Here is a 57671-nt window from a genome sequence, read left to right as displayed (position 1 = left end):
CATCAAAACAAGTTATTGTTAACCATCATTTAAAACATAATCCTTTTTATAGAGACTTAGCAAAACATGCAGATGTGAATGACTGGGACACATTACCAGTTATGACCAAATATGACTTACAGCAACCTTTAGAACAAAGGCTTTCTAATGGTTTTTCAACTAAAAACATTTTTATCAATAAAACTTCAGGCTCCTCGGGCACACCCTTTGTTTTTGCTAAAGATAAATTTTGCCATGCTTTAATTTGGTCTAATTTTATGGATAGATATAGTTGGTTTAATTTAGATTTAAATCGATCTAAACAGGCAAGGTTTTATGGCATTCCGTTAGATAAAAAAGGCTATTACAAAGAACGTATCAAGGATGAATTAAGTAATCGTTTTCGGTTTTCGGTTTTCGATTTAAGCGATGAGCAACTAGCAAAGAATGTAGAAAAATTCAGAAACACATCTTTCGATTATATTAATGGTTATACAAGTTCTATTGTTCAATTCGCAAAATATTTAGAACAAAAACATATTGTATTGAAAACTATTTGTCCATCATTAAAAGCTTGCATTGTTACTTCTGAAATGCTTTTTACTACAGACAAAACCCTTTTAGAAAAACAACTTGGCATTCCCGTTATTAACGAATATGGTGCTGCAGAACTTGGTTTAATTGCTTTCCAAAACCAAAAAGACGAATGGATTGTAAATACCGAAGATTTATTTATTGAAATTCTAGACGACAAGAACAATGCTCTACCTTACGGCGAAGAAGGACGCGTTGTTATTACGTCGCTTTACAATAAAGCACATGCCTTTATTCGGTACGATTTAGGCGATATTGGTATGCTATCTAATATAAGTACACCGCAAAAACCCATACTTAAAAAATTAATAGGACGAACTAGCGATTTAGTTAAACTCCCTAGCGGAAAAAAAGCTGCGGGACTTACATTTTACTACGTTACAAAAACCATTATGGAAAACTCCGGTAACGTAAAAGAGTTTATTATTGAGCAACTGAAATTAGATACTTTTAAAATTAGTTATGTTAGTAAAACATCTTTAACAGAAAAGCATACTACTGAAATCAAAAAGGCCATTTCGAAATATTTAGAACCAAACCTTGTTGTAAATTTTGAAAGAAAAGAAAAACTAACACGTTCTAAAAGCGGGAAACTAAAGCAATTCAGCTCTTATTTAGCTTAACAATTTGCTTCGATTTCACAAAAAAATGTTCTCTCAAAAACACCAACATACACCAAGTTGATTTTAAAGTAGAAAAGCCTAGCCCTTTTTTATAAACCCAATAATTATGTTTTACTAAGCTCAATTTATTAGCAGACATAGAATTTTGATGCACACGGTAATAAGCTAAGGGCTCTTGAACACCTCTAGCGTCTTTTCCCGACTTTTTAATTGCAGCCAACCATAAGAGCCAGTCTTGACGTTTTCTTAGATTAGGAGCTGTTATTTCACCTAAAACTTTAGCGTTATACATACCTGTTAAATTTCCAACGTAATTACTTTTTAAAAGTTTGGGATAACTTAAACTCTTTAGCGCTTTCACTTCTGTGTTTAGTAATTTTCCGTCTTGATCAATTAATTGATAACTAGTAAAAGAAACATGACAGTTTTCTTTTTGCATGAAAGCAATTTGAGTTTCAAGTTTTTTAGGGTGCCATAAATCATCGGCATCTAAAAACGCAATGTAATCGCCCTTTGCAAGTTGCCCCCCTTTATTCCGAGATACAGCAGCACCAGAATTCACTTCATTTTTAAGAAGTTTTATATTGGTATGTATTTCTAAAAAGGGTTGAATTATTTTTAAAGTACTATCGCTAGAACAATCATCTATTAAAATAAGTTCCCAGTTTTTATAGGTTTGACTTATAACACTGTTTATAGTTTCTGAAATAAAATCTTCAGAATTAAACATGGGCGTTATAATAGTAACTGAAGCTGTCAAAATTTTTAGCGTTAATAAGCCTTCTCTTCGCCTTTTATTGCATTTACAAAGGTTTGTATCACAATTTTAATATCGAGTAGTAACGACCAGTTTTCAATATAAAAGATATCATATTTTACACGATTTATAATATCCTTATCTTCTTCTATTTCTCCACGCATACCACTTACCTGAGCTAAACCTGTAATCCCTGGCTTTACAAAATGGCGCACCATAAATTTATCAACTTTACGGGCATACAAGTTAGTATGACTTACCATGTGAGGTCTTGGCCCAACAACAGACATATCTCCAAAGAGCACGTTAAAAAACTGAGGCAGCTCATCTATACTCGTTTTTCTAATAAAAGCACCCATTTTTGTTATACGCATATCGCCTTTGGTTGCTTGGTGCAAATGTGCATCTTCATTAGGCGTCATAGACCTAAATTTATAACAATCGAATTCTTTATAATTAAAACCATTTCTAGATTGCTTAAAGAACACAGGCCCTTTTGATTCTAGTTTTATTAAAATAGCTATTATTGGAGTTAACCAAGATAGAACAAATACAATTATAGAAGACGCAAATAATATATCAAAAACACGCTTAACAACTTTGTTTATAGGCTCTTGAATAGGAATACTACGAAATGATAAAATTGGAATATAATCGTAATATTCATACTTCAATTTTCTTGAGTATATATCTTTATTATCTGGTATAAACTTAAGTTCTCGCAGATTATTATCTGCAAAATCGGCTAATCTGTTTATCTGCTTATTAGATAATTCAGCTACTGATGAATATATTTCGTTGATATCATTTTCAATAACATAGTTAAAACACTTCTGAAGTGAGAAATCGTCATCCTTAACTGTAAATTGTTTTTGGAATTTGTATCCAAAATCTTGTCGTTTGTTGAAAATATTAATTAACTGTCGTGTTTTTTCGTTATCTCCAATTACTATAACATTCCTAATATTCCCTCCTAAAGTTGACCTATACTTATTCAACAAAAAGAAAATAAGAAACTTAAAAAAACTAATTAGTAAAAACACACATATTAGATAATTACCTAATTCTAGTCTACTAATGTTTGGTTGTTTAAAAACGCCAATAAAAGCATAAAGAATTATAGCAAAAAATAACATTTGCCTAAAAAGCAAAGCAACTATTTGAACTATTCTAGTATGCCTATGTACTTCATAAAAATGACTTGTAAATGCTATAATAATCCAGAAAACACCAACATAACTTAAGAAACCATATATATGCGTAATATTTATGGAGAACAAAAATACGCAACCAATAATAATACTTAAATCTAATAAGTAGGAAATAGGCGTTATAAAACCCGAATATCTGCTTTGTTTAAACATACTTAATTAGACTAATTCCTTATATGGTTTTCAAAATTTTTATGCTCGCTTTTTAACAACTCTTCGGCCGATAAGGTTTTAAAATAATTAAAAGTGAGTTTCATCCCTTCTTCTCTATCGATTTTGGGAGACCAATTTAGTAATTTTTTCGCTAACGAGATATCAGGCTGCCTTTGTAACGGATCGTCAACAGGTAATTCTTTATAAATAACCTTCTGATCGGTTCCTGTTAATTTTATTATTTCTTCAGCAAAATCTTTAATAGAAATTTCGTGAGGGTTTCCAATATTAACAGGTTCGCTATAATCACTTAGTAATAATCGATAAATACCTTCTACCTGATCGTCTACATAACAAAAGGATCTAGTTTGAGAGCCATCACCAAAAACAGTAAGGTCCTCTCCCCTCAACGCTTGCCCCATAAAAGCAGGAATAACTCTACCATCGTTTAAACGCATTCGTGGTCCATAAGTGTTAAATATGCGTACAATTCTAGTTTCGAGTCCATGAAATCTATGGTAAGCCATAGTTATCGATTCTTGAAAACGCTTAGCCTCGTCGTACACTCCTCTCGGACCAATAGTATTTACGTTACCGTAATATTCTTCTGTTTGTGGATGTACTAATGGATCGCCATAAACCTCGGATGTTGAAGCTATTAATATTCTTGCTTTTTTAGCTTTTGCTAACCCGAGTAAATTATGAGTCCCTAAAGATCCTACTTTTAACGTCTGAATCGGGATTTTTAAGTAATCGATTGGACTTGCTGGAGAGGCAAAATGTAATATATAATCTAATCCTCCCTCAATTTTAATAAACTCGGTAACATCGTGCTCTATAAAATCAAAGTTTGGATTTTCTTTTAAGTGAACAAGGTTTTTAGGATCTCCAGTAATATAGTTATCCATTCCAATAACATGGAAGCCTTCTTTTATGAATCGATCGCAGAGGTGAGATCCTAAAAATCCTGCTGCTCCTGTTATTAAAACGTTTTTCATAATTTAATTTCCGCTACCTATTTTGTAATATGTAAAACCTATAGTTTCCATAAGCGTTTTATCTAACACCCCTCTACCATCGAATATAAAAGCTGGCTTTTGCATGCCATTATATATTTTTTGCCAATCGTAAGTTTTAAAAACATCCCATTCAGTTAAAATAGCAACGGCGTGTACGTTATGGCAGGCTTGATATTGATCTTTCTTTACACTTAACAAGGTTCTATTCTCTTGAGGATCACGACTGTTTAAATATTCTAAATCGGCATAAATACGTTCTTCTACAACTTTAGGGTCAAACACAGAAATTAAAGCTTGTTCGTTTAAGAGATTATCAGCAACTTTAATTGCCGGAGATTCCCTGGTATCGTTTGTATCTTTTTTAAAGGCCCAACCTAAGAATGCTATATTTTTACCAGAAACAGTATTATAAAGTGTTTTTACAATATTATCAGAAAATCGATTTTTTTGATGCTCATTCATTATAATAACTTGTTCCCAATAATCGGCCACTTCATCTAAACCATAACTTTTAGCTATATAAACCAAATTTAAAATATCTTTCTGGAAACATGAACCACCAAAACCAACAGAGGCATTTAAAAATTTAGAACCAATCCTACTATCCATACCTATGGCTTTTGAAACCTCGCGAACATCGGCGCCTGTTTTTTCACAAATTTCAGACATCGCATTTATAGATGATACACGTTGTGCTAAAAATGCATTTGCTGTAAGTTTAGATAACTCGGAAGACCATAAATTTGTGGTTAATACTTGTGCTTTTGGAATCCAGTTTGTATATATTTCAACTAAAGACTGTACGGCTTTCTGCCCCTCGTTAGTAGCAGTATCTCCTCCAATTAATACTCTATCAGGAAATAACAAATCTTGAACAGCTGTACCCTCAGCTAAAAACTCTGGGTTTGATAATATTTGAAATTGTACACCATTACCTGTATTATCTAAAATACTTTTAATAGCAGATGCTGTTCTCACTGGTAATGTTGATTTCTCAACAACAATTTTATCTTCCTTAGCCACTTGTGCTATTTGTCTAGCACATAATTCAATATATTTTAAATCGGCAGCCATACCTTTTCCCTTCCCATATGTTTTAGTAGGGGTGTTTACTGAAATAAATATCATTTCAGCCTCATCAATGGCTTTATTTACATCTGTTGAAAAAAATAAATTTCTACCTCTAGTTTCTTTTACAATTTCTGCCAAACCTGGTTCAAAAACAGGTAAAGCGTCAAAATTATTCGAGTTCCACGCCGCAATTCTGGCTTCATTTATATCTACAATGGTTACTTTAATGTTTGGGCACTGTTTGGCTATTACTGCCATAGTTGGACCTCCAACGTAACCAGCTCCAATACAACATATGTTTTTAATATTCATTTATATTATTCGTTTAATGATAATTGTAAATCTAGAACAGTAATAATAATTACTATAAGAAATTTAAAGTTTTTCGATGAAATCATTCAAAACTTTATCTTTAGAAAATTTTTCTTCAACATACAATTTAGCACCTTTACCTAATTTAGTACATAATGCTTTATCTTCTTTTAAAATCTTAATTTGATCTATAACCTGATTTGTGGACTCTCCATCGAAATAAAAACCACCATGTGAATCTTCAAAAACCATAGCAACTTCACTCTTTATGTTTCCGGTTACAATTGATGGTTTCGCACTAGCCATCATGCCAAGTATTTTGGACGGCATCACGGTATCTATAACATCTGTTTTCTGAAACAATATATGCACATCTGCACTAGAAAGCAAACTTGCTAATTCGGCATAAGGCACCAAATTAAAATGCTTTACAAAGTTAAAGTCTTTTATTTTTTCTAGTACGTTTTCTTTTTCAGCACCTTCTCCCACTAAGATAACCTCGACATCTGATAATTTCTCTAACTTTTTTAGAACGTTTACAAAGAAGTCCCAATCTTGTTTAGCCCCAATATTACCAGAGTATAAAATTTTGAATTTATTGGATGTTAAATATGGGTGCGTTTCTAATGTTGTTGAGCTAAACTTACTAACGTCTATCCAGTTGGTAAGATAATATGTTTTTGTATCCGTTTTAGCTTTTAGCTTTTTTATCATACCATGACTTATGGTAGATACAATGTCTGCTTTTTTTAAAACAAAGCCTTCAATACTTTGTAAAAATTTAATAACACTTTTTTTATTTCCTTTTAGCAATCCAGAATCTATGGCAGCATCGAATTCAAAGTCTTGAATATGCACCCAATGCTTACACTTATATCTAATTTTTAAAAACCAGCCTAATAGTGCTGAAGTGGTAAATGGTATAATGGATATAACCACATCGGGTTTATTTGTTTTGAAAAGATTTAAAAAATTTCCGAAAGTAAAACTTATTAAATGACGTATTCGTTTAATAAAAGTAGGGTCTTTAGGCACATACTGCTTACTTCTATAAACTTTAACCCCATTTATGGTTTCGTTTACAAAGTAGCCTTTAGATTTATAATCTTCTCTAATTTCCCACTGTGGATAGTAAGGAAAACCTGTAATAACGGTTACATCCAATCCTTTTGAAACCAAATATTCAGCTTTTTGGGTTGTGTACAATCCAATTGCGCTATCCTCTGGGTAATAGTTTATCCCTATTATTGTGATTCTTTTACTCAAAATTCCTTTTCTTTATAAACCTTACCGGTGAGCCCACGTAAACCGAAGCCGCGTCTAAATCTTTAATTACTGTACTTCTTGCTCCAACAACAACACCATCAGCTATTGTTATTCCCGGAGAAACAAAAACATCTGTAGCTAACCAACATCCGTTTCCAATGGTAATTTTCTTAGCCAATATTGGAAAATCAGATTTAGAATAGTCGTGCGTACCAGTGCAAATATAACTTTTTTGAGATATAATAGAGTTTTCGCCAATTTCAATATCGCCTAAACTGTATAATACAACATCATCGCCAACCCAACTATAATCGCCAATTTTAACCTTCCATGGATATGTTATTTGGGCACTTGGTCTAATAATTACTTTCTTACCGATTTGAGCTCCAAAAAGGCGCAATAAAAACCTACGCCATCCATATAAAACATGAGGAGATGTTTTAAAAAAAAGAGATTGGGTAAGCCACCAAAGTTGAACATACCATCCTGGTTTTCCACGAAAATTATCAGGAACTTTAAAGTTTTTAAGTTGATACATTCTTATTTTTTATTAATCATTCTATGATATATTTCCACCCAGTCTTTCATTCTTAAAGACCAAGAATAGTGCTTTTTAACAAAATCGAAAAGTAACCTTCCTCTTTTGTTCCTTTCTCCATCCGACCAATTAAGCACTTTATTTAAAGCTATTTTTAATTCTGATTTGTTAGGGTTAATTAACAAGCCTCCATTTTCATTCCAAGCTTTATTTAAGCCTGTTTGAAACGTTGTTATTACTGGTGTTTTTTCCATAGCAGCTTCTAAGTTCACCATTCCTACGACTTCAGAGTATGATGGTGCAATGAAGACAAAAGCATTTCTAAAAATTTTCTTTTTTTCCTCACCTTTTATTAAACCTAAAAATTGAACTTTTTCTTGAATTCCATACTTATTTACGAGTTGGTCTAATTCCAATTTGTACTCATTAAAGCTACCAACAATTTTCAATACAATGTTATCTGTTTTTAACTCTGCAAAACAACTAATTAATAAATCAATCCCTTTTTTTTCATGTAACCTTCCTAGAAACAGAATATATTTCTCATTTGAGTCTCTTTCTTCAAGATTATCTTCTTTCTCAAAATCTACTAAATTGGGTATTTCTACAAATTTAGATTTTGGAAAAAGTTTGGTTAAGTTTTGTTGTTCATCAAAGGTAATAGCGTGTATTCTATTCGAATTAGTGTATAATTTTTTAGTTAATAAATTAAAATATATTTTCTTTTTATACTTCCCTTTCGTCCAAAGCCATGGTTCAAACATACCATGAGGAGATATAATGTAAGATATATTATTTTTAAAAGCGTACTTAGCCGCAATATATTGAGGAAACATCCATACGCCGTGAATATGAATTAGGTTTATGCTATTTTTTAATACAATATCATTTATTTTAAGGCTCCAGTTTTTAGAGTACACCCAAGGTTTGTTTTTAGCATCGTCTACTAAATAAATACCATCTCCATTTTCTTCTTGTGAGGATAGTATAAAGGACTCAATATTCTCTAATTCGTTTAAATGTTCATTCAAATCTTTTACAACAGTCCTTAAACCACCGCTATTAACACTATAATCTTCAATGATGTGCAGAATTTTCATAAAACGCCTTTGTTATATTCTATATTATTTATTTTGATAGGACAAAATTCTACCTTTAAATGGATACAAAAATAAAACAAATGAAGTGATAAAAGACCATAAAATTATTGGTACTTGTCTTTCTAAAAGGGTTTCGGTGAACATTTGTAAAATAAAAAAACACTGAATCCATAAAATAAAAATGAGTTGATTGTTTATACATGTTTTAATAATGCTGAACAATAATAGTGTTAAGCCAATTATTCCTATGGCACCAACACCTAAATACATACTTATAAATTGATTGTGCGCGTCGTACTTTTTTATTAGAAGATCCTTGTAGTTTTTTTCTTCGTAAATCTTATTAAGATCATTTTGCACATCGCCTATACCTGTACCAAAAAAAGGATTCACCTTAAAGGCTAATTCAATAGCAGATTCTGTAACTCGTTTTCTTTGATCTGTTGAATCATCTTTTGTTCTTTTTTCGCCTTTTATTGAATAATATATTTCTTGGATTTCATAATTAATAGACGGAATTTTATAACAGGAATATATAGCAATTAATGCAAGTGCTGATACTGCAATAATTCTATATTTTAATATTTTCACTTGGTAAAACAAAAACCATAGTAAAAATAAGCCAACAAATGCTACAGCAACCTTACTAATCATTAACACTAATATAACTAAGAATATAAAGCTTGATAAAAAGAAATAAATTTTACTGATTTTATTTTCATGAAATAACTTGCACACAAGTACAAAAGCCACAACAATAATAAGCGAAAAATAAACAGGTTCTAAATTCCAATAGGGAAGATTTGAAGCTGCCGATTTAAAAAAAAACCCTGATGGAAATCTAAAATGGGGGTTGGCAGAGACTTTTACAAAAGGAAGGTAGAGTATATATATTATAGATAGTAATAATGAACTTAGCGTATAAATTAATTGAAATTTAGACCATTTTAACTTGAGTAAAGAAATAGAGTCTTTGTTTAATAAAAAAAAACTAAGAGGTACAATAAGTAAAGAAAGCCTTGTTTCAAAAACTTTAGCCAGCCCATATCCTACATCTTCTGAATATAAAGCTGATACTAAAAACAATAAATAGGGAATAATTGCTATAAAAAACACCTTGTAATTTAAGTTGTTTTTATGGTTATAAAAAAAGCTTATTACGGTTGCTATAAAAAATATAATAACCGGTAATCCTAATAATTTGACTGGCAGCAATGGAAATATTGCAAAAAACAAAAAACTAACTGTTAAATACTTTTTATAAGGTAGATTTCTTAACATTCTAAAATACAATTAACTGATTCTTTTGATTTTGAATTTTGGCAGCATAAAAAAGAACATAAATAGGAAAAAAAACATTTCTTCAGGAAAATAGTGTCCCATTCTTATCAATTTTAGTAAAAAGTAAATAAAGAACCCTGTACATATAGCTTTTTTCTCTGAGGAATAATTTGTGAAATGTGCTTTTAAACCAAGAAACAGAAATATAATTATAAAGAATAACCCAAACAGGCCAAAGTCCGACAAAACCCTTAAAAACAACGAGTTAGCATCCTCTCTATTTAAGTCGTCCATTCCTATAATATAAATAAAATCGGGTATATTTAATTCTTTTATATAATAATCGTGCCTGTAACCAAACGAGCCTAACCCAGTGCCTATAATATAATCACCAAAATTATTTACTGCTACGTAACCATTTTTTAATAATGCGTAAGTGCTAATATTAACCTGCCTAGAAAATGTTTGAGTTTGAAATACTTCTAGGTTTTCTAAAGTTGAGTTTAATCTAGATTGAAAATGATCATTGTTCTGTAAAAAAGGAATAACTATAAAGAACGGGATTATGGTAAAACCTAAATATTTTAACGTTTCCTTTCGTAAGAATAGAAATAATAAAATAATTAAAACGCCTATATATCCCAATGAAGACTTGGCTAAAATAATACCTAAAAACAGTATAAAAGCATTCCTGTATTTTTTTTGTTTTAAGAAATAATACAATGCTGGTATATTAACAATTATAAACTTAGAAGGTTCAGACATTAAACCATCCATTCGGTTTGTTTCTTTATCTAATAAACCTGTTGGGTAAAAAATAATTGCTATAACACAGAATATTATTGTTAATTTCAGATAGATTTTAAAGAGCTTATTTATATCGTAAACAATGAAAACATTATTAAAATATACAGCTGCAAAAGAGATTCCAATAAATTGCTTAATAAGATAAATTAATGGCGTACCAAATAAAACATAAGTTATAAAACCATGTACCAAAGCAAACCCTAAGAATAAAAATAAATACTTATTCAGCTTAACCCCATATTTTAAATATATCATTAAACTGTTAGTAATTAAAAAAAGATAATAGAGTTTCAAATCAATGATAGGTAGGCCTGTAATTACAAAGCCTTGCATAAAAACCATTAAAACAGAAGTAAACTCAAGGTAAGAGTCTATTGAGAACTTTGTTCTAATTTTAAAATCTGTATTTATCATTTAATAATGGGTTCTTCTTTTTTATTACTTTCTTTTTAGTCTAGTATTAATAAACATAACCTTCTGTTCGTTTAAAATACTTGGCATCTTTAGTAAGTGCTGTAACAGGTTTTGCAGGAATTCCCCCATATAAAACATACTCTTCTTCGTAGGCCTTATTTAACAAGGCTTTTGCTCCTAACACAGAATACGAAGGTAATACGGCCCCACCGAGTATAACACTATTAGTACCAATAAAACTATAATCTCCAATTTTTATAGGCTTACTATCTTGCCTATTATCTTCAATATTTATAGAGTGCGTAAGTAATTGAGAATAATAACCTGCAATAGTTACATAGCTCCCTATGTTTACTTGATTTGTGCAATCTATATGATGATGTTTAGTTATAGCAGAATTATCTCCCAAAATTAATTCACTCCTTCTTTCTTTTTGATGTTTAAAATGTAAAGATTCTGAATTAACAGGAAAACCTGTAATCCAATTTAATCGTGCAATAGATGCATTTTCTCCTAAAACCATTAGTTCTAGGTTTACGGCCACATTTAAGTGTCCTATTTCGCTTCCTTTAGCCATTTTTAACATTCTTGGGTATATATAAGAGAACCCAATTCTAGCTTCAGAATGGATATCATATTTCCAAATTTTTATTAAGAAGAATCGCCTAATTTTCCATGGAAAAAAGAGAATAATGATGGATAATATTTTTTTCACCTTAAACAATTTTAATTACAATTTTAAATACCGTTTTAGGTATATCGAAATGTTTGCCATTCGAAAAAGAAAACTTTCAATTACAATATCAGAAAAACCAACCGATTTAAAATTCGATTCATTTAATAATTTAATATACTCTGCGCCTTGGGTTTCTTTATCTGAAGATAATTGTCCTTCTTGAAGGGTATATGCTGCAGCTAATACATTAACGTATTTAAATTTAGTATTTAGATCAATTGCTTCAACCCAAAATTTAGAATCGGCAATTAGTTTGTAACTTTCGTCGAAGCCACCTATTGTATAAAACAATTCACTTTTAATCAATGTGGACTGCTGTGTAAAGAGCACTATTTTTTTAGACAATAATGCTTTAAAAGCTTTATATCTTGATGAGGATGTTTGTTCACCTATAATTGTATCTTCTTCCGACATAAACATGGTTCTTCCATAAACGCCATCTAAGTCTTCATCATTATCCATTGCCGAAAACAGTTTTTTAAAATCTGGCAACCAATAATCATCATCATTTATAAAAGTAACATATTTATAGTTTTTGGCATATTTACCAATAGCATTATTTAATGCTGAATAAATACCCTTTCTTCCTTCTGGTTCTGGAATAATTTCTAAAAACGGATACTTTTTTGCAAGTCCATCTATTTTTGATTTTGGACAAGTTAAAATATGTTTTACTCGATTTCCTCCATGGGATATAACCGATTTTATAGTTCTGTCTAGGGTCTCACGAGAACCAAGTGTCGCCGTTATAACTAATGTATCAGATATTACTGTTTTTTTATTTTCCATAATAATTTTTAGCGTATTATTATCCTGTTCTGTTTACAGTTAATTACTGTTTGTTATGGTTTTACTACCTTTAATCTTTCATGTACTAAACTTAAACGATATTTATTCAACACTATCTAGATAGTCATTTTCAATATTTTTTAGAATTCATGCTGCAGTTATTATAGATAACATGCATGTATTATATTTTTAATAATTCATTACTTAAAACCTCCCCTATTCTTTTTTTTATTTCAGGAAACCAATGTGTTCCATCGCTACAAAATTGAGGTGCATTTTCAAAATTTAAATCAACCTTATTCATTAAATCAACCCAATCTGCCATGGACCATTTGGCTACAGTTTTGCTGTCTTTTCTTATACTATTAAAAACCCACTCTCTATCTTCTTTTGCTTTTTTAGCATTCCAACCATCCTTCCATACACCATGCCCTTCGCTATTTAATTCACCCGTTAAATGAGTAGGTGAAATTGGAATAGATGCTAATAAAAATTTCGCATTTGGATTAACTAATTTTAACTGCATAATATATGCAGCAAACGTTTGTTTATAACCAAATATTTCCTCTTTAGTTTTACCATTCATAGCATTAAATAAGGCTAGTTTTTTAGAGACAGTTTCAGGACTGTCACCATAAAACGGATAATTATCTATAACAGCTTGTATAGTTTCTAGGGAAAGCACTCCTCCGCCTTCGGCATCATTTGTTGAAAGAGGTAAAATATAATAATCTATATTTTTATTTGAAAGTACAATATCTTTTAAAGTTTTCGAATAAAACCAAAACATATTTGATAGTTTGGAATTTATGCTCTGATATTTAATAGAGTGGCCTGCTTTTGCCATTGAAATCACATTCATACCTGTTTTTCTTGCAATCATACGTTGAAATATACGATCTTGATGTTGGCTATCTCCTACAATTATACATGTTTTCCCTATTTTATCTGAATTCTTTGTTTCAGCTTCAGATTGATAATCATAGAACGGATCTAAGGTATACTTCCCTTCTATAAGCACTGGATTAAAAATTTCAAAAGTATTTACCTTATTCGGACTCTCATGATGTATTGCTATAGAGATTACATAACGCAATACACTAAAATCTAAAGTTAAAAAACTATAATCTTTATAAACTTCCGTTACTTCGGCACATGGCGGTGCTTCTCTTTGCACACCCCATCTAAGCATTTTACTTCCTACTGTTTTTAGTTGGCTATTTGTTAACCTATATGGAACACCATTAACTCCTGTTATATAAATTCCATTACCGTTTAACACCTCTGTATTTACCCAAAAGCCTCCCATTAGGTTGGAACTATCGGAAATATAATCACTAGGAAGTCTTATGTATATCACTCTTGCGTCACTATCATTATACTGGCCTGGAGATAAAGATTCTTTAAGAAAACTATTGTCAGCACTAATAATACGTCCTCTATTTAATTCCTTTGTATTTACAAATTTAGAATCAACGGGTACACCTAATTTATCTCGGCCTAAAGTTTTCCACCCATCGTTAAGTTGTGGCGGGTAGGATTCTAATGTTTCATCATACAAATTTCCAATACTCCAAACAAGGTTATGGGCATTATACCCCCTTTCTAACACCTTAGACTCTAAATTTAAAGAATCCGTGTTTGTAATTGCCTCAGTAGTATAAATTTCCCAGGTTGGTGTCTCTAAAAAAGCAGCACTTCTATCAGTTAAACCTACTAAACTACTTATGTGCAGATAACCATTATACTCAAACAGTGCGGTTGTATTTCCAAAAGTAGCTATGGAGTTTAACAAACAACTACATAACAGACATAACACTGTAAAATATTTTGTATTCAAAAGTACTGTCATTCTAACTTGATTATTTTATTATGGTTTTATTTTTAATAATATACCACTATAATACTCTATATAATTCTCTTTATAAATTTTATAGGATTACCTCCCCATATTTCGTTTGCTGGAATAGACTTTGATACAACACTTCCTGCAGCCACAACAGAATTTTCGCCAATTTTTACACCTTTTAATATAATGCTTCCGGTACCTATGAATACTCCTGAAGCGATAAAAACAGGTTTAGTTTGAATGTTTTGTTCTGGTATTGCTAACCTATCTTCTATTTTAACCGAATGAAAATCTGTATCATAAATTTTACAATCGCCACCTATTAAAACATTATTTTTAATTACAATTTCTTGTGCACAATAAATTGCTGTATTGGATATGCCCACACGATCTCCTATACTTAATTTGGCATTTTTACCAACTACTATACTAGTAAAAGTTTGACCTCCTATTGGATTAAAAAAATAGTTTGAATTAATGGTAACATCATCACCAACTTCCAAAAGGCCTCTTCCTTTTAAAAATAGCCCTCCATTTATCTTTAAATTTTTTCCGGTTTTTACCTTAAATAAACTTAGTTTAATAAAGTTAGTTACTTTGCTTTTTAGAAACCAAAGATTTACTAGTAAATCATAAAGTTTTTTCATTTTGATAGCGCTAACAATCCATCATAAATTTCATGAATCTTTTTGTTATTATTATTTTCACAGAACATATCTAAAGCATAAGTTCTGGCATCTTTTTTCATTTGATTTAAAACGTCTTGGTTAGATTTTAAGTATAGTATTTTATCTACTGCATATTCTACATTTCCAAAATCGTACAAATACCCGGTTTTATTATTTAATAAAAGAGTGTTTTGAGATTCAACATTTGAAACTAAAACAGGAATTGACAAAGATTGAGCTTCAATTATCGACCTAGAAAAATGTGGTTCTTTAAAAGGACTTAATAATAAATCAATCATTTGCATTTTGTCGTTTACATTAGATACCATACCTTTTAAAATAACATTTTCAGGCATTTTATTAGCAATTCCTACTATTTCTTTGGGTAATAGTTCTGGCTCAAAACCATAAATTATAATTTTTACCGATGCTTTTAAACCGTATAAAGCCTGAGCAATTTTTAATATATCTTCTATACCATTTTCAATATTAAATCGTGCAAAATAACCAATAACAAAATCTTCATCATTAAAACCTAATTCTTTTCTCTCGTTATTTCTAATTTGCTCGTTGTAGCTATAGAGATTAGTATCTATAGAGTTTTTTACAACTTGATGTTTTGAGTTTTTAAAAGGTAGTGATTCAAAATCATTTATGGGAATAAAAAAATCACAATATTTATTATTAAATCGCTTTAAAATATTTCCGAAAAAATTATTTAAAAGAGGTTCTCTAACATGACTTACTACCTTTATATCTTTAAAGAAAACTTTACTTATAAATGCATATATAAACAAGCAGGTTGTGTTTAAATGAACGATATCTGGTTTCGTTTTAGAAATTATTTTATATGCCGCAATAGCGTTAGGGATTACATAGAGAATATTTTTTACGAATAACCTAAAACTCATTGAAGACACTGTAGTTCCATGAAAAGCGAACAATCTTTTTTCACTAACAATAACGTCATTGTACCCATTATCAAACAACCTTTTTGCAGGGCCATCAATAAGCATAAAAACCGTAGCATTGTAAGTTTTTCTATCTAACCCATTTAAAAGTATAGATAAACTCTTAGGTGCTCCGCCTAATTCTCCTGCGTGGTGTATGTATAGAATTTCTTTTTTCAATATGTAAGTTGTATAGCTTTTTAGTTTTAATAAAAAGGTTTGATTAAATATTTTTATTCCAAATCAAATTCCACATCTCATTCACTTTCTTATCTATTTTTACTCTACTTTCTTTTAGTTTGTCTCGCACAATTTCATTTTCTGTCTTATCTAACAATGTTTTAACAACTTTGTTTAATTCTCCAATTTCAGGTTTTAAGCCAATTATATAATCTTTACTTAATCCAAAATCATTGAATAACATTTCATACTTATGATTCCAACTGGTTGACAAACATGGAACTCCTTGATTTAAAGCACTAGCTACACCATGAAATCTTGAAGAAATAACCATATACGAAGATCCAATAATACCTTTAACCTCTTTTGCATTAAACCCGTTAAGTATATCTAAAGGTTTATTTGAATTTTTGCTTATTAAGTTACAAATTTCTAGATCTCCTATTCCTTCATGATTAAGTAAAAACGGTTCTCTTCCAGACTCTCGTATAATTGATATGAGGTCTCCCATAACGCTTAAATACTCGTTTTTACTACTATTGGCGTGAGTAATCATTTTTTTATTAGGAATAATACACACCTTATCTTTAAGTTGAATATCTAGTTTTGGTAGTACTCCTTTAACTAACAAGGTAAAATCAGTACATAGTTGTACCTTATCTTTATCCGCACCGGCTTCGAGTATAAAATTATATGATATTTCTTCTCTTGCAAAAATAATATCTGCATACTTGTTTATAATCTCAACAGCTCTTTTTCCTTCATTAGTTTTAAACGGACCAAATGCCTGAGGTAAAAAAATAATTTTAGTTCCTTTAGATTTAAGTTTTTTATAGTAATTTTCTAACTCATCTAACCTTTCTTTTGTATAATTCCATTGGTCGGAAAACTGAAACCCTGCAGCATCTAGCAGGAGGTTAACTCCTTTTACAGGATGCTTAGAGGTGAAAAAGGTATAAGGTAATTTAAGTCTGCGTAAAACACCTACTGGATATTTTGAATTTCTTAACCAAAACCTTTGATGTATAGCTAGGTTCGTTGAAAATTTTTGACTTTTTTCTCCTATATTATTTGTGTTATAATAAACTGTTGCTTCCGGATGGTGTTTTTCTATTTGCTCCAATAAAGCTACAAGCATTAACTCGGCACCTTTATTTAAAGTGTTTGTACCATCAATTTGAATTACCATAGTTATAAGTTCTAATATGTTCTAATGTTCTTTTTTCTGAAAATGCTACTTTCCCTAATGGATCAGGATAACCAACAGCCATACACATTATTGGGCGTTGATGTTTTTCTAGTTTTAATATGTGTTCCATCTTCTTTTCTAGCACTTCTACATCTGGCCAATTTATAGCACAACTACTAAGCCCTAAAGTTTCTAATGCTAACATGAAAGACATATTGGCTAATGAGGCATCAATATAAATTACATGTCTATCTCTTTCATCAAAATAAGCATCTAGATTACCTAAAACAACAATTATAGTCTGAATACCATCTACATACCCTCTAACGCCTCCAGGAAGGTTTACCACTCCTTTTAAAAGTTCTGGGTCGTCTATGACTCTATACTCAAAAGGCTGTCTATTACATGCGCTAGGCGATTGTGCAGCTGCAAGTATAGCTTTATCTATTAATGTTCTAGGAACTTTTTTATCTAAAAACCAACGAACAGATCGCCTAAAACGCATTAACTTAAAAAAATCTTCATACGAAATGTTTGGTTTCTCTTCTTCTAATCTATGATAAGGTATTGATTTCTCTATACCGTTAAATGAAGCCTCATTAGTTTTTACATTAATAACTTTATTATTAAATTTAGTAGCCAATTTACTTATTAGCTCATTATCACCGCTCGTTGAAAAATATTCACTTAGCACATCATAAAACCATTTATATTGCAAGTCTATATCTATTTTTTTTGGATCCCATATATTTAAGAAAGCCTCTATAGTTTCTTCAATATAGTCTAAAGCAAAAACATCTCTTCTAGGACGCATTAGTAACCCTTTTTCTATTCTATGAGTATTACGTATTAAGGTATAAATGTTTGCTTTATCTCTTTCTAGCTCTTTTAAATGATTTATTTTACCTTTTAAAACAGCATGTTGCTCTCTATTAAAAGTAGATGAGAATAAAAAATAATATAATTTACTAAAAAACGGAGTTGCGATAAAATAGCGAGGTAAAATATTATTTTTAAATAATAATACCTTGAAATATAATTTGCCTAATATTTTTTTCATAAAACAATTAAAGTACGTTCTTTAAAATATTTTCAATGTTTTTCTTTTCCATAAAATATACACTTACAAGGTAAGATATAGCATAGACGATTGACAAAATAAAAATATTTTCAATTTTAAAACTAATTAATATATAAACTATACAAACGGATAATAACAATGATGCAATAGCACTTCTAACAGCTTTAAAAACATCAAATATAGTAAGTCCAACCTCTTTATTAAGCACGATTAGCGCAGTAACAACTAAGGTTATTTTATTAAACACAATGGCATATGCGGCTCCTACGAGACCGAAATAACTAACTCCTACATACAATGATGGAATAAGAATTAAAATAGTTAATCCTATAATTATTTTCATTTCAACCTTTGGCTTTCCTAAACCTCTTATTAGTGTTCCAAATGAATTTACTAATAAATGAACCATTACAGCTAAAGATAATATTTTTAGAGGAATTACCGCTTGCTCCCATTTATCTCCGAAAAAACCAACAATGATATCTCTAGAAAACACAATCAAAAAAGTCATTATAGGATAAATAATAATAGCATTAAAATTTACTATTTTTAAAAAATAATCTTTAAGCTGCTCTTTATTATCCTGAGATTTTCCATAGACAGGAAACATTACTTTACCTAAAATAGCACTTATCATCTGCCTTAGTTGCTCTGTTAAAGAAAAAGATAAAGTATATGCACCAAGTAAGGAGGATCCTAAAATTTTTCCAACAATTAAATTATCAATATTATAAGTTAGGGTGCTAAAAATACTAGTTCCGGTAGAATAGGCTCCAAAACCAAATATGCTTTTAAAATAATCTTTATTCCATTCAAATGTAGGTTTCCATTTAATTGCGACATATAAAAATGGAATTGTTAATCCTAAAGCCAAAACATTATTTATTACAAGCGCCCATATACCCATGTCTGAATATGCTGCAATTAGTGCTAACACACCAGCTATTAAAGCAGAAATATTGAATATTTTTGCAATTTTCCTAAAATCCATAGCTCGGGTTAATATTACAACGTGAACTAAACTTAATGGCCTAATTAAAATGCTTAAACTTAAAACAGGAAATAATGTGGTAAGAATGGGTTCATTATAAAAATGCGCTGCAAATGGACCAATAATAAAGCTTGTTATAGCATACAATAGTATGCCCCAAATTAAACCACTCCAAAATGCGGTTGAATACATCGCCTTAACCTCTTCTTCTTCTTTACGCTGTATCAATGCCGCGCTCATACCTAGCTCTGATGCTCCATCGGCTATTACAATAAATACGGTACACATCCCAACTAAGCCAAACTCATTTGGCAAAAGTATTTTAGCAAGAACAAGTTTAATAGAAAATTTAAATAAAAATTCTAAAAAAAACTGGATTCCGGTCCACTTTATTCCTGATATAATTTTTTTAGAATCCAAATTGATTTTTTAAGCCTTTAAATACCATTTATAAACAGCTTTTATGCCTGCTTCTAAATCCACCTTATACTTCCAACCTAAACCATTAAGCTTAGAAACATCGGTTAATTTTCGCATAGTACCATCTGGCTTGTCTACATTAAATACTAAATCGCCGTTAAAACCAATAATTTGTTTAATAGTTTCGGCCAATTCTTTAATAGATATATCTTTTCCTGTACCAATATTAATATGGGTGTTTCTTATTTCTTTATCATCTTTATTATGAGTATCGGTAAAGCTTCTATTTTCCATAATAAAAACACAGGCATCTGCCATATCTTCACTCCATAAAAACTCTCGTTTTGGCTTTCCTGACCCCCATATTTCAACACTGTTTTCAGAAACTCCAAATTGGCTTAAATAAGCCTTAGCTTCTTCTATAGAACTTACTCCTAAATTCTTTAAAACCTCATCATGCCTAGATTCCGACATTAGTTTAGCTAAATGAATTTTACGTATTAATGCTGGTAATACATGAGATTTTTCTAAATCGAAGTTATCATTTGGGCCATACAAATTCGTAGGCATTACCGAAATAAAATTAGTACCATATTGCAAGTTATAGCTCTCGCACATTTTAATACCAGCTATTTTAGCAATAGCATAAGGCTCATTAGTATACTCTAATGTATCGGTTAGTAAGCTATTCTCCAGCATAGGTTGCGGTGCATTTTTAGGGTATATACATGTACTTCCTAAAAACAATAGTTTTTTAACTTTGTTTACGTAGCTTTGATGAATTACGTTGTTTTGTATCATCAAATTTTCGTAAATAAAATCTGCCCTATAAACATTGTTTGCAACAATACCTCCAACTTTTGCTGCAGCTAAAAATACATATTCTGGCTTTTCCGCTTCAAAAAAGTTAGCCACTGCTTGTTGGTTAGACAAATCTAACTCCTTATGGGTTCTTGTTACTATATTTGAATATCCTTTAGATTTCAGGTTTTCTAATATCGCACTCCCAACTAAACCTCTGTGACCTGCAATATAAATTTTAGAATTAGTATCCATTAAATTTATTCAAAATAATTTTTAATTCGATATCCACCGTCTAATAAATACTGTTGTTTCTCCATTAGCATAATATCACTAGACATCATGTCTTTTACTAATGCTTCTAAATCGTACTCTGGTACCCAACCTAATTTTTCTTTTGCTTTTGTGGCATCACCAATTAACAAATCAACTTCTGTTGGTCTAAAATATTTTTCATCTACAGCAATAACCTCTTTCCCTATTTCTACTTGAAATTTAGGGTTGTTACAGGCTTTAACATAGCCTTTTTCATCAGAACCAGTGCCTTTAAATTCTAGTTCAATACCAACCTCGTTAAAGCTCATTTTTACAAAATCTCTAACGGTAGTGGTTTTATTCGTTGCAATAACCCAATCTTCAGCTTCATCTGCTTGAAGAATCATCCACATCATTCTCACATAATCTTTAGCATGTCCCCAATCTCGTTGAGCATCTAAATTTCCTAAATAAATTTTATCTTGTAATCCTAAAGCTATTTTAGAGGTCGCTCTTGTAATTTTTCTAGTAACAAATGTTTCCCCTCTTACTGGGGATTCATGATTAAATAAAATACCATTACATGCGTATATTCCGTATGCTTCTCTATAGTTAACAGTTATCCAATATGCATACATTTTTGCAACTGCATATGGACTTCTTGGATAAAAAGGTGTTTTTTCTGTTTGCGGTACTTCTTGAACTTTACCATACAATTCTGAGGTAGACGCTTGATAAATTCTTGTCTTTTTTTCCATCCCTAAAAAACGAATAGCCTCCAAAAGTCTTAATGTACCGATACCATCAGCATTAGCAGTATATTCAGGCATTTCAAAAGAAACATGAACGTGACTCATAGCGGCCAAATTATATATTTCGTCTGGCTGAACTTCTTTTATTAAGCGTGTTAAGTTCGTGCTATCTGTTAAATCCCCATAATGTAGAAAAAAATTACGATCTTCCACATGAGGGTCTTGATATAAATGATCTATTCGCCCGGTATTAAATAATGATGAACGTCTTTTAACACCATGAACTTCATATCCTTTTTTTAATAGGAATTCACTTAAGTAAGCTCCATCCTGTCCTGTAACCCCTGTAATTAATGCTACTTTTTTTTGCATTTTTTAATAGTATATTTTAAATAAATAATTAATTTGCTAAAACTGAGTTTTTTGGTCTAGTAGCAAAAGTACGATAATTGTTTGCTTTAACAAGTTTTATATCTTCAAGCTTGTTGTTATCTGTAAGTATTTTCTTAGCAAAATCATACCAAGTCATTATTTCTTTATCGGTAAAATGTAAAGTGCCAAAACACCTATTGTTATCTTTTATCAATGTAAAAATAAAACGACTTAAGCTGATGGTATCGGTAGGACAACCTCTTTGAGAATCTGTTATATAAAGTTGTTTTTCTATCTTACTTTTTGCTATAATTGTCTTGTAAAAATTATGTCCATATTTCTTACTATACAACCATGATGTTCTTATAATAAAATAACGTTCTAAAATATCTTGAATATATTTCTCTCCTTGCAGCTTTGATTTCCCATATTCATTGATTGGATTAGGAGTATCATCTACAGTATATCCTCCTTCTTTTTCACCATCGAAAACATAATCTGTTGAGATATGGATTAGAACTGTATTTGATTTTTTACACGCCTTGGCTAAATTTTTAACAGCTTCGGCATTAACTCTAAAAGCTATTTCTGGTGTTTTTTCGGCTTGTTCTACATTAGTGTATGCGGCACAATTTATGCAATAATCAAACGTTTCTTTTTCAAAAAAAGATTGTATTGATTTAAGGTTTGTAATATCTAATTTAGATTTACTAACAAATGTAAAATCTATTCCTTCATTATTGTTTTGATATAACTCTTCTATAGTTTTACCTAATTGGCCATTCGCTCCTGTGACTAATATTTTCATATTTATTTGAACAAATCATTAAAGGTTGGTAAAATTAAATCTTTGTCAGAAACAATAAATTCATTCTCAGGAAGTTTCCAATCAATATTTAAAACCCTGTCGTTATAAATAATCCCAGATTCGGATTCTTTATTATAAAAATTATCACATTTATATGAAAAAAGCACGGTATTACTTAAAACAATAAATCCGTGAGCAAAACCTCTTGGAATAAATAACTGTTTTTTATTCTCTTCAGATAATTCAGTAGAAAAATGTTTTCCAAAAGAGTTAGAATCCTCTCTTAAATCAACCACAACATCTAAAATACGACCTGTAATCACTCTTACAAGTTTAGATTGAGCATATTCTCCTTTTTGAAAATGAAGACCTCTTAAAACACCTCTTTTAGAAAACGATTCGTTGTCTTGAACAAAATCAATCTTTTGCCCTGTAAGTTCATAGAATACTTTTTTATTATAGCTTTCTATAAAACTACCTCTTTTATCTAAAAACACTTTAGGTTCTAATATAAAACAATCTTTTAACTTAGTTTCTTTTACAGTCATTATTCCTTTTTCAATAAACCTAATAGGTTTTTCCCATAACCACTTTTCATTAAAGGTTCGGCTAAAGTTTTTAATTCTTCGTCATTGATAAACCCCATTTCAAAAGCAGCCCCCTCAATAGCTCCTATTTTTAAACCTTGCCGTTCTTCTATAACCTCAACAAACTGAGCTGCCTGCATAAGTGATTGAAAAGTACCTGTATCTAACCAAGCCGTACCTCTATCTAATATACTTACGTGAAGATTTCCTTGGTTTAAATAAACCTTATTAATATCTGTAATCTCTAATTCTCCTCTTTTACTAGGGCTTAATTTTTTAGCAATTTCAACCACCGAGTTATCATAAAAATAAATACCTGGAACAGCAAAATTAGATTTTGGAGATTGTGGTTTTTCTTCAATAGAGATAGCTTGACCATCTTTATCAAATTCTACAACACCATATCGCTCAGGGTCTTGAACTCTGTAAGCATAAATAATACCACCATTGGGTTCATTATTTGCCTGTAACAATTTTGCCAAACCTGTTCCGTAAAATATATTGTCGCCTAGAATTAAAGCGACTTTATCTTTACCGATAAAATCGGAACCAATAATAAAGGCTTCCGCTAACCCGTTAGGGTTCTCTTGTTCTGCATATTCAAAATGACAACCATATTTAGCTCCGTCTCCTAATAAATCTTGAAATAATGGTAAATCCTTAGGTGTAGAAATAATTAATATCTCCTTAATACCAGCATAAATAAGTGTAGATAAAGGATAATATATCATTGGCTTATCATAAACAGGCATCAACTGCTTGCTTATTGATAATGTTAATGGATGAAGCCTTGTCCCCGATCCTCCTGCCAATATAATTCCTTTCATTTTATAATATTTTAATTATACTGTTCTTCGTAGTATAATTTATAAGTTCCACTGGTTACATTCTCTAACCATTTTTGGTTATTTAAATACCAGTCTATGGTTTTGCTTAAACCTTCTTCAAATGTTACAGAAGGCGTCCAACCTAATTCATTTTTTATTTTTGAAGCATCAATAGCATATCTTAAATCATGACCAGGACGATCTTTGACATAAATTATTAAGTTTTCAGAACTCCCTTCTTTTCTATTTAATTTTTTATCTAATTGCTTACATAGTAATTTTATCAAATCGATGTTCTTCCACTCATTAGAGCCTCCAATATTATAAGTTTCTTTATTTATTCCTTTATGAAAAACTAAATCAATAGCTGCAGCATGATCTTGTACATAAAGCCAATCTCTAGTGTAGTTTCCGTCCCCATAAACTGGTAATGACTTATTGTTAATGACATTATTTATAAATAAAGGAATTAACTTCTCCGGAAACTGATTTTCTCCATAATTATTAGAGCAATTTGTAATAATATATGGCATACCATAAGTTTCTCCATACGCTCTAACAAAATGATCTGAACTGGCTTTAGAGGCTGAATAAGGAGAATTTGGATCATATGCGGTTTTTTCATTAAACAAGCCTGTTTCACCTAAACTTCCATAAACCTCATCTGTACTTACATGATAAAAAAGCTTATCATCAAAATTATTCTCCCAAGTATCTTTAAAAGCATTTAACAAATTCAAAGTCCCTATGACATTTGTTTTAACAAAAGCTAAAGGGTCTTCTATAGACCTATCTACATGAGACTCCGCAGCTAAATGAATTACTTTATCAAATAAATATTTTTTAAAGAGCTCATTCACAAAAATCTCTTCCGTAATGTCTCCTTTTATAAAATTATAATTATTCTTTAATTCAATTTCTTTTAAGTTTTCTAAGTTACCAGCGTATGTAAGTGCATCCAAATTAACAATTTTATAATGAGGATATTTTTGCACATATAGTTTAACAACATGAGAACCTATAAAACCCGCTCCACCCGTTATTAAAATAGACTTAGGCTTCATAACTTTTACAAAATTTATTTTAATACTATTAAGTCTCTATTTGAATTACACCTAACCTATTATATTTAGTTTTTACCTTTATTCTCTAAATATTGTCCTAGACCAACAATCATAAAAACAGAAAAAGTTAATACAAACAAAATTATAGGAATTAGAAACTTCTTTTTATCAGACCATTTACTAATATCATAACCATTAGTAGGAAAATTAGCTATCACATTAATAACATTTTTTTGCTCAACCTTATCCTTATTAATCATTCTTCTTTGAGCCTCTAGATCAAGACGTTTTTCTATAATCACAGACTCATCCATAATTAAACTTCCAGATTCCGCATTACCCATATATAAATTTGTCCCAGAACCAGTTAAATCCTCTTTTTCAGATTCGTTTATTCTTATGCTTAAATATTCTTTTACTAACGAATCTGTTTTTTGTATCTGCACTAAAAGAGCATCATCTTTTTTATTTAAGTTTTCAAGATTAACCTCAACAATTTCTTCTAAATAAGTATTACGAGATATTTCTTTAACAAAAGCTTCCTCTATACTCTTATAAATCTTTTTATTTGTTGTTGCTACACCAATTTTATGGATTCTAAAATCATAAGATGATAAAGATTGTTTAAACCGTTCATAATCCATCTCCAATCTTGAAATAGAATCTAATTTTTTATAAAAACCTGAATATTTCTCTACGATAAAATTTTCATCTGCATCAGGTTGAATATAAAACCCTTTTAATGTTTTCGCTTCCTCTTCTGTGATATTTAATCGCTTAGAAAGCTCTACAAAATCTTTATCTTTCTTGGCTAATTGATGAAATTCTTGAATATTTTCGTAAACCTGCCTAGCGGAATTAAAATTAGTCTCGATAAACATATTTGCCCCGTAAGTTTTATCAGATGTTGAATCCATAAAGAAACCTACTGCAAAACCAATTATAACAACCGAAGCATACCAAATTTTCCTTTTAAAAAAATGAGATAGGACACCTATAAATAATCCAAATATCTTTGTAAAAACCCCTCCAATAACCTTAAAAAGTCTATCAAAAGCATTTCCTATAAGTTTAAATAACTGCCCTAAATCTACCTCTTCAGATTGTTGCGGTTGTGGTAACTCTTTACTCATAATTTTAATTTAATATTTGTTCTAGTATGGTTCTTGTAATTAAATATGTTGGTCTTACTCCAGAGGCACCTAAACCTCCAGAGGCTAATGTTGCTCCTGTTTCTAACGGGTTATCACTAGCGTAATATGCATAACGCACTTTTACATCTGGACTTATACTTCCACGTACTTTAGATGCAGCTTGTATTGCTTTTTGGTAATGTGCACCTTCCATTTCTAATCCAATCACATTCCATGTGGAATTATAAAAGAATTTCAAAATGTCTTTATTTTGAAGCGATGTTCCTAAAACGGTTATCATAGAACCATCATAAACATTTACACCTTTTCCTTCTAAATCTTCACGTTTTAATTCGTTATCAAAAGGATAGTTATCTGCCGTACCTTCAAAAATATGTGCCGATGGTATCATAATATCACCTTTACCTCCTTCTAAAATACCTGCTTTACCCATTATGGATAGAGATTCTACATTCATATGTACTTTCTCCTTCCCTTTAGGTTTATAGGGCTTCAAAAGTTCGTCTATCGTTTCATAAGCTTGCTCTCCAAAAGCATAGTCCATTACTATAATAACCGGCTTCTTTTCTTTTAAAACGGTTTCAGAAGCTTTAATATCTAATTTAGAATTATCAATTTTACTAGTGTCAAATATTTGCACATCAATGTTTGCTCCAGATGTATCTTTAATATAGAACATCCCTTTTTGCAACGCTTCCTTAGAAATTTTATTGCGTAAACTCTCATTTTCTTTATGACTTAAAGACTCGTAAACTTCAAATATATCTTTTTTAGCAACAATAGTTTTTAAAGCATTTGGAGTAAAAAGCGTATTCATAACACTGTGCATATTTGCACTTATAATATGAATTGGTCGTTCTAATAAATTATTTTTGTGTAATGTTTCCTTAATGGTATTCGACCATATTTCACCATGGATATGATGACCAATACGCTCTCTTAAAACCGGGCTAAAAGTAATAGTTCGTTTATTATTACCAACCAGTTCTTCTATCGCCAATTTACCTAACCAATACACAATATGCAACAAACGCTCTGGCTGCGAAGTCGTAGAAAATGCGCTATATACATCCGTAATTTCTTTAAACGTTCTGCCTAAAATATTTGCAGTATGTGTAATAGCAACTTCACGTTCTTCTTGTGTAAATTTCTTTTTAGATAAAACAGCATTTTCTAGTTTTATCCAATCGCGCGTTGTATCACCTTCATCATTAATTAATACACGTGTGCTAATTTTATGAGACTCTACAAACAGAAAAGTAAGGTGAGTTAAAATATCGTAAATTTCAGAGCGACCGCGTGTAATTTCAATATTCATCTGCTCGTCATCAATACGGTAGCAATTACGACGTCTTTTTGGTGGAATTATAGGTTCAAAATGCGAATCTCCATAACCTTCATCACTGGTTAAATTTATAAACATGCACTCTTCAATACCAATGGGTAATCTATCAATTACGTAAAGCAAACCTTCAAGCTCAGCTTTTTCGTCGCCAATAGAACCGTAAATTTCTGGTCTCAATAAAAGTAAAGAGCTCCTTAGTGTTTCACCAGAAATCCCCATGGGTTTATAGAAACCGCGATTAAATAAGTGGCGCATAGTAATATACAAGCGCTCAATAGCATTCGAACTCTCCTGAGCTCTCGTTCTTTCGTGATGTTTTTTATTACTCATAATTTAATTTGGTGGGTCAAAGGTAATACTATTTTAATTAATTTTCTTACCGTAATAAATCAACTATTTTACGGTCGTTTGAAAGCCTTGGAATTTTGTTCTGTCCGCCCAATTTACCAATAGATTTCATATAATTTTGAAATCCATCTTTCTCAACTTTTGTAATTTTTAAAGGCTGCAATACCTTACCTTTTATTAGGTCGAAATAATAACTATTTTGGGTTTGTAAAGACTGGTCTATTTTTTTCGCTAAAGCGGAAAGATCTTCAGGGTTATTTTCAAATTCTACAAACCATTCATGATAAGGCAATCCTTCCGAAGGATTAATTTGTGGTGCCACAGTAAATTCTGAAACGCGAATATCTGTATTTGCCGTTGCTTCTTGCATGGCCTGCTCTACTTCTTTACCAATTACGTGCTCTCCAAAGGCCGAGATAAAATGTTTTATACGCCCCGAAACAATAACACGATATGGTGTTACCGAAGTAAACTCAACAGTATCACCAATATTATAAGCCCAAAGCCCAGCGTTAGACGAAATAATCATTACATAATTTACACCAATCTCAACAGCACCAATAGTAATTCGTTTCGGGTTATCATCAAAAAACTCATCGGCTTTTATAAACTCGTAAAATATGCCAGAATTTAATTGAAGTAACATGCCTTTTTCATTCTGTTTATCTTGGAAAGCAAAAAAACCTTCACTTGCAGGATAGAGTTCAATACTATCTACTTTTCTTCCGATAAGGTTTTCAAATTTAGCACGATAAGGCTCGTAATTCACACCTCCGAAAATAAACAAGTTGAAATTTTTAAAAATATCGCCAACTTTTTTACCCGTTTTTTCCTGAAGCTTCTCAAAATACATCTGTACCCAAGATGGAATTCCAGAAATAATAGTCATATCCTCCGGTAATGTTTCTTCTACTATGGCATCTACCTTGGTTTCCCAATCGTCAATACAATTAGTTTCTAGAGATGGTAATCTGTTTTTCTGAAGATATTTAGGCACATAATGCGCCACAATACCTGAAAGACGTCCTAATTGCACTCCGTTTTGCTCTTTTAAAATAGGACTTCCTTGTAAAAAAATCATTTTTCCGTCTACAAACTTAGCATTACCAGTTTCGTGTATATACATTAAAATCGCATTTCGAGCCGCTTCTACATGGCTTGGCATACTTTCTTTGGTAATAGGAATATATTTTGCGCCAGAGGTTGTTCCCGAAGTTTTTGCAAAATATAATGGTTTCCCGGACCAAAGAATATCTTTTTCGCCAGCAACTACTCGTTCTACATAAGGTTTTAAGGCTTCATAATCTCGAACAGGTACTCGTTTTACAAAATCGGTATGCGAGTTTATACTAACAAAATCATGATCCTCACCAAATTGAGTTGCCGTAGCTTTTGTAATTAACTCACGAAACACCTTTTCTTGAGTTTCCACAGGGTTATTGCTCCATTTTTGAATGGATTTAAAAACACGTTTTGCAAAGGGTTTTGCTAATGCAGCTTTTAATGAAAACATATTTATTTTGAATGCGTTTTAAACCAATTAATAATTAAACTATCACGTTCGTCAGTTAAATTTGATAAAATACAGCTAAATTTTTCGAACTATTTAAGTAACGTAATTTAGCAAAATTATTTTGGTTACTCTTATAAAATTTAACCTTAATATATAAAGCTTCTACCATTATTTTCATTCTACAAACAACTAGGTTTTTATAAGTGAAATAGGGTGTTTTTATTTAATTTCAACTAAAGAAAATAACATAAAAGTCAAAAGATTCAAAACCTAATTTAAACTGAACATATTATTTAAAATCTATAAAATTTGTTGGATTAATAGGATAACCATCATTCCAAAGCTCAAAATGTAAATGTGGCCCAGTAGATAACTCACCTGTATTTCCCGCAGTAGCAATAACCTCGCCTGCTTTTACCAAATCACCTTGTGCTTTTGTTAAACTTGCATTGTGCTTGTATACAGATATTAAACCATAACTATGCTCTATTATCGCCACGTAACCTGTACTAGCGGTCCATTCGGCAAAAATTACAATACCATCAGCTGTAGCCTTAATTGGTGTGTCTTTTGCGACTACAACATCTACAGCATAATGCTTTTCTTTTACATTGTAAGATGCACTAATAGTTCCACTTGCTGGAGGAAATAATATAAAGTTGGTCGCCGATGTTGCCGACTCAAACAAATTATATTTATCTTCTTTATCTACCTTTTCACGAAGCAAAGAATCGGCTGAAGACGGATTTAAATCTACCTCACTAGCCTCTAATTGAACTGCTTGAATAATGGAATCTTTATCAAAATTTTCCGGGCTTAAATCTCCCTTTAAAACCTTTTTTATTGATGCATAATACAATTCATTTACCGAAATCGCTTTCTGTAAAGAATCCGTTTTATAATTCAATTCGGTAGCTTTTCTTTTCAATGCTGTTGAAGAATAACCAGGAATATACTCCCTAAGTGGTGTAAATGCAATTAAAGCATAGGTTGCTGCCACTAAAAATATAGCAGACACCGATATTAAAACAAACACATTTAAACGCGTTAAGTTAAGCGATAAACGCTCCTCAAACGTATTTTCGTTAAGTATAACAAGCTTATACCTATCAAGCAGTTTGCGTTTTATTTTCTTTGGCTTTTTCTTTTTTTCTTTCATGTTAAAACAAAAATAAATAGAATTTATTAAGTAATTACAAATTCAACTATTTAAATACGTGTTTGGCAATATGCTAAAGTTATGTTTAAAACGATGTTATTTAAGTTTAATTATTAACTTTGCAAAACAAAATTGAAAGTTATGATGTTATCGAACATATTTTTAGGAATGATTGGGGCTCCACAAATTATTTTAATTGTAGTGGTTGTTTTACTTTTATTTGGAGGTAAAAAAATACCTGAATTAATGCGCGGACTTGGTAGTGGAATTAAAGAATTTAAAGACGCTAGTAAAGAAGAAGATACAGCAAGCAACAAAAAAGAATAAAACTAATTTTAGTTTAAAAAAAAGACCAACATTTCATGTAAATGTTGGTCTTTTTTTATGCTGTTTTCTTAACTTACTTTATTTTAACCGATCTAATAATAGCTTCAAGTTCCAACATATAGTTACGTTTTTCTACCGATGGTGCGAAAGCAAAACCTTCAATAACTACCCAACGTTTATTAATTTTATCTTCAATAGCATAGTTAATAAATGGTCCGCCCATAAAATCGGCTTTTAAATCCCACAAACCCTTAGTCTCTAAAGTTGGCTTATTATCTACAATAGTTTCACCATGAAAAGGCGTATACGCGTTCTCAGTAATCATATACGACTCTATTTTATCACCGTTAGCCTTTAACTCACCGTCTTGTCTTCCTCGAATGTATAATTCACCAACAGAATCTCTTACTTTTATAATTTGATTAACCACACTATCATTTCGCGTTATTGCATCAAACGGTAGAGTATAAATCATTAAATTATTAGTTCCGGTTGTTATCTCTTTTCTTACCCAAAAGAAATTATCACTCTCCTTCGCTATTCTATAAATAGAAGGAAAATCAATGGTTAATCCCAACTTTTCTTCTATAGATGTATGCGTGTGATTAGATTTACTCATTTGACGCAAACGCTCCGTAAGCTCGACATTTCTGAAAGTTTCAATAATTTTATCGGCATTTGCATTAAGCGTGCTAATAATCTCTTCTCGTGTTTTCCCCGAAACGGTAATTACTTTTTGGGGCTTTGCATACACATCATCAACATATTTAATTCCAGCTTCTTTATTCGGAACAATCTTTAAAATCGTTCTGTTTTTAGTTACAAAACCAGAGAAAACCGATGCCGGAATCTGACTTACAGAAAACATAGGCTCATCTTGCGGAAGTCCATAAATAGGTGTTCCCAGTATATTTCTAATCGCTTCTCCTACACTACCGTCCCATAAATCGTTACCTAAAACCACAGAAACATGACTAATATTTCCAGAAGAATCTGGTAACATAGAATTATCTGAAGTTTTCTTATCGCCACAAGACACTAATAATATTAAAGCCATGGCAGAAAAAATAATTTTTCGCATAATGATATATTGTTTTTTTTAAAGTTTAGCTATTTTAAGTTTCATACCTATTTTCAATTTACTACCACTAATACCGTTCCATTCTTTAATATCTTGAACAGAAACTTCAGGAAATTTTTGAGAAATACTCCATAACGAATCTCCATCACTTACCGTATAATAAACTACCTCGCCTTTAATAGGCTTTATTTTAACAGCTGCCTTTGGTGCGCTAGATGTTGAAGTATGAGGTTTTTTAGGGAAAATAGTTAATCGCTGCCCAATTTTTAAGCTATTACTACGTAAGCCATTCCAACGTTTTATATCACTAACCCTAACCGCATACATTCTAGAAATTTTACCTAAGTAATCGCCAGATTTTACACGATAGGTAATTTTATCATCCGCCTCAAAAAATTGCGGTAATGGTTTTTCTCTTTTTTCAAATTCCGCTTTAGCGTAAGCATAAATAGAATCTTCATTATTTACAAAGGTTCCTATCACTTCATTTGGTAACCTTAAGCTATAATTTTCTTCTTTTATAAAAGGAACAACATCTAATTTATATGAAGGATTTAAGAACTGTAATTTCTCTATAGGCACACTTGTAACTTCCGAAACTTGATCTAAGGTAATCATACGTTTTACACGAATAGTATCGGTTTCAAAATATGCTATTTCGGGTTTATACTTTGTAAACCCATGCTCTTCTGCATATTCAAAAATATACATGTTTGCCAAAAAAGCAGGTAGATATCCAGCTGTTTCACGTGGTAAATTATGTCGAATATTCCAATAATTCCTGTAACCTCCAGAACGCCTAATAGCTTTAGAAACGTTTCCTGGTCCCGAATTATAAGCAGCTAAAGCCAAATCCCAATCACCAAAAATACGGTACAAATCTGATAAGTATTTAGAAGCCGCTATTGTGGATTTTATTGGGTCGCTACGCTCGTCTACATAACTACTAACGTCTAAGCCATATTGCTTTCCGGTAGCAAACATAAACTGCCACAAACCGGTAGCGCCAACTCTAGATTTTGCACGAGGTTTTAATGCAGATTCTACAATGGCCAAATATTTAATCTCTAAAGGAATATTTTGATTATCTAACTCACGCTCAAACATCGGGAAATAAAATGCACTCGCCGTAATTAATGTTTGTAAATGACGCCTTCTATGCTTTAAATACGACTTTATAACACTTTCTAACGATGGATTATATTCCACATTAAAAGGTGTACGCGCATCAAGCCTTTTTAAGCGCGCTTTTAAAGTGTCTGTAGATAATTCAGGGTAATCAACAGGATCGTACTTTAACTCGCTTACAGACTTGTAAATAGTATCATAAAGGGCATTACTATACAGTTCTTCCAACCACTTTTGGTCAATTTTAGCCGCGTAAGCATCATCTTTTAATGTTTTGAAAGACAAACTATCTTTTAAAACCAAGATTTCTTTAAGACCTTGCGTTGTTCTATCGATTAAAGAATCTTGCATCATGCTCGTTTTCTGAACAAGGGAATCTTTAACTTTTACGCCTTGTACCAATGTAGAATCGGCCTTTTGAGCATAACAAAAGCTAATATTAAAGATAAATAAAACTATATAAAATCGGAAATTCATAAAATCTGTTCAGTTCGTTATTCAACGATGTTATGGCTAAAGTCGTGTTTTTTATGAGAATTAGAAAACTAAATATTAATTACTTTCTAATTCAGAAAAAACAAAGCAGGTTAAAACGTCCGTAAACACTACAAAACCATCTTTTTAATTCTAAAAACAGCACTAAAACCTTACCACAAAATATATACCAAAATTTAGCTCACGCGAAACTAAAACGCACAAAAAAAATCATCTTAGTTTCTTTAGATAAAAAAGAAAACCAAGATGATTTTTATATCCTTAAAACGATATACTGCCTATTCTAAAATAGCAGCAATACCAGGAAGTGTTTTTCCTTCTAAGCTTTCTAACATAGCACCACCACCAGTACTTACGTAACTTACTTTATGCTCAAAACCAAATTGCTTAACAGCAGCAACAGAATCTCCACCACCAACTAAAGAAAACGCTCCTTTTTTAGTAGCTTCGGCAATAGAATTCCCCAATTCTATAGTTCCACCAGCAAAACTTTCCATTTCAAAAACACCTAATGGCCCATTCCAAAGTATGGTTTTACATTGCATTACAACATCATGAAATTGTTTTCTAGATTTTGGTCCAGCATCTACACCTTCCCAACCATCAGGAATTTCGTTAATATCAACAATTTGTGTATTAGCATCGTTACTAAAATCATCTGCAGCAACAGTATCTACAGGAATATGAATTTGAACGTTTTTCTCTTTTGCTTGTTTTAAAATATCTAAAGCTAAAGGCATTTTATCATCCTCACAAATAGAATTACCAATTTTACCACCTTGTGCTTTTACAAAAGTAAATGCCATACCACCACCAATAATAAGGTGATCTACTTTATCCAAAATGTTTTCGATAATAGTAATTTTAGACGATACTTTTGCTCCTCCAAGAATAGCTAAAACAGGCTTCTCCCCAGTTTCCATTACTTTATTAATACTTTCTATTTCTTGTGCTAATAAACTACCAAAACATTTTTTACCGTTAAAAAATTGAGCAATAATAGTTGTAGATGCGTGCGCACGGTGTGCTGTACCAAAAGCGTCATTCACATAAATATCACCTAACTTAGATAGTTTTTCAGCAAAATCTTTATCTCCAGCAGTTTCCTCTTTGTAAAAACGTAAGTTTTCTAATAATAAAACTTGTCCTGGCTCTAAGCTTGCAGCAGCAGCTTCAACATCTGCACCAACACAATCGGCAACTGTTTTAACTTCAACACCTAAAATATCTTCTACTTTACTAGCAATGTGCTTTAAAGAAAACTCATCTTGAAAACCTTTTGGACGACCTAAATGAGACATTAAAATACAGCTTCCACCATCTTCTAAAATTTTAATAATTGTTGGTTTTGCAGATACAATTCTCGTAGCATCAGTAACTTCAAACTTATCATTTAAAGGCACATTAAAATCTACGCGAATTAATGCTTTTTTATTCTCGAAATTAAAATCGTTAAGCGTTTTCATTTTATTTATATGTTTTAATTTTTAACTATTTGATTCACAAATGTAACTAAATAAACAGCCATTTAAAACGTGTTTTTTAACGAAAACGATGTAGCGAAGCGATAATTTTTAAAAACTAGAAATGTACACTCTAGATACAACCCGTTTTAGTAGATATTCATAGATAAATTACAAAAAAATATCTAAATTTTATGTACGTTTGTTTCATGCTTTTTAAAGATGTTTTAGGTCAAGATCACATAAAAAACCATTTAACCACGAGTGTTGATAATGGACGAATTGCTCACGCGCAATTATTTGTAGGTAACGAAGGTTCGGGTACATTACCCATGGCTATCGCTTATGCTCAATATTTGCTATGCTCAAATTCTGGAGGAGAAAACACCTCTGGAAACGAAGCTTGCAATTTAAAATTTAATAGTATTTCGCATCCCGATTTACACTTTGCTTTTCCGGTAACTACCAGCGATAAAGTAAAAAGCAAACCGGTGTCTAGTTTTTACTTAGAAGAATGGAGAAAACTTTTAAAAGAACAACCTTACGGAAACTTATTCGATTGGTACAAACTACTTGGCGTAGATAATAAACAAGGCCAAATTGGTGTAGACGAAGCGCTAAATATTGTAAAATCGCTTACACTGAAGTCTTACGAAGGCGGTTATAAAGTCATGCTTATCTGGATGGCCGAAAAAATGAACGGCGCCTGTGCCAATAAGCTTTTAAAGCTAATTGAAGAGCCACCAAATAAAACCGTTTTTATATTAATTGCTGAAGAAGAAGAGCAAATTATAAACACCATACGTTCGCGTTGTCAAATTTTACACTTTCCGCCACTAGCCGAAGATGTTATTGTAGACGCGTTAGTGAAGCAATTTAATATTGATAGAAATGTAGCTACTAAAATAGCACACCAAAGCAATGGGAACTACAATAAAGCATGCGATTTAGTATACCAAGATACCGAAGATAACCAGTTTGAAACTTGGTTTATTATGTGGATTCGAAGCGCCTTTAAAGCTAAAGGAAACAAGGCTGCTATTCTAGATTTAATTTCTTGGAGTGAAGATATTGCTAAAACAGGACGTGAAACTCAAAAGCAATTTTTAAACTTCTGTTTAGACTTTTTTAGACAAGCTTTACTACTTAATTATAAAGCTGATGATTTGGTGTTTTTTGAACCTAAATCTGATAAATTTAAGCTAGAAAATTTTGCTCCTTACGTACACGGAAACAACATTATGGACATTAGTAATGAGCTTCAAGATGCCATCTACCATATAGAACGTAACGGAAACTCTAAAATTATACTTACCGATTTGTCTATAAAACTAACGCGTTTACTACATAAAAAAGCAGATTAAAAACGTTTTAAACTAGTTAGTTTACTGCATAAAAAAAGGCCTATTAAATTATTTAATAGGCCTTTTCCGTTTTATAATCTAAAAGCTTATTCTGCTTTCTTATAATCAGCATTGATAGCTTCAACAATTGCTTTAGTAAGATCGCTTTTCTCTTCACCGTACATTACTGTAGCAGCAGCTTCGCTAGTTCCTAAGATATAGTTATAACCATTTGTTTTACCGTAAGCCCCAACAAAATCTTTAACTTTTACAATTACAGAATCTATATCTGCTTGAAAAGCTTGTGTTAATTGTTGTTGTTCAACTTGCATTTGCTGTTGTAACTGTTGTTGTTTTTGCTGTAAACCCGTCATTAACTCCTCTGCTTTTTTTCTATTGCTTCTAGCAATTCTTTGCGCTTCGGCTTGTGTTTTTTGAGCTTCTGTTTGAAAAGCTAATCCAATACTATCTGCTCTTTTTCTAAAAGCTTCATCTTTGGCTTTGTATTTTGCTTCTAAATCAATTTTTTCTTGATAATCATTAATAACGACTCCGTTATCTACAAATCCAATTTTATTTGGTTTTTCACAAGATGCTAAAACAAGCATCGCGATGGCAACATAAAGTATGTTCTTCATTTTTATTTTTTTTGATTATATTTTGGTTAATTTTTTTAATCCGAACAAATGTAATAAAGTAAGCTTTAAAACATCATGTAATTATTCGGATTTTAACATATAACAAAAACTTATACCGATTCAAAGTCTAAATAAATAATTACTATCAAAAACAGCTTCATATAAAGCGCTCTAAGCGATTTAAAAAAAACCGACTTATATTTAGACGTTATAACGTTAAATAATCTAAAATAGATAGCTAAAAATAATTTTTAGCTGTTTTTAATGATATAAATTAACGAAGAAGCCTCTTTTGAGCTTATAGATTTCAAGTTAGAACGTAAACCGTACCAAAATCCTTTAACCGGATTCATCTTGCCCGTTTTATATTTTTCAGAAAGCATGCTCACATAAAACGCATCAAACAGCATTGGTTTTGTTTTTACAACACTCATGTTTTGTTTAGAAACTAAATTAGAAATAGAAACTTGATTAAAATGCCAAAGATGTCTAGGCACATCAAATGCCGCCCAAAATTCTTTATAGTGTTTTGCATCAAAACTTTTGTAATTAGGAACAGCAATAAGTAAAGTTCCGTTGTCTTTTAAAAGTGTTTTAAAGGTTTTTATATGATCTTCTAAATTCGGCAAATGTTCCAAAACATGCCAAAGCGTAATAACATCAAATTGTTTCGATTCAAATTTTTGAAGTTGTTCTGTATCAAAAACAGACTTATTTGTTTTACTATTCGCTATACCCCTAGCCTCTTCGTTTGGTTCAATACCAGAAACCAACCAACCATTTTGTTGTGCGGTTTGTAAAAAATCACCTGTACCACAACCTACATCTAAAAGCTGTTTTGCTTCCGAAGAAAAAGAATTAATAAGCTTAAGTTTCTTTTTTAGTGAAATACTTCTCACCAAATGATACACCTTTTCGAAGGCATTTCTCTTAGAATCGGTGTGTGAAATATAATCTTCACTTTGATAATACCCAGGTAATTTATCTAAAGTTGGTTGCGGTGTAGTTTCTAAAAAACCATATTCTTGGTTTTCTATTAACTCAAATTCTTCTCCAGAAACAGAATAATCTTTTACTTTTAAGTACTTATTTGTTGATTGATTTTTTACCACGAACCACGTAATTTATTTAATTGACACTTTAAAAACGATTACTTCTATAAATAATTGAAGCCCGTTTTCTTATTTATTATTATAGATTAAAGTTAAAATTAAAACTATTTTCAGTCTTACAAATTTAAAAAACAACCATCTTTAATTTAGGTCTCAACCTCAAAACGACATCTATATTTTAATTATTTTTCACTTTAAATTAAATGTTTTATTTCTGTTTTAATCTTTTTTTAGAGTTTTAAAATTAAATCCCAACAACTAATTCAACACAAAACTTCAATATTATTTTATAAACCAAAACACTTTTTAGATAAATTTACTGAAGCTAATCTTATTTCAAATTTAGAAATGATATCTATTTCTTTCTACAAAAATTAAAAAAAATCAGATTCAAATTCTTCATAAACAAGATCAAGATTCATGCAAATAACTTTTTTTTTCAGAAAATTCAATTCAAAAATCGATACTCTTTTTAGATTTTATATTCTGGTTTTTATATTCTAAAACCTAAAAAAACACAAAAAATATCAGATTTAAATCTCAAAACGTTCCACGTGGAACATTAAAAAAAGCTATTTAATTTCACTCAAATAACTTTTCTTTTAAACCATTATTATGGATTACCTTCCCATATAAACCAGTAAAACAGAAATATCATTTGGTGAAACACCACTAATTCTTGATGCCTGAGATACTGTTGCGGGTTGTACTTTTTTAAGTTTTTCACGAGCTTCTAAACTCATAGATTTAATCTGCGAGTAATCAAAATTAGCAGGTATTTTTACATACTCTAAACGTGATAACTTATCTGCATTCACTTTCTCCTTTGCAATATACCCAGAGTATTTTACCTGAATTTCGGTCTGCTCTATCACTTCCCTATCCAAATTATTGTCTTGAATATACGCCTCAACACTTTCAACTTTACGCACATCTTCCATATCCACATTAGGCCTAGCGAACACTTTAAAAAGCTTTCCAGATTGATTAACAAGCGCAGAATTTTTAGACTCTAATATCGGATTAATCTCCTCCGGTTTCACGCTTTGAGTTTCAAAAAAGCTTACAAATTTAGCAGCAGCATCATGCTTTTCCTCCATACGTTTTAAACGTTTTTCAGAAGCTAAACCCAACTCAAATCCTTTTGGCGTTAACCTAATATCTGCATTATCCTGACGTAAAAGTGTTCTATATTCGGCACGAGATGTAAACATTCTATAAGGCTCCTCTGTTCCTTTAGTAATCAAATCATCAACCAAAACACCTATATATGCCTCATCTCTTTTTAGAGTAAAAGGATCTTTCTCCTGGGTTTTTAAACTTGCATTTATACCAGCCATTAAACCTTGAGAAGCAGCTTCTTCATAACCTGTAGTTCCATTTATTTGACCTGCGAAATACAAGCCTTCTACCAACTTAGTTTCTAGTGTATGCTTTAATTGTGTAGGCGGGAAATAATCGTATTCAATAGCATATCCTGGTCTAAAAAACTTCACGTTCTCAAAACCAACCACACCACGCAGAGCTTTAAACTGAACATCTTCTGGTAGAGATGTAGAAAAGCCATTAACATAAACCTCACAGGTATTCCAACCCTCCGGCTCTATAAATAATTGATGACGATCCTTATCAGCAAAGCGATTAATTTTATCTTCAATAGAAGGGCAATAACGCGGTCCTAAACTTTTAATTCTACCATTAAACATCGGAGACCTATCAAAGCCTTCGCGAAGCAAATCATGCACTTCAAGACTCGTGTAAGTCATGTAACAAGAACGTTGTTTTTCCAAAGGTTTTGTAATATCCAAATAAGAGAATTTTTCTGGATTTACATCTCCAGGTTGTTCAAGCATTTTAGAATAATCTAAACTACGACCATCAACTCTTGGAGGTGTTCCAGTTTTCATTCTACCAGATTCAAAACCTAATTCTACAAGCTGTTCTGTAATTCCAGTTGCCGCTCTTTCTCCTGCTCTACCACCACCAAAATTTTTATCTCCGATATGAATTAAGCCATTTAAAAAAGTACCATTTGTAAGCACAACAGATTTAGCTTTTATACTAATTCCTAAAGAGGTTTTTACACCAACCACTTTATGATTTTCTACAATTAAACTAGAAACCATATCTTGATAAAAATCAAGATTAGGCGTTCCTTCTAAAAGCATTCTCCAGTCTTCAGCAAAACGCATTCTATCACTTTGAACTCTCGGACTCCACATTGCAGGCCCTTTAGATTTATTCAACATTTTAAATTGAATAGCCGATGTATCGGAAACAATTCCGCTATACCCACCAAGCGCATCTATCTCTCGAACTATTTGTCCTTTAGCAATACCACCCATCGCTGGATTACAAGACATCTGAGCGATGTTTTGTAAATTCATAGTAACCAACAGTGTTTTACTACTCATATTAGCAGCAGCGGCAGCGGCTTCGCTTCCTGCGTGCCCAGCGCCAACAACTATAACATCATAAACATCATTAAACATGCTTTTCCTTTTTTTTTAACTTGTTATGTTCCACGTGGAACATAAATATTTTTATATTAAAATCAATAAACCTAAACCGAAGTTTCTACTTAATTAAGTTTAAATAATACTCTTCTTTTTCTCGCATCAAACTAGCGTCCGATTCCGTTTTATCTTTATACCCACAGTAATGCAAAACACCGTGAACCATAACGCGTTTTAACTCGCTATCAAACTCCACTTCAAAATCCTTTGCATTATCAATTACCCTTTCTACAGAAATAAATATATCGCCTTGAACAATTTTTCCAACCGAATAATCAAAGCTAATAACATCTGTTAAAGTATCGTGATCCAAAAATTCCACATTCAATTTATGCAGATATTCATCGTCACAAAACACATAGTTTATTTCTTCTAATTTAAAACCTTCATTAGAAATTGCATCTATTATCCATTTAGAAACTACCTCTTCTTCCTCTAAATTAAAATCTATTTCGTAATTAAAATTAATCATTGCTTTGCTTAAAATATTCTTGAACCTTCTGTTTGTAAATTTGCTGCAAAGGTAAGCTTTGTCTATTCAATATTTCAGTAGTATTAAAATATTGTTTTGCTGTAGGTATTTGGTTATTAGAACTGTTGTTAAACTCATTAGTATTCGATTCAGATTCCCGCTTATTATCTTCACCTTGCTGAAAACTTGCCTTTTCAAATTTAAGTAACTGATGCTTTAACTGCATCATTTTTTGAAGCGTTATATTATTAAAACCTTTATTTAACAACTCCAATTCTATATCTTCCATTTGCTTAACTAACTTATCTCCATTACCACCTTTACCAAACTTACCTTCCTTATTTAGTTGCTCTTCTAAAGCTTCACGTAATTCTTGTTGCTGCTGGTAAATTTTAAAAAGCTCACCATTTAGATCTTCACTAAATCCGTCTTGACCTTCTCCCGGTTCATTCCCGTTTTCACCTTCTCCTTTTTTATCGCCACCAGAGCCATCTTTACCATTCTCACCTTCCTTCTTCCCTTCTCCATCCTTTTCACCTTCACCTTCTTTTTTACCCTCACCACTTTTTGGCTTTCCATTTTCGCCTTTTTTCATACCTTCCTGCATCATCTTATTCAACTGCTCTTGGCTCATAATAATGTCGGGTAATTGCATATCGCCATCTTGACCTTTGCCCATAGACATACTCATGCTCTCTTGCATATTATCTAAAACATCACTTAAAATATTTGCTAAATTATTAGCAGCGGTTATAGCAAATTGCTGATTAGATACTCCTTGATACAATCTGTTTTCAGCTAGTAAATCTAAAGCGCGATCTATATTATAATACACCTCAGTAATTTCCTTATTTACAGTCTCAGATATTTTAGGTTGACGCAACGATAGAGCAAACAGACTATCATCAACGTGCTCAAAATTCTCCTTTAAATTATTTTGTTTTTTTAAGTATGAAGCAAACTTATTATTGTTAACCTCTATAGATTTAAAGTTATTCATTAAGGCTTCTTGATCGAAAGAAAACAAAACCAAGTTATCCAAAACTTGACGAAGCATTTCTACATCTTCCTGCATTTGATCGCCTTGCATTCCACTCATAGCGGCACCCATTTGCTCACTCATCTGCTTCATTTTTTTGGCTGCTTTCTTCTGACTATCCTTGGCTTCTTTTGAATTTTGATCTTTACTTTCCTTTGGTTCTCCATTTGGTTTTTGGCCAGCCTGCTCCTGTTCTTTCTTATCTAAAGCTTCAGATGCTTTTTGCTGCTCATTCTCAACTTCCTTCTCATCCAATTTATCTCTTGGAATATCAATAGGCTTTTTTAATCCTTTACTTTCCTCTTCTAAGTTTTTAATATCTTCCTTAAACTTTTCGAATTCTTTATTTAATGCATCCTGCTTTTCTTTGGTGTTTTCCTCATCCGTTTTATTGGCCAACTTTTCTTGATCTAAAGCCAACTTCATTAAATCTTCTTTTAGTTTTTCTAGTTTCTTTTCAACATAAAAACGCTTCGTTAATTCTAGTAATTGCTGTAAACTTTTCTTTTTATTTTTATTCTGCTTAGCAAGCTCATCCAACTTTTGAACCAAGTCATCTTTTCTAATTTTTTCTTGAAGATGTTTTAATTGCTCAAGCAACTTTTCATCTTCTTTTAATTTCTCTTCATTCTCCTCCAAACGCTTTTTTAAATCTTCTTTAAATTCGTCTTCCTTTGAGTTATCCTTTTTAAATTCATCTAAATTATCTTTTAACTTCTTATTGAAATTTTTCATCATTTCGTCCTGTTCCTTCTGGCGCTTAAAGAATGACTCTAATTTCTTTTTATCGTTAAAGTTTAAGTTCGACTTCTCTTTCTGAGTTTTAGTAACCTCTTGTAGTTGCTTCTCTTGCTTTTCAAAATTTTCTAGAGATTTATTTAAATCCTGAATATTTTCTTTCTGCTCTTCCAGTTGTTTTTGCTCTTCTTCGGCTTTTGTGCGTTTTCTATAAGAAAAAACCTCGCTTTTTGCACTTTTAAACCTATTAACTAAATCATTATCAAATACTTGAAAATATAAATTATAAGAAATCCCTTCTTCAATCTTTAAATTATTAGGAAAAGCACTTATAAATTCCGAAATATTAGAATTTGAAATAGGAATATTTTCTATCTGTTTATTTTTTTCATCTTCCGATGGATAATAAACCAACTGTAATTTACTAAAACCATAATCGTCGCTTACTTGTCCATAAAAATATAAACTTTGCAAATCGACAGAATCTGTTTCAACTTTTAGTTTTAATTCTGGAAATTCATCTTTAACAACATTTATATTAAAGGCTAGGTTCTCATAATTTGTTAAATCTGCGTTGCTCGTGCTTAGCGTATATGAAAAATTTTTAAAAATTTTTCGTTTTAAGCCAAATATGCCAGGAGCCGATTTTTGGAAAATTATAGTGTCCTTAGAAAATAAATTGACAGAAGTAGTCGATTTTGTTTTTAACTTCCAAATAATTTCCGTTCCCTCAGGCACTATGGCATTACCTGTACTTTTTAAAGTTTCAGTTTTTTTACTGGTATGACTCGGAAAATCTAAAACCATTTCAAAATCTAAAAGAGAAGGCACCTCAACAACATTTATAGTATACCGTTTTGAAGTAACCTTATTTGCAGATAGCTGAAAATTAATTTCTGTTTTAGGTTGCGGAAAAATATACTCAAACTCCCCTATCCCTTTTTGTTGTAAAAAATACGTTTCGTTATTATAAATAATTTGAGCACTTTCTGGCATAACTTCGCCAGCCGTTTTTACAATAAGCTTAAAATCTTTATTTTCTATGGCATTTAAATTTTGGTTCACCACAAAAAACTGAAACGGTGCAGGCGGCTCGTAAGCTGTTTTATAATTTACAACACGTGTATAACTATCGCTAAACCAATTAAAATTTCCTGTAAAAAAAGTAAGTAATAAAATCAAAACCGGAATAGCCGCATACTTCAAATACCCAAGATTCTTCCTAAAATTTATAGCTAGTTTAAATGGAATTGGATTTAACTCTAAAGATTTCTGATCGATACTCGCTAGTAATAATTCCGATTTAGAATCACTTTCATTAAGCTGTAATACATTTAATAACTTATCGTTAACCTCCGGAAAATGTTCACCAATTAATTTTGATGCCTCCTTATAGTTAATCCCTTTTTGAAGTTTAAATAATTTAGCCAAGGGCACCACAATAAACTTAACAAGTAAAGCCAATTCTACACCAATAAATAACCAAAATAATACACTACGCGCAGTGGTATTTAACCATAACACATACTCAATAAAAACTGTAAATAGAAAATACAACAAACCTATAGCGAAAAATAAAATGGCGCCTTTAAGTAATTCATTAGTATAAAATCGCTTAATAAATGCCTCTAATTTGTGCTGTATATTTTTAAAATTATCCATGTGTTTCTAAAAACTATTCGGTACTAACGTATTAACCCACTAAACTACAATTTTATTTTTTACAAGGTTTATAATTAGTTGTTAATTGTATCTTTGTCGCAAATCTTGAAACAAAACTTAGTTTTTAAAGATTAAAACCGTTTCTATTAACACTTAAATATAAAAATTTAAGCTTTATTATAAATTACAAAATGACCAAAAATGTTCGAGTGCGTTTTGCACCAAGCCCAACAGGACCGTTACATATTGGCGGTGTTCGTACTGCTTTATTCAATTATTTATTTGCAAAAAAACACAACGGAACTTTTATTTTAAGAATAGAAGATACCGACCAAAACCGTTATGTAGAAGGTGCAGAACAGTATATTATTGATGCTTTAAATTGGTGCGGAATGCCTTTCGATGAAGGCCCAGGAACCAACGAAAAATTTGGTCCATACCGCCAAAGCGAACGTAAACCTCTTTATAAAGCTTACGCTGAAGAATTAATTGCTTCAGGAAATGCTTACTACGCTTTTGATACTGCCGAAACACTAGATGCCGAAAGAAAACAATGCGAAGCCAATAAAGAAACCTTTATTTACAACTGGCATAATCGCTTAAAATTAAGCAATTCTTTATCGCTTAGCGCGGAAGAAACTCAGGCTAAATTAGATTCTGGAGACGATTACGTAATCCGTTTTAAAAGTCCGCAAGATGAAACACTTCATCTAAAAGATATTATCCGTGGCGATATAAAAATAGATACCAACGTTTTAGATGATAAAGTTTTATTTAAAAGTGACGGTATGCCAACCTACCATTTAGCAAATATTGTAGACGACCATTTAATGGAAATCTCGCATGTAATTCGTGGTGAAGAGTGGTTACCATCTTTGGCATTACACTACCAGTTATACAAAGCTTTTGGATGGGATGCACCAGAATTTGCACATCTTCCTCTTATTTTAAAACCAACAGGTAAAGGAAAATTAAGCAAACGTGATGGTGATAAATTAGGTTTCCCTGTTTTTCCATTATTATGGGAAGATCCAAAAACTAACGAAGTTTCTAGAGGATATAAAGAAGATGGGTATTTTGCCGATGCTATGGTAAATTTCCTTGCTTTTTTAGGTTGGAATCCAGGAACAGAACAAGAGATTTTTACACTAGATGAATTGATTGCTGCTTTCGATTTGAAAAAAGTAAACAAATCTGGTGCACGTTTTGATCCTGATAAAATTAAATGGTTTAACCACCATTATATGCAAGAACAAAACAACGAAGAGTTAGCAGATATATTCAAAAATTCAACACCAGAATTAGCAGATATCGACACAAGCTACATTGCAATGGCCATAAATTTAATTAAAGAGCGTGCTACTTTTGTGAGCGATTTCTGGGATTTAAGCCACTTCTTTTTTGTTACACCAACAACTTACGATGAAAAAGCATCTAAAAAAGCTTTAAAAGAAAGTACAGACGACCTTATGAAGCAACTTATAGCCGTTTTAAACGCGAATACCGATTTTTCGGTAGAAACGCTTACTACGGAAATAAAAGGCTGGATAACAAGCAACGAAATCAGTTTTGGAAAAGTAATGATGCCTTTACGTTTAGCACTTGTTGGCGCTCTACAAGGTCCTGATGTTTTCGATATTATCTACATGATTGGAAAAAACGAAACGGTTAAACGTATTGAAAAGCTAATTGCTACAATATAAGTTTAGGTTTCCTTAAAATAAAAAAAGGTCTCTAAGTAGTTTTTAAAACTATTTAGAGACCTTTTTCTTTATAAATACTTTCCTAATGCTTCAAAGGAATCACCATATTCCAAGTGTTTTCAAACTTCCAAGCTTCAGGTCCATTACCAACTGCGGCAAATAAATGCGTCGGTTTTCCATCTTCAACTAAAACAAAAGGACGTTCAAAATGATTTTGGTGCGATGTAGATCCATCGTCCCATAATACATCACGACTGTATGCTTTTACGTTTTCGAATAAGTTCCATTTTACACCATCTTTAGACCAAATATGGATGCCTCCACCTTCTTCTCCACAAATTTCACCAGAACGATCTTTCATAACACCTTCGTACCTATCACCTGCCCACCAAATGTATGGATCTTCAACATCTACATGACTATTACCAGGAGTTTCAAACCTAAAAACAGGTTCTTCACTTAAGCGTTTGTACTCTCCTTTTGGGCTATCTGCCATAGCAACACCTAACAACAATGGTGGCTTTGGAGTTACAGAAGATTTATACATTAATAAAATTTTACCGGTTTTTGGATCTACTGCTGGCGAAGGGTTTGATGTAATTGTAGCATCCCAATGTCCTGGTCTAGGTTCGATAACAGGTTTATCAACACGTTCCCAAGGACCAAAAATAGAATCACTAATTGCCAAACCAACACGTTTGTTTAACCAAGCTTTATTCCAATCATAACCATCTGGTTTTGGATTGTCTTTTGTGGGTTGATCAAAATCGTAAGTCGTCCCAAAATGATATAATAAATACTTATCTTTATACTTTACAATACGTGGATTATGCGTACACATACCATCGAAAAATTCTGGTCCACGAACAGGGAGTACTACTTCTTGAAACTTGTAAGGTCCAACTGGTGTATCGGCCACAGCACGAACTACTTCAGAGTTTGTAACCCAATTACCAAAACCAACATCTTTAGACCATCTAGAAGCAAACATATGATATTTTCCGTCTTCACCTTTAATTACTGATGAACCCCAAATCCAATAATTATCATCACGAAAACCACCACCTATTGGAGCAGGCAAAACGCGATCTATAAATGCTTCGGGTGGTTTATTCTCACTTATACAAGATAATAAACCAACAGATGATAATGCTATAGATCCTTTGATAGAGGTTTCAATAAATGTTCTTCTTTTCATGTCTATTTTTTTTAATTTAAAACATAACTATCGCACCCAAAACTAACATATTTTGATTGCCTTTAAAACGAGAATCTCCACCAGAAAAGTCTAAGCTTTGATTTTCAATTTTATTAAGAATGTTTGTAAATCCGTAAATATATTGAGCTTTAAATTTAAAATTATTTATTCCAACCGATGCACCTACGGCTCCGTTGAAATTAAATTGAGAAATACTTGTAATATCCTTAGCCGATAAATTAGTATAATTCGCAATGTAATAATCATCTTGCCCTTTATCATCAAACTCCAACCTACTATTATACTGCAACATTGGCCCAATATCGATAGTAAAATGCTTTGGTATTACCTTTATATGCATTAATAAAGCAAACTGAGCAGCAAATATTTTATAATCTATATAGGCCTCTTCTGAGCTAATTAAACTTGGTCTACCTAGTATTTCAATATGGTTTTCAGAGAGCTGCAAACCAAAACTCATATTATAAAATTTATGCGGTAAATCTACAATTGCAGCTGTTCCGGCTAAAAAACCTTGAGCACTTTTGGTTTCAAAATTATCGGTATCAATATTAAATTGTGTAATACCACCACCGATATTTATACTGTTTGTAATACGTATATTTCCTTTTTGAGAAAAAGATTTTGTAACAAAACATAGGGTAATGGCTACTAACAGTAAAGGTCGAATAAATTTCATACTAGTTCCGGATATAAATCTCCAAATATAGTTTAATTTTCGTATCTTAATTGTTCTAATCATTTAATAAAAATTCTATGGATTTCGTTTTCATTCCCCTTATTGTATTTGGGCTATTTATTTTAATTTCTTCATTCTTTACGGTAAAGCAACAAACTGCTGCTATTGTAGAACGCTTTGGGCGCTTCCAAGGTATACGCCAATCTGGTTTAAATTGGAAAGTTCCATTAGTAGACAGAATTGCAGGCCGTTTAAGTTTAAAAATTCAGCAATTAGATGTTATTGTAGAAACTAAAACTAAAGATGATGTATTTGTGCGTCTAAAAGTTTCTGTGCAGTATAAAGTAATTAAAGAAAAAGTAGAAGACGCTTTTTACAAACTAGATTATCCGCACGATCAAATTACAAGTTATGTATTTGATGTGGTACGTGCCGAAGTTCCAAAAATGATTTTGGATGATGTATTTTTAAGAAAAGATGATATCGCGATTGCTGTAAAATCAGAATTAAACGATGCCATGCAAAACTATGGTTACGATATTATAAAAACTTTAGTAACAGATATTGATCCAGATGCGCAAGTAAAAGAAGCCATGAACCGTATTAATGCTGCCGATAGAGAAAAAACAGCTGCTCAATATGAAGGTGATGCTGCACGTATTTTAATTGTAGAACGTGCTAAAGCTGAAGCTGAAAGTAAACGTTTACAAGGGCAAGGTATTGCAGATCAACGTCGCGAAATTGCTCGTGGTTTAGAAGAATCTGTAGAGGTTTTAAACAAAGTAGGTATTAATAGCCAAGAAGCATCGGCGCTAATAGTGGTAACACAGCATTACGATACTTTACAAGCCATTGGTAGCGAAACTAATAGTAACTTAATTTTACTACCAAATTCGCCACAAGCAGGAAGTAATATGCTAAACGATATGGTAGCTAGTTTTGCAGCGAGTAACCAAATTGGTGAAGCAATGAAAAACAATAAAAAGAAAGAAATTAAAGAATAGTATAACTCTATTTTTTTAATTAAAATGAAATCCTTAAGGTATAAACTTTAAGGATTTTTTTTGTTCTATTAAGAAGTTTTAAAAGGATGGCGTTCTTCCCAATCTTGCGACGGGTTCATCAATTTAAATATTTGCTTTAATAAGCCATTCATTATGGCATTAGTATGCTTTAAATACACCAACATTGGTTTAGCCTCTGCTCCTACCGAACTTTTAATTTCCATTGCAGTACGTGCATAAACAATAGTTTTAAATCGGTTTTCTATACCAAATTTTAGCATATCGTAAAGCATGTTTAAATACAATTGATTGGAGTATTGATGTTCACTATCATACCCAAGGAAATAAGTTTCTAGTACTCTTTTGTTCTGAATTAAAGTATAAAAACCAACCAATTTATCTTCTAAATAATAACCAAAGACTTTAAAATTATCTTTTAGTTGAAGTTTTAAACTATAAAAATGATTTTCGGGTAAAATGAAGGTATTAAACTTGGCATTATTAGAAACGTTTAAATATAATTGATGTAAGGTTTCATTATTATTCTTAACATCCTCTGTAGATAATTCTATCGCCTTTATGCCGTTTAATTTCTTTCTAGCCCGCTTATAACGGTCTCTATATTTTTTCTGTAAGGCTGCAGTATAATCTTCAATAGTAAGCCAATCTTTTTTTATAGAAAACATCATATTAGGTTGCATAACCACCTGATGCAGTTTAGCAATATCTAAGCTATCTTTCTCTTTATGAATTGGATCATTTTCAAAATAATCCTTCAACACAAACATTCTAATAGTTTTATTCTGCTTGGCTTTTATAACAGACTTTATTTCATGTAAAGCCGTTTGTGTAATTTTAAAAAAAGCTTCCTGAGAGATCTCGTTTCTTTTAAAAAACAAACCATGTTGCCCAGTATGCGTTAAATTCCCGATAACAAGAATATTTCCTTTCAAAATTTTAGAAATTAAATCGCGCATATAGTTTTTAAAACACGACGTATCGGTTTTTCTAAACATATCATGCAGATACAATTGTACACGTTGTGTAACAGCCGCACCAACCAAAACATCGTTTTTAAATACACCAATATAAAACAACTCCAAATTATTTGGCGCTGCATTTTCTAAGGCCTGTAAATAGCCTGTTTGCAAGAAAATATCATGTTTTACAAGAACGTCCCAGTTTTTTGGAAGTTCATTACATGCGTTATAAATTTTGTAGTGTATCAATAGAAAAATAAAAGACCGAAAATTTTAATTCTCAGTCTCTAAATAAGTTAATAGTTTACAAAAATACTATTTCCAACCACAAATAATAGCACCCATAACACCTAAAGTAACAATCCAATATCCTGCATTTATAAGGGTGTATTTAGCACTCTTACGTTCAAACAATGCATTGGTACCTAAAATAGGTAAAGCGACAAATACGCCTGCTAAAACACCGTGTAGAGCGCCGTGTTTATAAGTTCTAAAATTATTACCGTAATCGGCCATAAAAGCCGTGTAAGATGGTAAAGCCTTAGAAGCATCGCCACCAATTAAACTTAACGCGCCAGTTTGATGAATACTCATTTGCATCATAGTCATCGCTAATAAAAAGGCAAAAATAAAAGCCAAAACAAAAATTTTAGCCATGTTTGCACCTTTCATACTTTCTTCGGTTAAACCAGCTTCATTCATCCAAATAGTTCCAAATACTTTTGGGTTATACCAAACAAAACCAACAACCAACGCAGAAACAGCCGCTAATAAAAGCGCAATAGGGTTAAAAAAATCCATAATATTTAAAGTTTAATTCGTGTTTAAAGGTAATTAAATTTAGGTTACAACTTGTTTATTCACAACAAATTACTATTACCAACTTCCGCTAGCACCACCTCCTCCAGAACTTCCTCCACCTCCAGAAAAACTACTACTTGAGGATGAACTGCTATAACCTGAACCTGACCGGCTATAACTAGAGCTAGAACCACTAGAAGAGAAATTCTTACTCATAAAACTTTTATCACTTTTTAAAAATGAAAATTTAACAGACTCATAGTCTTTATTAGATCTCGTGTAAATAGCAATAATTAAGGGTAGAATAATAAATATTACAACTAACGAAACCATAGTAATTGGTATTGCTGTTAATGGTAAACTTTCTAAATATTCAAAAGGATCAATATCTATATTATTTTCTGATGCGATACCAATAATAAAAATACCAAAAAGGAGCGGCATAATAATAAAAGGTAAACTAAAACCAATTGTTAATAATGAAGACACTAATAAAAATGGAAATAATACAACACTTAATTTACCGGTAATTAAACCGCGAAATACGTTTATTAATTGCTTAAAACCTTTATAAAATACAGTAGATCCAACCCCAATAAAAAGACTCAAAAATATAAGCAAAATAAACCCTATAATTATTTTTCCCCATAAAGGCATTTTACCTTCTTGTTCTACTAAATTGGTAAATTCATCTCTATATTTGGGATCGTCAATAAGTTTAATAATTTCTGAAGTTGCTGAATCTACACCCTTATAAAAATCGCCTTTTTTAAACTCAGGCGTCATGGTTTCTCGAATAATTCTAGACGCGAAAGCATCGGTAATTATGGGTTCTAGACCATAACCTACTTCAATTCTAAACTTTCTATCGTTTTTTGCTACTAAAATTAAGAGTCCATTATCGGCTTCTTCTTGTCCGAGTTCATTCTTTTCAAAAACCTGTAAAGCATAGTTTTCAACTGTATTATTTTCTAAAGAATTAACAGTTAAAACTACTATTTGGTGCGTAGTTTTAGTTTCGTAAGCCTTTAGTTTTTTTCTAAGTTCTAAAGTTTCGCTTTCGCTGAAAAGAGCCGCTTTATCGGTTACTATTTCGGTTAGAATAGGAAAATCCTCTTGCCCGTTGGTATGTTGAAACCAAACAAAAAACAAGAGGATTATTAATTTTATTTTACTCAAATGCTGTAAGTAACCAAGTATTTAATTGAACGTTTTAGCTTCTTCTACTAATAACTCATTTTTATCTTCCAATGCTTTTTCAATAAAGCTATTAACATCATCATTTTTGGCTTGTCCGTTTTCTACTAAAACTTTCAAAATAAGGGCCACAGCAATTCGAGTTCCTACTTTCTTAACAGCAGTGTTAAAAAGTGGTTCAACCTCATCGTAAGTCACGTCTTTGGCTAGTTCTAAAATTTCAGTTCTAACTTTTAGGCGTTTTTCTTCAGGTAAATTGGTATACTTTTTACCTAATTTTTGAATCACATCAATTGCTTTTCTTTGCGACTGTTGTTGTGGCTTTTGCTTGTTAGTATTCGCATTTGTATTAGCTGCTGGTTGTGGTTTAACCTTAGCCCAAGAATCACGCAATCCAACGGTTTTATTAAATACTAATTTATCTGAAGACGAATCGTTATCCACATTAAAATAACCCAAACGTTGAAATTGGAACCTTTGCCCTACCTCAGCATCTTGTAAACTTGGCTCAACAAAAGCTTCAACCAATTTTAAAGAATCTGGATTTATAAACTCCATAAAGTCTTTGTCTTGATGACTATCTGGAGCTTCATCTAAAAATAAACGATCGTATTCTCTAACTTCTGCTTTTACAGCATGTTTTATAGAAACCCAATGCAAGGTTCCTTTTACACGACGTTCCGTATCATCGGAATATGTACAATGTACTTCTGTAATATTACCGTTAGCATCCTTTAAAACCGATTCTGCTTTAATAATATAAGCGTTTTTCAATCGTACTTCTCCGCCTAATTTCAAACGGAAAAACTTATTACTCGCTTCTTCTTTAAAATCTTCTTTTTCTATATAAATTTCACGAGAAAATGGCACTTTTCTAAAACCAGCGGCATCATCTTCTTGATTATTCTCAGCTTCAAACCATTCCTCTTTATCTTCTGGATAGTTTGTAATTACCACTTTAATCGGGTCTAAAACCGCCATAACACGTGGTGCAGTTTTGTTTAAATCTTCGCGAATGCAAAATTCTAAAAGCGATACATCTATCACGTTTTCACGTTTAGCAACACCTACAGTTTCAACAAACTTTCTAATAGCTGTTGGCGTGTAACCTCTACGACGCAAACCAGAAATGGTTGGCATACGTGGATCGTCCCAACCGTTTACCACACCATCTTCTACCAATTTAAGCAACTTACGTTTACTCATTATGGTGTAACTTAGGTTTAAACGTGCAAATTCACGTTGTTTTGGTCGTAATTTGTCTTCTGTAACCACTTGGTCTAAAAACCAATCGTAAAGCTCTCTATGAGGTTTAAATTCTAGCGAACACAACGAGTGTGATACTTGCTCTAAGTAATCACTTTCACCATGCGTCCAATCGTACATTGGGTAAATACACCAATCGTTTGCCGTTCTATGATGATGCTTCTTTAGAATACGATACATAATCGGGTCACGCATTAACATATTTACATGTTGCATATCGATTTTAGCACGTAAAATATGTTCACCTTCATTAAATTCTCCGGCTTTCATACGTTCGAATAAATCGAGGTTTTCTTCAACAGTTCTATTTCTAAAAGGTCCATCAACACCTGGTTGTGTAGGCGTTCCTTTTTGTTCGGCCATAGCTTCGCTAGACTGCGAATCGATATAAGCCTTTCCTTCCTTTATAAAATATACAGCCCAATCGTAAAGCTGCTGGAAATAATCTGACGAGAATAATTCCTTATCCCATTTATAACCTAACCACGATACATCTTCCTTAATGGCATCTACATACTCCTGCTCTTCTTTAGCCGGGTTTGTATCATCAAAACGTAAGTTTACCGGTGCATTATATTTTTCACCTAAACCAAAACTAATACCTATAGCTTTAGTGTGACCAATGTGTAAATACCCATTAGGCTCTGGCGGAAATCTAAAACGAAGATTTTCTTTTGACATTCCATTTGCCAAATCTTCTTCTATAATTTGCTCTAAAAAATTGAGTGATTTTCTTTCTTCAGACATATTTAAATCAATAAGCTTCAAAATTACATAAATTCAAGTTATTTTTGACCTAATTCTACTTAAGAAGCGTAACAAATTTGGATTATTTGTAACTAATATTTTAAAAGCTATGCTATGAAAAATAATAATTACACTTGTCCTAAATGCGGAAATAGAGAATTTGAAACCGGTGAAATGCGCGCCACTGGTGGCCGATGGTCTAAAATATTTGATATACAGAACAAAAAATTTACTTCGGTAACATGCAAACGTTGTACATATACCGAATTTTACAAAGCCAAAACGAGCGCCTTGAGTAACATTTTTGATTTATTTACAAACTAATGGGAATAATAAAAGTTGAAAACATTCGGGTATTTGCATACCACGGTTGTTTAAAAGAAGAAACAAAAATTGGTAGCGATTACCGCGTAGATTTAAAGGTTAAAGCTAATTTACAAGAATCTGCTAAAACAGATAAACTTAGTGATACTGTAGATTACGTGTTTTTAAATCGCGTTATAAAAGAAGAAATGGACATTCCGTCTTATCTTTTAGAAACGGTAGCCAAGCGTATTTTAAATCGTATTTTTGAAAAAGATACCATGGTGAGCAAAGCAACAGTTTGGGTAAGTAAATTAAACCCTCCCATTGGTGGCGACGTGGCTCGAGTAACTATAAAAATGACCGAAAAGCATAAAAAGTAATTTAAAGTGTTGGAAATTGTAAAAATTTTTTAAATTTGCACCTCCAATAAGGTGTCGTGGCCGAGTGGCTAGGCTCAGCTCTGCAAAAGCTGCTACAGCGGTTCGAATCCGCTCGACACCTCAACAAAAAAGCTTCCTAAATTTTAGGAAGCTTTTTTTATATGTCAATATTTATAACTCTTAAGGCCATTAGTATTCTTAAATATTAATTTATCGGATTAATTTGCTCAAACTTTTCTTTAAGTAATTCCTTTTCTTTAGGAAAGAAAGCCTGTGCCAAAAGCAACACTCCAAAACCTAAAATAACCAATGCAATTACTTTTTTAGTTTTGTAGATTAAGCGAGGTGTTAACTTATTTTTAAGCTTTTTAGCAACTACTATTTTTGCTAAATCGGTTATAAAATAAACAATTAAAATAGTGCTTAAAAATACAACTACACCATTTTTTGATGTGGTAAGCGAGTTTGCCAAAACAATAAAAGCAACCCAACCTAGCAACACTCCAATATTAATAAAATTGAGTAAAAAGCCTTTTAAAAATAACTTTCCATAGCCTTTTTTTATTTCAACTTTATGGTATTCGCGAACAATTTCTCTAAAAGATTTTGATGTTTTTATAAATGAAATTAAACCGTAAACCAATAAAAGTACACCACCAAAGATTAGAAAATTAGGATCGTCTTTTATTTTTTCAAGAAGTTTATTAGTACTAAAAAATGCTACCAATATAAAAAGTATATCGGCCAACATAACGCCACTATCAAATATTAAAGCACTCCTAAATCCTTTTGTAGCGCTAGTTTCTAGCAGTACAAAAAATACTGGACCAATGGTGAATGCTAAAATAATTCCGAAAGGAATAGCTCTTAAAATATCGTCGAACATAAATTTAATAGAGGTTTACACAAAGTAATGAAATATTTTATAAACCATTTTTTATTTATGCATCAAATTTAGAGATTGTTTTATCTAGTTAATTTTATACGCTAGCATAATACCACCTCGGTAAGGTAACCACTCCCCGCTTTTATTGTATTTAGTTGCAGGTTCTAGACGTTCACCAGTATCTACATGATAGCCTTTGTAATACCCTTGATGCCAACCACCACCTATAAAAACATCGAGCATCCATTTGCCTTTTAATTTCTTTTGAAAACCAATAGTAGATCCAACCATATACCCCAAACCTTGCTGATATTCGAAATCGCGGACTCTAAAGTTTTTAGCTATTTTAAAGGTTGTGCCCGCTACATGTGCACCAGCATAAATTCCGTGAAAACGTTTTTTGAAATGATATCTTAATTCCGAAGTGGCAATGCCAAATTTATAAGGTAAACCATCTATAGAATTCCAAAACGAAGCCATAACATCAAATTGATAACTAAACTTTTTACCAACCGTAGTTTCTATACCTATATGTGGAACAGCCAATAAAATGGTTGCTCCATTACCTTTTATGTATGTTTCTTTTTGTACTGTAATGGAATCTTCTTGGGCATATATTTGAAAACTTCCTATACATAGAATAATACTGAATGTATATAATTTAAAATTCATTTGGTTGGTTTTTAGTTGGTTAAACTTAATAATCTCTATATCAGATATGTTACAAATTTAAGGTTTTTAACGGTATCCATTTTTTAAAAATAGGTTCTAAACTATAAACTGAAGCCTCTAAAATTTTTAATCTTGATATTTATTTTTCACGCATTCCTTCTTCCGAAGAAAATAAACACATTAGTTGGGTAATATTTACCCATGAATATTCTTTTTTATACACTTTTTACACAAAAAAAAATTGGTCTTTTTTTAAACAAAATAATTAAACACTTAATTATTAACTTATTACATATAATAATTCATTTAATTTCAGTTACGGCATATTTATTTCAATTAACTCATCGTAAAACAATTTACAATAATCATAAAACGAAAAAATCATGAAAAAATTAATTTTAGCAGTAGCAGTTGTAGCAAGTGGATTATCAACTTACGCATTAACAATAAACCCTATTCCATCTGAAATAACAACGATTTCTATCACAGAAGAATTTAAAGAAGTTGCTTTAGAAAATGTACCAACTGCAGTTACCGAAGCAGTAACTAAAAATTTCTCTACAGCTACTTTAAAAAAAGCTTATGTAAATAGTAGCGAGCAATATAAACTTGAACTTAGTATTGATGGTACAGACAATGTAGTTTATGTTGATAAGGATGGTAACTGGTTAAAATTGACAGATATCGAAATAACACCATCAACTGAACAATAATATTTTATAAATAATTAGTAAACATTTAAAAACAAAAAAATCATGAAAAAATTAATTTTAGCAGTAGCAATCGTAGCAAGTGGATTATCAACTTTCGCTTTAACAGTAAACCCTATTCAAACTGAAATCTCAACGGTTTTC

The 57671-nt window shown here is 31.6% G+C and carries 51 protein-coding genes and 1 tRNA gene (1 of these 52 cut by a window edge); 9 read left to right on the top strand and 43 right to left on the bottom strand.

Features of this window, described 5'->3' with window-relative positions; genetic code table 11:
- A protein-coding gene (locus tag DFQ06_RS11030; RefSeq protein WP_394345343.1) for a phenylacetate--CoA ligase family protein crosses the window boundary here: on the top strand, positions 1-1196 show its 3' portion. It extends 118 nt beyond the left edge of the window; 1196 of the gene's 1314 nt are visible here — the last part of the coding sequence; the start codon falls outside the window, past its left edge; the stop codon is at positions 1194-1196.
- On the opposite strand, the gene DFQ06_RS11025 is transcribed toward DFQ06_RS11030, so the two are convergent.
- The 27 genes from DFQ06_RS11025 to DFQ06_RS10895 form a co-directional block, all read right to left on the bottom strand.
- On the bottom strand, positions 1177-1956 hold the full coding sequence (locus DFQ06_RS11025; protein ID WP_133967726.1) for a glycosyltransferase family 2 protein: 780 nt from the start codon (positions 1954-1956) through the stop codon (positions 1177-1179). The genes DFQ06_RS11030 and DFQ06_RS11025 overlap by 20 nt on opposite strands.
- Before the next feature lie 11 nt (positions 1957-1967).
- A complete protein-coding gene (locus tag DFQ06_RS11020; RefSeq protein WP_133967724.1) occupies positions 1968-3317 on the bottom strand; it encodes an undecaprenyl-phosphate glucose phosphotransferase in 1350 nt (449 codons plus the stop codon).
- A gap of 11 nt (positions 3318-3328) precedes the next feature.
- Entirely contained in the window at positions 3329-4315 is a 987-nt protein-coding gene (locus DFQ06_RS11015; protein ID WP_133967722.1) for a UDP-glucuronic acid decarboxylase family protein, read from the bottom strand.
- Positions 4316-4318: 3 nt separating this feature from the next.
- Complete coding sequence (locus tag DFQ06_RS11010) at positions 4319-5719, bottom strand: nucleotide sugar dehydrogenase (RefSeq protein WP_133967720.1); 1401 nt, start codon at positions 5717-5719, stop codon at positions 4319-4321.
- Positions 5720-5782: 63 nt separating this feature from the next.
- Positions 5783-6985 (bottom strand): WcaI family glycosyltransferase, encoded by a 1203-nt coding sequence (locus DFQ06_RS11005; RefSeq protein WP_162857650.1) that lies wholly within the window; start codon positions 6983-6985, stop codon positions 5783-5785.
- Positions 6978-7523, bottom strand: a complete 546-nt coding sequence (locus tag DFQ06_RS11000) for a putative colanic acid biosynthesis acetyltransferase (protein ID WP_133967716.1) — start codon at positions 7521-7523, stop codon at positions 6978-6980. Before DFQ06_RS11000 ends, DFQ06_RS11005 begins: the two co-directional genes overlap by 8 nt.
- A gap of 2 nt (positions 7524-7525) precedes the next feature.
- Positions 7526-8623 carry a glycosyltransferase gene (locus DFQ06_RS10995; RefSeq protein WP_133967714.1) on the bottom strand — a complete coding sequence of 366 codons (1098 nt, stop codon included), beginning with the start codon at positions 8621-8623 and terminating at the stop codon, positions 7526-7528.
- A gap of 24 nt (positions 8624-8647) precedes the next feature.
- Positions 8648-9904, bottom strand: coding sequence for an O-antigen ligase family protein (locus DFQ06_RS10990; RefSeq protein WP_133967712.1), 1257 nt, complete (start codon positions 9902-9904; stop codon positions 8648-8650).
- A gap of 12 nt (positions 9905-9916) precedes the next feature.
- Complete coding sequence (locus DFQ06_RS10985; protein WP_133967710.1) at positions 9917-11125, bottom strand: hypothetical protein; 1209 nt, start codon at positions 11123-11125, stop codon at positions 9917-9919.
- Positions 11126-11171: 46 nt separating this feature from the next.
- The gene (locus DFQ06_RS10980) at positions 11172-11840 is read right to left on the bottom strand and encodes an acyltransferase (RefSeq protein ID WP_133967708.1); all 669 of its coding nucleotides are present in this window, start codon (positions 11838-11840) and stop codon (positions 11172-11174) included.
- Between the two features lie 15 nt (positions 11841-11855).
- Entirely contained in the window at positions 11856-12650 is a 795-nt protein-coding gene (locus DFQ06_RS10975; RefSeq protein ID WP_133967706.1) for a glycosyltransferase, read from the bottom strand.
- Positions 12651-12831: 181 nt separating this feature from the next.
- A complete protein-coding gene (locus tag DFQ06_RS10970; protein WP_133967705.1) occupies positions 12832-14502 on the bottom strand; it encodes a hypothetical protein in 1671 nt (556 codons plus the stop codon).
- Between the two features lie 56 nt (positions 14503-14558).
- Positions 14559-15146, bottom strand: coding sequence for an acyltransferase (locus tag DFQ06_RS10965; protein WP_133967702.1), 588 nt, complete (start codon positions 15144-15146; stop codon positions 14559-14561).
- Positions 15143-16297, bottom strand: coding sequence for a glycosyltransferase family 4 protein (locus tag DFQ06_RS10960; RefSeq protein WP_133967700.1), 1155 nt, complete (start codon positions 16295-16297; stop codon positions 15143-15145). Before DFQ06_RS10960 ends, DFQ06_RS10965 begins: the two co-directional genes overlap by 4 nt.
- Positions 16298-16340: 43 nt before the next feature.
- The gene (locus tag DFQ06_RS10955; protein WP_133967698.1) at positions 16341-17486 is read right to left on the bottom strand and encodes a polysaccharide pyruvyl transferase family protein; all 1146 of its coding nucleotides are present in this window, start codon (positions 17484-17486) and stop codon (positions 16341-16343) included.
- Positions 17470-18546, bottom strand: a complete 1077-nt coding sequence (locus DFQ06_RS10950; RefSeq protein ID WP_133967696.1) for a nitroreductase family protein — start codon at positions 18544-18546, stop codon at positions 17470-17472. The genes DFQ06_RS10955 and DFQ06_RS10950 overlap by 17 nt, the downstream gene beginning before the upstream one ends.
- Positions 18547-18553: 7 nt before the next feature.
- Positions 18554-19978, bottom strand: coding sequence for a lipopolysaccharide biosynthesis protein (locus DFQ06_RS10945; protein ID WP_162857648.1), 1425 nt, complete (start codon positions 19976-19978; stop codon positions 18554-18556).
- A gap of 9 nt (positions 19979-19987) precedes the next feature.
- The gene (locus DFQ06_RS10940) at positions 19988-21034 is read right to left on the bottom strand and encodes a GDP-L-fucose synthase family protein (protein WP_133967692.1); all 1047 of its coding nucleotides are present in this window, start codon (positions 21032-21034) and stop codon (positions 19988-19990) included.
- A 5-nt stretch (positions 21035-21039) separates the two neighbouring features.
- Positions 21040-22158, bottom strand: coding sequence for a GDP-mannose 4,6-dehydratase (gene gmd / locus DFQ06_RS10935; protein WP_133967689.1), 1119 nt, complete (start codon positions 22156-22158; stop codon positions 21040-21042).
- A gap of 28 nt (positions 22159-22186) precedes the next feature.
- Complete coding sequence (rfbD, locus tag DFQ06_RS10930) at positions 22187-22966, bottom strand: dTDP-4-dehydrorhamnose reductase (protein WP_133967688.1); 780 nt, start codon at positions 22964-22966, stop codon at positions 22187-22189.
- 2 nt (positions 22967-22968) lie between these two features.
- A complete protein-coding gene (gene rfbC / locus DFQ06_RS10925; RefSeq protein WP_042504138.1) occupies positions 22969-23514 on the bottom strand; it encodes a dTDP-4-dehydrorhamnose 3,5-epimerase in 546 nt (181 codons plus the stop codon).
- A complete protein-coding gene (gene rfbA / locus DFQ06_RS10920; RefSeq protein WP_133967686.1) occupies positions 23514-24380 on the bottom strand; it encodes a glucose-1-phosphate thymidylyltransferase RfbA in 867 nt (288 codons plus the stop codon). Before rfbA ends, rfbC begins: the two co-directional genes overlap by 1 nt.
- 11 nt (positions 24381-24391) lie before the next feature.
- On the bottom strand, positions 24392-25444 hold the full coding sequence (gene rfbB, locus DFQ06_RS10915) for a dTDP-glucose 4,6-dehydratase (RefSeq protein ID WP_133967684.1): 1053 nt from the start codon (positions 25442-25444) through the stop codon (positions 24392-24394).
- Between the two features lie 65 nt (positions 25445-25509).
- Positions 25510-26577 carry a hypothetical protein gene (locus DFQ06_RS10910; protein ID WP_133967682.1) on the bottom strand — a complete coding sequence of 356 codons (1068 nt, stop codon included), beginning with the start codon at positions 26575-26577 and terminating at the stop codon, positions 25510-25512.
- A 4-nt stretch (positions 26578-26581) separates the two neighbouring features.
- A complete protein-coding gene (locus DFQ06_RS10905) occupies positions 26582-28273 on the bottom strand; it encodes a DUF6909 family protein (RefSeq protein ID WP_133967680.1) in 1692 nt (563 codons plus the stop codon).
- A 46-nt stretch (positions 28274-28319) separates the two neighbouring features.
- Positions 28320-29804, bottom strand: coding sequence for a GH3 auxin-responsive promoter family protein (locus tag DFQ06_RS10900; RefSeq protein ID WP_133967678.1), 1485 nt, complete (start codon positions 29802-29804; stop codon positions 28320-28322).
- Between the two features lie 289 nt (positions 29805-30093).
- The gene (locus DFQ06_RS10895) at positions 30094-30963 is read right to left on the bottom strand and encodes a M23 family metallopeptidase (RefSeq protein WP_074936542.1); all 870 of its coding nucleotides are present in this window, start codon (positions 30961-30963) and stop codon (positions 30094-30096) included.
- Positions 30964-31104: 141 nt separating this feature from the next.
- On the opposite strand from DFQ06_RS10895, the gene tatA reads away from it, so the two are divergent.
- Complete coding sequence (tatA, locus tag DFQ06_RS10890; RefSeq protein ID WP_042504148.1) at positions 31105-31290, top strand: twin-arginine translocase TatA/TatE family subunit; 186 nt, start codon at positions 31105-31107, stop codon at positions 31288-31290.
- Between the two features lie 73 nt (positions 31291-31363).
- Here tatA and DFQ06_RS10885 read toward each other — a convergent pair whose 3' ends face one another.
- From DFQ06_RS10885 to DFQ06_RS10875, 3 genes are all read right to left on the bottom strand, one after another.
- Positions 31364-32371 carry a DUF4837 family protein gene (locus DFQ06_RS10885; protein WP_042504150.1) on the bottom strand — a complete coding sequence of 336 codons (1008 nt, stop codon included), beginning with the start codon at positions 32369-32371 and terminating at the stop codon, positions 31364-31366.
- A gap of 18 nt (positions 32372-32389) precedes the next feature.
- The gene (locus DFQ06_RS10880; RefSeq protein ID WP_133967676.1) at positions 32390-33976 is read right to left on the bottom strand and encodes a lytic transglycosylase domain-containing protein; all 1587 of its coding nucleotides are present in this window, start codon (positions 33974-33976) and stop codon (positions 32390-32392) included.
- 296 nt (positions 33977-34272) lie between these two features.
- Positions 34273-35460 (bottom strand): phosphoglycerate kinase, encoded by a 1188-nt coding sequence (locus tag DFQ06_RS10875; RefSeq protein ID WP_133967674.1) that lies wholly within the window; start codon positions 35458-35460, stop codon positions 34273-34275.
- A 206-nt stretch (positions 35461-35666) separates the two neighbouring features.
- Here DFQ06_RS10875 and DFQ06_RS10870 point away from each other — a divergent pair, with 206 nt between their 5' ends.
- Positions 35667-36821 (top strand): DNA polymerase III subunit, encoded by a 1155-nt coding sequence (locus DFQ06_RS10870; protein ID WP_074936546.1) that lies wholly within the window; start codon positions 35667-35669, stop codon positions 36819-36821.
- Positions 36822-36907: 86 nt separating this feature from the next.
- Here the strand turns inward: DFQ06_RS10870 and DFQ06_RS10865 are convergent, their stop codons facing one another.
- The 5 genes from DFQ06_RS10865 to DFQ06_RS10845 form a co-directional block, all read right to left on the bottom strand.
- Positions 36908-37438 carry an OmpH/Skp family outer membrane protein gene (locus DFQ06_RS10865; RefSeq protein WP_042504158.1) on the bottom strand — a complete coding sequence of 177 codons (531 nt, stop codon included), beginning with the start codon at positions 37436-37438 and terminating at the stop codon, positions 36908-36910.
- A gap of 251 nt (positions 37439-37689) precedes the next feature.
- Complete coding sequence (locus tag DFQ06_RS10860; protein WP_042504161.1) at positions 37690-38550, bottom strand: class I SAM-dependent methyltransferase; 861 nt, start codon at positions 38548-38550, stop codon at positions 37690-37692.
- A 620-nt stretch (positions 38551-39170) separates the two neighbouring features.
- Entirely contained in the window at positions 39171-41042 is a 1872-nt protein-coding gene (gene mnmG, locus DFQ06_RS10855) for a tRNA uridine-5-carboxymethylaminomethyl(34) synthesis enzyme MnmG (RefSeq protein ID WP_133967672.1), read from the bottom strand.
- Between the two features lie 85 nt (positions 41043-41127).
- A complete protein-coding gene (gene ybeY, locus DFQ06_RS10850) occupies positions 41128-41538 on the bottom strand; it encodes an rRNA maturation RNase YbeY (protein ID WP_042504164.1) in 411 nt (136 codons plus the stop codon).
- The gene (locus DFQ06_RS10845) at positions 41531-44977 is read right to left on the bottom strand and encodes a hypothetical protein (protein ID WP_133967670.1); all 3447 of its coding nucleotides are present in this window, start codon (positions 44975-44977) and stop codon (positions 41531-41533) included. Before DFQ06_RS10845 ends, ybeY begins: the two co-directional genes overlap by 8 nt.
- A 191-nt stretch (positions 44978-45168) precedes the next feature.
- Between DFQ06_RS10845 and gltX the strand changes: the two genes are divergently transcribed.
- Entirely contained in the window at positions 45169-46680 is a 1512-nt protein-coding gene (gene gltX / locus DFQ06_RS10840) for a glutamate--tRNA ligase (RefSeq protein ID WP_133967667.1), read from the top strand.
- A gap of 82 nt (positions 46681-46762) precedes the next feature.
- Here the strand turns inward: gltX and DFQ06_RS10835 are convergent, their stop codons facing one another.
- Entirely contained in the window at positions 46763-47878 is a 1116-nt protein-coding gene (locus DFQ06_RS10835; protein ID WP_206672760.1) for a glycoside hydrolase family protein, read from the bottom strand.
- A 16-nt stretch (positions 47879-47894) separates the two neighbouring features.
- Complete coding sequence (locus tag DFQ06_RS10830) at positions 47895-48578, bottom strand: hypothetical protein (RefSeq protein ID WP_133967665.1); 684 nt, start codon at positions 48576-48578, stop codon at positions 47895-47897.
- A 77-nt stretch (positions 48579-48655) separates the two neighbouring features.
- Between DFQ06_RS10830 and DFQ06_RS10825 the strand changes: the two genes are divergently transcribed.
- Complete coding sequence (locus DFQ06_RS10825; protein WP_133967663.1) at positions 48656-49582, top strand: SPFH domain-containing protein; 927 nt, start codon at positions 48656-48658, stop codon at positions 49580-49582.
- Between the two features lie 68 nt (positions 49583-49650).
- Here the strand turns inward: DFQ06_RS10825 and DFQ06_RS10820 are convergent, their stop codons facing one another.
- The 4 genes from DFQ06_RS10820 to DFQ06_RS10805 all read right to left on the bottom strand — a co-directional run bounded on the left by DFQ06_RS10820 (position 49651) and on the right by DFQ06_RS10805 (position 54573).
- Positions 49651-50733, bottom strand: a complete 1083-nt coding sequence (locus tag DFQ06_RS10820; RefSeq protein ID WP_235833521.1) for a GNAT family N-acetyltransferase — start codon at positions 50731-50733, stop codon at positions 49651-49653.
- Between the two features lie 144 nt (positions 50734-50877).
- Positions 50878-51363, bottom strand: a complete 486-nt coding sequence (locus DFQ06_RS10815; RefSeq protein WP_133967659.1) for a DUF1761 domain-containing protein — start codon at positions 51361-51363, stop codon at positions 50878-50880.
- A gap of 75 nt (positions 51364-51438) precedes the next feature.
- Positions 51439-52542 carry a TPM domain-containing protein gene (locus DFQ06_RS10810; RefSeq protein WP_133967657.1) on the bottom strand — a complete coding sequence of 368 codons (1104 nt, stop codon included), beginning with the start codon at positions 52540-52542 and terminating at the stop codon, positions 51439-51441.
- A 21-nt stretch (positions 52543-52563) separates the two neighbouring features.
- Positions 52564-54573, bottom strand: coding sequence for a glutamine--tRNA ligase/YqeY domain fusion protein (locus tag DFQ06_RS10805; RefSeq protein ID WP_133967655.1), 2010 nt, complete (start codon positions 54571-54573; stop codon positions 52564-52566).
- 114 nt (positions 54574-54687) lie between these two features.
- Between DFQ06_RS10805 and DFQ06_RS10800 the strand changes: the two genes are divergently transcribed.
- The 3 genes from DFQ06_RS10800 to DFQ06_RS10790 all read left to right on the top strand — a co-directional run bounded on the left by DFQ06_RS10800 (position 54688) and on the right by DFQ06_RS10790 (position 55380).
- Entirely contained in the window at positions 54688-54897 is a 210-nt protein-coding gene (locus DFQ06_RS10800) for a zinc ribbon domain-containing protein (RefSeq protein ID WP_074936562.1), read from the top strand.
- Positions 54897-55259 carry a dihydroneopterin aldolase gene (folB, locus tag DFQ06_RS10795; RefSeq protein ID WP_133967653.1) on the top strand — a complete coding sequence of 121 codons (363 nt, stop codon included), beginning with the start codon at positions 54897-54899 and terminating at the stop codon, positions 55257-55259. Before DFQ06_RS10800 ends, folB begins: the two co-directional genes overlap by 1 nt.
- A 50-nt stretch (positions 55260-55309) precedes the next feature.
- Positions 55310-55380, top strand: a tRNA-Cys gene (locus DFQ06_RS10790).
- Between the two features lie 84 nt (positions 55381-55464).
- Here the strand turns inward: DFQ06_RS10790 and DFQ06_RS10785 are convergent.
- Both DFQ06_RS10785 and DFQ06_RS10780 read right to left on the bottom strand, forming a co-directional pair.
- Positions 55465-56145: a LysE family translocator gene (locus tag DFQ06_RS10785; RefSeq protein ID WP_042496295.1), complete on the bottom strand. Its 681-nt coding sequence runs from the start codon at positions 56143-56145 to the stop codon at positions 55465-55467.
- A gap of 84 nt (positions 56146-56229) precedes the next feature.
- Positions 56230-56817: a DUF3575 domain-containing protein gene (locus DFQ06_RS10780; RefSeq protein WP_081959133.1), complete on the bottom strand. Its 588-nt coding sequence runs from the start codon at positions 56815-56817 to the stop codon at positions 56230-56232.
- A gap of 383 nt (positions 56818-57200) precedes the next feature.
- On the opposite strand from DFQ06_RS10780, the gene DFQ06_RS10775 reads away from it, so the two are divergent.
- Entirely contained in the window at positions 57201-57530 is a 330-nt protein-coding gene (locus tag DFQ06_RS10775) for a hypothetical protein (protein WP_042504170.1), read from the top strand.
- Positions 57531-57671: the final 141 nt, after the last annotated feature.

The sequence above is a fragment of the Algibacter lectus genome, from assembly GCF_004368925.1.
Lineage (GTDB): Bacteria > Bacteroidota > Bacteroidia > Flavobacteriales > Flavobacteriaceae > Algibacter > Algibacter lectus.
The sequence above is the reverse complement of the archived record's forward strand: the minus strand, read 5'-3'. Positions and strand labels throughout refer to the sequence as shown.

Excerpts from the sequence above, each read along its gene's own strand:
- DFQ06_RS10875 (WP_133967674.1), bottom strand. The coding sequence starts at position 35,460 with ATGAAAACGCTTAACGATTTTAATTTCGAGAATAAAAAAGCATTAATT.
- DFQ06_RS10965 (WP_133967702.1), bottom strand. The coding sequence starts at position 15,146 with ATGAAAAAACTTTATGATTTACTAGTAAATCTTTGGTTTCTAAAAAGC.
- gmd (WP_133967689.1), bottom strand. The coding sequence starts at position 22,158 with ATGCAAAAAAAAGTAGCATTAATTACAGGGGTTACAGGACAGGATGGA.
- DFQ06_RS10910 (WP_133967682.1), bottom strand. The coding sequence starts at position 26,577 with ATGAGTAAAGAGTTACCACAACCGCAACAATCTGAAGAGGTAGATTTA.
- DFQ06_RS10825 (WP_133967663.1), top strand. The coding sequence starts at position 48,656 with ATGGATTTCGTTTTCATTCCCCTTATTGTATTTGGGCTATTTATTTTA.
- DFQ06_RS11015 (WP_133967722.1), bottom strand. The coding sequence starts at position 4,315 with ATGAAAAACGTTTTAATAACAGGAGCAGCAGGATTTTTAGGATCTCAC.
- rfbA (WP_133967686.1), bottom strand. The coding sequence starts at position 24,380 with ATGAAAGGAATTATATTGGCAGGAGGATCGGGGACAAGGCTTCATCCA.
- DFQ06_RS10780 (WP_081959133.1), bottom strand. The coding sequence starts at position 56,817 with ATGAATTTTAAATTATATACATTCAGTATTATTCTATGTATAGGAAGT.
- DFQ06_RS10880 (WP_133967676.1), bottom strand. The coding sequence starts at position 33,976 with ATGAATTTCCGATTTTATATAGTTTTATTTATCTTTAATATTAGCTTT.
- DFQ06_RS10885 (WP_042504150.1), bottom strand. The coding sequence starts at position 32,371 with ATGCGAAAAATTATTTTTTCTGCCATGGCTTTAATATTATTAGTGTCT.
- DFQ06_RS10870 (WP_074936546.1), top strand. The coding sequence starts at position 35,667 with ATGCTTTTTAAAGATGTTTTAGGTCAAGATCACATAAAAAACCATTTA.
- DFQ06_RS11000 (WP_133967716.1), bottom strand. The coding sequence starts at position 7,523 with ATGTATCAACTTAAAAACTTTAAAGTTCCTGATAATTTTCGTGGAAAA.
- ybeY (WP_042504164.1), bottom strand. The coding sequence starts at position 41,538 with ATGATTAATTTTAATTACGAAATAGATTTTAATTTAGAGGAAGAAGAG.
- DFQ06_RS10830 (WP_133967665.1), bottom strand. The coding sequence starts at position 48,578 with ATGAAATTTATTCGACCTTTACTGTTAGTAGCCATTACCCTATGTTTT.
- DFQ06_RS11020 (WP_133967724.1), bottom strand. The coding sequence starts at position 3,317 with ATGTTTAAACAAAGCAGATATTCGGGTTTTATAACGCCTATTTCCTAC.
- DFQ06_RS10865 (WP_042504158.1), bottom strand. The coding sequence starts at position 37,438 with ATGAAGAACATACTTTATGTTGCCATCGCGATGCTTGTTTTAGCATCT.
- rfbB (WP_133967684.1), bottom strand. The coding sequence starts at position 25,444 with ATGAAGCCTAAGTCTATTTTAATAACGGGTGGAGCGGGTTTTATAGGT.
- DFQ06_RS10800 (WP_074936562.1), top strand. The coding sequence starts at position 54,688 with ATGAAAAATAATAATTACACTTGTCCTAAATGCGGAAATAGAGAATTT.
- DFQ06_RS10775 (WP_042504170.1), top strand. The coding sequence starts at position 57,201 with ATGAAAAAATTAATTTTAGCAGTAGCAGTTGTAGCAAGTGGATTATCA.
- DFQ06_RS10940 (WP_133967692.1), bottom strand. The coding sequence starts at position 21,034 with ATGGATACTAATTCTAAAATTTATATTGCAGGTCACAGAGGTTTAGTT.
- gltX (WP_133967667.1), top strand. The coding sequence starts at position 45,169 with ATGACCAAAAATGTTCGAGTGCGTTTTGCACCAAGCCCAACAGGACCG.
- folB (WP_133967653.1), top strand. The coding sequence starts at position 54,897 with ATGGGAATAATAAAAGTTGAAAACATTCGGGTATTTGCATACCACGGT.
- DFQ06_RS10905 (WP_133967680.1), bottom strand. The coding sequence starts at position 28,273 with ATGAGTAATAAAAAACATCACGAAAGAACGAGAGCTCAGGAGAGTTCG.
- DFQ06_RS10985 (WP_133967710.1), bottom strand. The coding sequence starts at position 11,125 with ATGATAAATACAGATTTTAAAATTAGAACAAAGTTCTCAATAGACTCT.
- DFQ06_RS10900 (WP_133967678.1), bottom strand. The coding sequence starts at position 29,804 with ATGTTTTCATTAAAAGCTGCATTAGCAAAACCCTTTGCAAAACGTGTT.
- rfbD (WP_133967688.1), bottom strand. The coding sequence starts at position 22,966 with ATGAAAATATTAGTCACAGGAGCGAATGGCCAATTAGGTAAAACTATA.
- DFQ06_RS10975 (WP_133967706.1), bottom strand. The coding sequence starts at position 12,650 with ATGGAAAATAAAAAAACAGTAATATCTGATACATTAGTTATAACGGCG.
- DFQ06_RS10785 (WP_042496295.1), bottom strand. The coding sequence starts at position 56,145 with ATGTTCGACGATATTTTAAGAGCTATTCCTTTCGGAATTATTTTAGCA.
- mnmG (WP_133967672.1), bottom strand. The coding sequence starts at position 41,042 with ATGTTTAATGATGTTTATGATGTTATAGTTGTTGGCGCTGGGCACGCA.
- DFQ06_RS10995 (WP_133967714.1), bottom strand. The coding sequence starts at position 8,623 with ATGAAAATTCTGCACATCATTGAAGATTATAGTGTTAATAGCGGTGGT.
- DFQ06_RS10845 (WP_133967670.1), bottom strand. The coding sequence starts at position 44,977 with ATGGATAATTTTAAAAATATACAGCACAAATTAGAGGCATTTATTAAG.
- DFQ06_RS11010 (WP_133967720.1), bottom strand. The coding sequence starts at position 5,719 with ATGAATATTAAAAACATATGTTGTATTGGAGCTGGTTACGTTGGAGGT.
- DFQ06_RS10895 (WP_074936542.1), bottom strand. The coding sequence starts at position 30,963 with ATGAAAGAAAAAAAGAAAAAGCCAAAGAAAATAAAACGCAAACTGCTT.
- DFQ06_RS10990 (WP_133967712.1), bottom strand. The coding sequence starts at position 9,904 with ATGTTAAGAAATCTACCTTATAAAAAGTATTTAACAGTTAGTTTTTTG.
- DFQ06_RS10835 (WP_206672760.1), bottom strand. The coding sequence starts at position 47,878 with ATGAAAAGAAGAACATTTATTGAAACCTCTATCAAAGGATCTATAGCA.
- DFQ06_RS10970 (WP_133967705.1), bottom strand. The coding sequence starts at position 14,502 with ATGACAGTACTTTTGAATACAAAATATTTTACAGTGTTATGTCTGTTA.
- DFQ06_RS10805 (WP_133967655.1), bottom strand. The coding sequence starts at position 54,573 with ATGTCTGAAGAAAGAAAATCACTCAATTTTTTAGAGCAAATTATAGAA.
- rfbC (WP_042504138.1), bottom strand. The coding sequence starts at position 23,514 with ATGACTGTAAAAGAAACTAAGTTAAAAGATTGTTTTATATTAGAACCT.
- tatA (WP_042504148.1), top strand. The coding sequence starts at position 31,105 with ATGATGTTATCGAACATATTTTTAGGAATGATTGGGGCTCCACAAATT.
- DFQ06_RS10955 (WP_133967698.1), bottom strand. The coding sequence starts at position 17,486 with ATGGTAATTCAAATTGATGGTACAAACACTTTAAATAAAGGTGCCGAG.
- DFQ06_RS10815 (WP_133967659.1), bottom strand. The coding sequence starts at position 51,363 with ATGGATTTTTTTAACCCTATTGCGCTTTTATTAGCGGCTGTTTCTGCG.
- DFQ06_RS10950 (WP_133967696.1), bottom strand. The coding sequence starts at position 18,546 with ATGAAAAAAATATTAGGCAAATTATATTTCAAGGTATTATTATTTAAA.